Origin of the sequence: Photobacterium lucens, assembly GCF_009873615.1 — a bacterium.
GTDB classification, from domain to species: domain Bacteria; phylum Pseudomonadota; class Gammaproteobacteria; order Enterobacterales; family Vibrionaceae; genus Photobacterium; species Photobacterium lucens.
The window spans coordinates 1-57,671 of the sequence record NZ_SSMG01000281.1 but is presented as its reverse complement, the minus strand read 5'-3'; the positions used below and the strand labels follow the sequence as shown (position 1 = coordinate 57,671).

At 44.4% G+C, this 57,671-nt stretch carries 58 protein-coding genes and 1 pseudogene (1 of these 59 running past the window's edge); 39 read left to right on the top strand and 20 right to left on the bottom strand.

The window, feature by feature from the left end:
- Positions 1–1,258: the 5' portion of a chromosomal replication initiator protein DnaA gene (gene dnaA, locus E5A76_RS12140; RefSeq protein ID WP_053986522.1), read on the bottom strand. It extends 164 nt beyond the left edge of the window; only the first 1,258 of its 1,422 coding nucleotides appear in the window; the start codon lies at positions 1,256–1,258; its stop codon lies off the left edge, out of view.
- Between the two features lie 764 nt (positions 1,259–2,022).
- On the opposite strand from dnaA, the gene rpmH reads away from it, so the two are divergent.
- The 6 genes and pseudogenes from rpmH to mnmE all read left to right on the top strand — a co-directional run bounded on the left by rpmH (position 2,023) and on the right by mnmE (position 6,686).
- A complete protein-coding gene (rpmH, locus tag E5A76_RS12135; RefSeq protein ID WP_053986523.1) occupies positions 2,023–2,160 on the top strand; it encodes a 50S ribosomal protein L34 in 138 nt (45 codons plus the stop codon).
- A gap of 14 nt (positions 2,161–2,174) precedes the next feature.
- Complete coding sequence (gene rnpA, locus E5A76_RS12130; protein ID WP_080562911.1) at positions 2,175–2,531, top strand: ribonuclease P protein component; 357 nt, start codon at positions 2,175–2,177, stop codon at positions 2,529–2,531.
- Positions 2,498–2,755, top strand: coding sequence for a membrane protein insertion efficiency factor YidD (gene yidD / locus E5A76_RS12125; protein ID WP_023933982.1), 258 nt, complete (start codon positions 2,498–2,500; stop codon positions 2,753–2,755). The genes rnpA and yidD overlap by 34 nt, the downstream gene beginning before the upstream one ends.
- A 2-nt stretch (positions 2,756–2,757) precedes the next feature.
- Positions 2,758–4,392, top strand: a complete 1,635-nt coding sequence (gene yidC / locus E5A76_RS12120; RefSeq protein WP_161119093.1) for a membrane protein insertase YidC — start codon at positions 2,758–2,760, stop codon at positions 4,390–4,392.
- A 147-nt stretch (positions 4,393–4,539) separates the two neighbouring features.
- Positions 4,540–5,205 (top strand): annotated as a pseudogene (gene yidC, locus E5A76_RS12115) (membrane protein insertase YidC); the annotation flags it as partial.
- Between the two features lie 113 nt (positions 5,206–5,318).
- On the top strand, positions 5,319–6,686 hold the full coding sequence (gene mnmE / locus E5A76_RS12110; RefSeq protein WP_107233514.1) for a tRNA uridine-5-carboxymethylaminomethyl(34) synthesis GTPase MnmE: 1,368 nt from the start codon (positions 5,319–5,321) through the stop codon (positions 6,684–6,686).
- Positions 6,687–6,749: 63 nt separating this feature from the next.
- Here mnmE and E5A76_RS12105 read toward each other — a convergent pair whose 3' ends face one another.
- Positions 6,750–7,301 carry a cobalamin adenosyltransferase gene (locus tag E5A76_RS12105; protein WP_161119092.1) on the bottom strand — a complete coding sequence of 184 codons (552 nt, stop codon included), beginning with the start codon at positions 7,299–7,301 and terminating at the stop codon, positions 6,750–6,752.
- A gap of 201 nt (positions 7,302–7,502) precedes the next feature.
- Here E5A76_RS12105 and E5A76_RS12100 point away from each other — a divergent pair, with 201 nt between their 5' ends.
- From E5A76_RS12100 to E5A76_RS11995, 22 genes are all read left to right on the top strand, one after another.
- Entirely contained in the window at positions 7,503–8,402 is a 900-nt protein-coding gene (locus tag E5A76_RS12100; RefSeq protein WP_237459044.1) for an ABC transporter substrate-binding protein, read from the top strand.
- Positions 8,395–9,429, top strand: coding sequence for a FecCD family ABC transporter permease (locus E5A76_RS12095; protein WP_161119091.1), 1,035 nt, complete (start codon positions 8,395–8,397; stop codon positions 9,427–9,429). The genes E5A76_RS12100 and E5A76_RS12095 overlap by 8 nt, the downstream gene beginning before the upstream one ends.
- Positions 9,426–10,187, top strand: a complete 762-nt coding sequence (locus E5A76_RS12090) for a heme ABC transporter ATP-binding protein (RefSeq protein ID WP_161119090.1) — start codon at positions 9,426–9,428, stop codon at positions 10,185–10,187. The genes E5A76_RS12095 and E5A76_RS12090 overlap by 4 nt, the downstream gene beginning before the upstream one ends.
- Before the next feature lie 374 nt (positions 10,188–10,561).
- A complete protein-coding gene (gene mioC / locus E5A76_RS12085) occupies positions 10,562–11,008 on the top strand; it encodes an FMN-binding protein MioC (RefSeq protein ID WP_161119089.1) in 447 nt (148 codons plus the stop codon).
- Positions 11,009–11,435: 427 nt separating this feature from the next.
- On the top strand, positions 11,436–13,325 hold the full coding sequence (mnmG, locus tag E5A76_RS12080; protein ID WP_107167298.1) for a tRNA uridine-5-carboxymethylaminomethyl(34) synthesis enzyme MnmG: 1,890 nt from the start codon (positions 11,436–11,438) through the stop codon (positions 13,323–13,325).
- A 10-nt stretch (positions 13,326–13,335) separates the two neighbouring features.
- Positions 13,336–13,956, top strand: a complete 621-nt coding sequence (gene rsmG / locus E5A76_RS12075) for a 16S rRNA (guanine(527)-N(7))-methyltransferase RsmG (RefSeq protein ID WP_161119088.1) — start codon at positions 13,336–13,338, stop codon at positions 13,954–13,956.
- Between the two features lie 16 nt (positions 13,957–13,972).
- Complete coding sequence (locus E5A76_RS12070; RefSeq protein WP_161119087.1) at positions 13,973–14,770, top strand: ParA family protein; 798 nt, start codon at positions 13,973–13,975, stop codon at positions 14,768–14,770.
- 8 nt (positions 14,771–14,778) lie between these two features.
- Positions 14,779–15,678 (top strand): ParB/RepB/Spo0J family partition protein, encoded by a 900-nt coding sequence (locus E5A76_RS12065; protein ID WP_161119086.1) that lies wholly within the window; start codon positions 14,779–14,781, stop codon positions 15,676–15,678.
- 177 nt (positions 15,679–15,855) lie between these two features.
- Positions 15,856–16,245 carry a F0F1 ATP synthase subunit I gene (locus E5A76_RS12060; RefSeq protein ID WP_008988325.1) on the top strand — a complete coding sequence of 130 codons (390 nt, stop codon included), beginning with the start codon at positions 15,856–15,858 and terminating at the stop codon, positions 16,243–16,245.
- A gap of 8 nt (positions 16,246–16,253) precedes the next feature.
- Positions 16,254–17,057 (top strand): F0F1 ATP synthase subunit A, encoded by an 804-nt coding sequence (gene atpB / locus E5A76_RS12055; protein ID WP_008988326.1) that lies wholly within the window; start codon positions 16,254–16,256, stop codon positions 17,055–17,057.
- Positions 17,058–17,121: 64 nt separating this feature from the next.
- Positions 17,122–17,379: a F0F1 ATP synthase subunit C gene (gene atpE / locus E5A76_RS12050; RefSeq protein ID WP_005372317.1), complete on the top strand. Its 258-nt coding sequence runs from the start codon at positions 17,122–17,124 to the stop codon at positions 17,377–17,379.
- 81 nt (positions 17,380–17,460) lie between these two features.
- Positions 17,461–17,931, top strand: coding sequence for a F0F1 ATP synthase subunit B (atpF, locus tag E5A76_RS12045; protein WP_008988327.1), 471 nt, complete (start codon positions 17,461–17,463; stop codon positions 17,929–17,931).
- Between the two features lie 16 nt (positions 17,932–17,947).
- On the top strand, positions 17,948–18,481 hold the full coding sequence (atpH, locus tag E5A76_RS12040) for a F0F1 ATP synthase subunit delta (protein WP_023933997.1): 534 nt from the start codon (positions 17,948–17,950) through the stop codon (positions 18,479–18,481).
- A gap of 16 nt (positions 18,482–18,497) precedes the next feature.
- Positions 18,498–20,039 (top strand): F0F1 ATP synthase subunit alpha, encoded by a 1,542-nt coding sequence (gene atpA, locus E5A76_RS12035; RefSeq protein WP_161119085.1) that lies wholly within the window; start codon positions 18,498–18,500, stop codon positions 20,037–20,039.
- A gap of 44 nt (positions 20,040–20,083) precedes the next feature.
- Positions 20,084–20,950 carry a F0F1 ATP synthase subunit gamma gene (gene atpG / locus E5A76_RS12030; RefSeq protein WP_008988330.1) on the top strand — a complete coding sequence of 289 codons (867 nt, stop codon included), beginning with the start codon at positions 20,084–20,086 and terminating at the stop codon, positions 20,948–20,950.
- 32 nt (positions 20,951–20,982) lie between these two features.
- On the top strand, positions 20,983–22,389 hold the full coding sequence (atpD, locus tag E5A76_RS12025; RefSeq protein WP_161119084.1) for a F0F1 ATP synthase subunit beta: 1,407 nt from the start codon (positions 20,983–20,985) through the stop codon (positions 22,387–22,389).
- 17 nt (positions 22,390–22,406) lie between these two features.
- Positions 22,407–22,829, top strand: coding sequence for a F0F1 ATP synthase subunit epsilon (locus tag E5A76_RS12020; RefSeq protein WP_008988332.1), 423 nt, complete (start codon positions 22,407–22,409; stop codon positions 22,827–22,829).
- 249 nt (positions 22,830–23,078) lie between these two features.
- Positions 23,079–24,437 (top strand): bifunctional UDP-N-acetylglucosamine diphosphorylase/glucosamine-1-phosphate N-acetyltransferase GlmU, encoded by a 1,359-nt coding sequence (gene glmU / locus E5A76_RS12015; protein ID WP_061014712.1) that lies wholly within the window; start codon positions 23,079–23,081, stop codon positions 24,435–24,437.
- A 223-nt stretch (positions 24,438–24,660) separates the two neighbouring features.
- Positions 24,661–25,434 (top strand): DeoR/GlpR family DNA-binding transcription regulator, encoded by a 774-nt coding sequence (locus E5A76_RS12010; RefSeq protein WP_161119083.1) that lies wholly within the window; start codon positions 24,661–24,663, stop codon positions 25,432–25,434.
- Between the two features lie 23 nt (positions 25,435–25,457).
- Positions 25,458–27,290 (top strand): glutamine--fructose-6-phosphate transaminase (isomerizing), encoded by a 1,833-nt coding sequence (gene glmS / locus E5A76_RS12005; protein WP_161119082.1) that lies wholly within the window; start codon positions 25,458–25,460, stop codon positions 27,288–27,290.
- A gap of 245 nt (positions 27,291–27,535) precedes the next feature.
- Positions 27,536–27,913, top strand: coding sequence for a helix-turn-helix transcriptional regulator (locus E5A76_RS12000; protein ID WP_053986540.1), 378 nt, complete (start codon positions 27,536–27,538; stop codon positions 27,911–27,913).
- Positions 27,914–28,077: 164 nt separating this feature from the next.
- Complete coding sequence (locus tag E5A76_RS11995) at positions 28,078–28,470, top strand: helix-turn-helix transcriptional regulator (protein ID WP_164488047.1); 393 nt, start codon at positions 28,078–28,080, stop codon at positions 28,468–28,470.
- Between the two features lie 72 nt (positions 28,471–28,542).
- On the opposite strand, the gene ilvA is transcribed toward E5A76_RS11995, so the two are convergent.
- From ilvA to ilvG, 5 genes are all read right to left on the bottom strand, one after another.
- Complete coding sequence (gene ilvA, locus E5A76_RS11990) at positions 28,543–30,096, bottom strand: threonine ammonia-lyase, biosynthetic (RefSeq protein ID WP_161119081.1); 1,554 nt, start codon at positions 30,094–30,096, stop codon at positions 28,543–28,545.
- Positions 30,097–30,101: 5 nt separating this feature from the next.
- A complete protein-coding gene (gene ilvD / locus E5A76_RS11985; RefSeq protein ID WP_053986542.1) occupies positions 30,102–31,943 on the bottom strand; it encodes a dihydroxy-acid dehydratase in 1,842 nt (613 codons plus the stop codon).
- Between the two features lie 78 nt (positions 31,944–32,021).
- Entirely contained in the window at positions 32,022–32,954 is a 933-nt protein-coding gene (gene ilvE, locus E5A76_RS11980; protein WP_161119080.1) for a branched-chain-amino-acid transaminase, read from the bottom strand.
- Between the two features lie 21 nt (positions 32,955–32,975).
- On the bottom strand, positions 32,976–33,224 hold the full coding sequence (gene ilvM, locus E5A76_RS11975) for an acetolactate synthase 2 small subunit (protein ID WP_008988341.1): 249 nt from the start codon (positions 33,222–33,224) through the stop codon (positions 32,976–32,978).
- Positions 33,224–34,870: an acetolactate synthase 2 catalytic subunit gene (ilvG, locus tag E5A76_RS11970; protein ID WP_045064187.1), complete on the bottom strand. Its 1,647-nt coding sequence runs from the start codon at positions 34,868–34,870 to the stop codon at positions 33,224–33,226. The genes ilvM and ilvG overlap by 1 nt, the downstream gene beginning before the upstream one ends.
- A gap of 394 nt (positions 34,871–35,264) precedes the next feature.
- Here ilvG and E5A76_RS11965 point away from each other — a divergent pair, with 394 nt between their 5' ends.
- Positions 35,265–36,791, top strand: a complete 1,527-nt coding sequence (locus E5A76_RS11965; protein WP_161119079.1) for a YifB family Mg chelatase-like AAA ATPase — start codon at positions 35,265–35,267, stop codon at positions 36,789–36,791.
- Positions 36,792–36,862: 71 nt separating this feature from the next.
- Here E5A76_RS11965 and E5A76_RS11960 read toward each other — a convergent pair whose 3' ends face one another.
- From E5A76_RS11960 to E5A76_RS11940, 5 genes are all read right to left on the bottom strand, one after another.
- Entirely contained in the window at positions 36,863–37,465 is a 603-nt protein-coding gene (locus E5A76_RS11960; protein WP_053986545.1) for a thiol:disulfide interchange protein DsbA/DsbL, read from the bottom strand.
- 73 nt (positions 37,466–37,538) lie between these two features.
- On the bottom strand, positions 37,539–38,525 hold the full coding sequence (locus tag E5A76_RS11955; RefSeq protein ID WP_161119078.1) for a serine/threonine protein kinase: 987 nt from the start codon (positions 38,523–38,525) through the stop codon (positions 37,539–37,541).
- Positions 38,526–38,635: 110 nt separating this feature from the next.
- On the bottom strand, positions 38,636–40,063 hold the full coding sequence (gene ccoG, locus E5A76_RS11950; protein ID WP_161119077.1) for a cytochrome c oxidase accessory protein CcoG: 1,428 nt from the start codon (positions 40,061–40,063) through the stop codon (positions 38,636–38,638).
- Positions 40,064–40,254: 191 nt separating this feature from the next.
- The gene (locus E5A76_RS11945) at positions 40,255–40,521 is read right to left on the bottom strand and encodes a YihD family protein (RefSeq protein ID WP_053986548.1); all 267 of its coding nucleotides are present in this window, start codon (positions 40,519–40,521) and stop codon (positions 40,255–40,257) included.
- Positions 40,522–40,695: 174 nt separating this feature from the next.
- On the bottom strand, positions 40,696–40,896 hold the full coding sequence (locus tag E5A76_RS11940; protein ID WP_053986549.1) for a hypothetical protein: 201 nt from the start codon (positions 40,894–40,896) through the stop codon (positions 40,696–40,698).
- A 347-nt stretch (positions 40,897–41,243) separates the two neighbouring features.
- On the opposite strand from E5A76_RS11940, the gene E5A76_RS11935 reads away from it, so the two are divergent.
- On the top strand, positions 41,244–41,924 hold the full coding sequence (locus E5A76_RS11935; RefSeq protein ID WP_008988349.1) for a FadR/GntR family transcriptional regulator: 681 nt from the start codon (positions 41,244–41,246) through the stop codon (positions 41,922–41,924).
- A gap of 162 nt (positions 41,925–42,086) precedes the next feature.
- Complete coding sequence (trhA, locus tag E5A76_RS11930; RefSeq protein WP_053986551.1) at positions 42,087–42,749, top strand: PAQR family membrane homeostasis protein TrhA; 663 nt, start codon at positions 42,087–42,089, stop codon at positions 42,747–42,749.
- Positions 42,750–42,810: 61 nt separating this feature from the next.
- On the opposite strand, the gene E5A76_RS11925 is transcribed toward trhA, so the two are convergent.
- From E5A76_RS11925 to def, 5 genes are all read right to left on the bottom strand, one after another.
- Positions 42,811–44,256 (bottom strand): TrkH family potassium uptake protein, encoded by a 1,446-nt coding sequence (locus E5A76_RS11925; protein WP_045070215.1) that lies wholly within the window; start codon positions 44,254–44,256, stop codon positions 42,811–42,813.
- A 5-nt stretch (positions 44,257–44,261) separates the two neighbouring features.
- Positions 44,262–45,638, bottom strand: a complete 1,377-nt coding sequence (gene trkA / locus E5A76_RS11920; RefSeq protein WP_008988352.1) for a Trk system potassium transporter TrkA — start codon at positions 45,636–45,638, stop codon at positions 44,262–44,264.
- Between the two features lie 122 nt (positions 45,639–45,760).
- Positions 45,761–47,041 (bottom strand): 16S rRNA (cytosine(967)-C(5))-methyltransferase RsmB, encoded by a 1,281-nt coding sequence (gene rsmB, locus E5A76_RS11915; protein WP_161119076.1) that lies wholly within the window; start codon positions 47,039–47,041, stop codon positions 45,761–45,763.
- 90 nt (positions 47,042–47,131) lie between these two features.
- A complete protein-coding gene (fmt, locus tag E5A76_RS11910; RefSeq protein ID WP_161119075.1) occupies positions 47,132–48,076 on the bottom strand; it encodes a methionyl-tRNA formyltransferase in 945 nt (314 codons plus the stop codon).
- 16 nt (positions 48,077–48,092) lie between these two features.
- Complete coding sequence (gene def, locus E5A76_RS11905) at positions 48,093–48,602, bottom strand: peptide deformylase (RefSeq protein ID WP_161119074.1); 510 nt, start codon at positions 48,600–48,602, stop codon at positions 48,093–48,095.
- A gap of 357 nt (positions 48,603–48,959) precedes the next feature.
- Here def and E5A76_RS11900 point away from each other — a divergent pair, with 357 nt between their 5' ends.
- The 4 genes from E5A76_RS11900 (at position 48,960) to E5A76_RS11885 (ending at position 52,244) form a co-directional block, all read left to right on the top strand.
- Positions 48,960–50,021 carry a LysM peptidoglycan-binding domain-containing protein gene (locus E5A76_RS11900; RefSeq protein WP_161119073.1) on the top strand — a complete coding sequence of 354 codons (1,062 nt, stop codon included), beginning with the start codon at positions 48,960–48,962 and terminating at the stop codon, positions 50,019–50,021.
- Positions 50,022–50,027: 6 nt separating this feature from the next.
- On the top strand, positions 50,028–51,131 hold the full coding sequence (gene dprA / locus E5A76_RS11895) for a DNA-processing protein DprA (protein ID WP_161119072.1): 1,104 nt from the start codon (positions 50,028–50,030) through the stop codon (positions 51,129–51,131).
- Positions 51,128–51,604 carry a DUF494 family protein gene (locus E5A76_RS11890; protein WP_053986557.1) on the top strand — a complete coding sequence of 159 codons (477 nt, stop codon included), beginning with the start codon at positions 51,128–51,130 and terminating at the stop codon, positions 51,602–51,604. The genes dprA and E5A76_RS11890 overlap by 4 nt, the downstream gene beginning before the upstream one ends.
- Positions 51,605–51,668: 64 nt before the next feature.
- Complete coding sequence (locus E5A76_RS11885; protein WP_161119071.1) at positions 51,669–52,244, top strand: DNA topoisomerase family protein; 576 nt, start codon at positions 51,669–51,671, stop codon at positions 52,242–52,244.
- Positions 52,245–52,297: 53 nt separating this feature from the next.
- Here the strand turns inward: E5A76_RS11885 and E5A76_RS11880 are convergent, their stop codons facing one another.
- Both E5A76_RS11880 and purE read right to left on the bottom strand, forming a co-directional pair.
- Positions 52,298–53,416: a 5-(carboxyamino)imidazole ribonucleotide synthase gene (locus tag E5A76_RS11880; RefSeq protein WP_161119070.1), complete on the bottom strand. Its 1,119-nt coding sequence runs from the start codon at positions 53,414–53,416 to the stop codon at positions 52,298–52,300.
- Positions 53,416–53,904, bottom strand: a complete 489-nt coding sequence (gene purE, locus E5A76_RS11875) for a 5-(carboxyamino)imidazole ribonucleotide mutase (protein ID WP_161119069.1) — start codon at positions 53,902–53,904, stop codon at positions 53,416–53,418. The genes E5A76_RS11880 and purE overlap by 1 nt, the downstream gene beginning before the upstream one ends.
- Positions 53,905–54,098: 194 nt before the next feature.
- Between purE and E5A76_RS11870 the strand changes: the two genes are divergently transcribed.
- From E5A76_RS11870 to E5A76_RS11855, 4 genes are all read left to right on the top strand, one after another.
- Positions 54,099–54,656 carry an L-threonylcarbamoyladenylate synthase gene (locus tag E5A76_RS11870; protein WP_161119068.1) on the top strand — a complete coding sequence of 186 codons (558 nt, stop codon included), beginning with the start codon at positions 54,099–54,101 and terminating at the stop codon, positions 54,654–54,656.
- A gap of 5 nt (positions 54,657–54,661) precedes the next feature.
- Complete coding sequence (gene hemF, locus E5A76_RS11865; protein WP_161119067.1) at positions 54,662–55,570, top strand: oxygen-dependent coproporphyrinogen oxidase; 909 nt, start codon at positions 54,662–54,664, stop codon at positions 55,568–55,570.
- A 62-nt stretch (positions 55,571–55,632) separates the two neighbouring features.
- On the top strand, positions 55,633–56,454 hold the full coding sequence (gene aroE, locus E5A76_RS11860; RefSeq protein WP_161119066.1) for a shikimate dehydrogenase: 822 nt from the start codon (positions 55,633–55,635) through the stop codon (positions 56,452–56,454).
- 5 nt (positions 56,455–56,459) lie between these two features.
- Positions 56,460–56,723 (top strand): DUF1488 family protein, encoded by a 264-nt coding sequence (locus E5A76_RS11855; RefSeq protein WP_161119065.1) that lies wholly within the window; start codon positions 56,460–56,462, stop codon positions 56,721–56,723.
- Between the two features lie 53 nt (positions 56,724–56,776).
- Here the strand turns inward: E5A76_RS11855 and E5A76_RS11850 are convergent, their stop codons facing one another.
- The gene (locus tag E5A76_RS11850; RefSeq protein WP_161119064.1) at positions 56,777–57,325 is read right to left on the bottom strand and encodes a gamma carbonic anhydrase family protein; all 549 of its coding nucleotides are present in this window, start codon (positions 57,323–57,325) and stop codon (positions 56,777–56,779) included.
- Between the last annotated feature and the right edge of the window lie 346 nt (positions 57,326–57,671).

Below are 57,671 nucleotides of genomic sequence, written 5' to 3'. Positions count from 1 at the left end.
CTAGTGCCATCGCCATTTGACGAGGACGGGCTACACTACGAGAGCGACGTTTTGACAACATATCTGCCATCTTTATTTTATAGTATTCAGCAACGGTCTTCTGAATATTATCAATCGTGACTAGCTTCTCTTGCAGGGCTAATAAGTCACGCAGCGCTTCACGAACAAAATCAATGGTGATAGCGCGACCAGTAAAGTTGGCATTGGCGATCACACGGTTCAACGCCCCTTCTAGCTCACGTACATTCGAGCGAAGTCGTTTAGCAATAAAGAAAGCCACTTCGTCAGCCAAACGAATATTATGATCTTCTGCTTTCTTCATTAAAATCGCAACACGGGTTTCTAACTCAGGCGGTTCAATCGCAACCGTTAAGCCCCAGCCGAAACGTGACTTCAGACGATCTTCTACCCCATTAATTTCACGCGGGTAACGGTCTGACGTCAGAATAATTTGTTGGTTGCCTTCAAGCAGTGCGTTAAAGGTATGGAAGAATTCTTCTTGCGAACGCTCTTTATTGGCAAAGAATTGAATATCATCGATAAGCAAGGCATCAACGCTACGGTAGTAACGCTTAAATTCTTCAATCGCATTGTTTTGTAAGGCTTTGACCATGTCCTGAACAAAACGTTCAGAGTGCATGTACACCACTTTGGCATTCGGCTTACGGTTCGCAATCGCATTACCTACCGCGTGTAACAGGTGAGTTTTACCCAAACCTGTACCGCCATATAAAAAGAGCGGGTTGTAAGCAGCACCAGGGTTATCAGCAACCTGACGACAAGCCGCTAAACCTAGCTGGTTCGATTTACCTTCAACGAAATTATTGAAATTGTGTTTTGGATTAACATTAGAACGGTAACCGCCCTGCTGCGCTTCAGGTTGTACTGGTGACGGTGCAGGTTCATAGCTTGTTGGCGCGGATTGTTCTAAACGCGATTCCACCGTTTCAACCGCAGGTGCTGGCGCTAAGGTTGGCGCAACAGCAGGTTGTGATGGTGGCGGTACAGTCACCGGTTTACTACCGACTTCAAATCGTAGGATCGGTGCATCACTGCCACAAAACTCGTTAAGCAGTCGATTGATATTATTAAGATACTTATCCCGCACCCAGTCCAATACAAAACGATTAGGCGCAAACAATGTCAAAGTATGATCATTTAACTCGGCTTGAAGCGGGCGAACCCACATGCTGAATTCTGTCGCAGGGAGTTCTTCCTGAAGGCGTTGAAGGCACTGCAACCATAGCGAAGATGACAAGTTAGACTCCACACTTAATAAACAAAACACAAAAAGGGATATAATTTTATACCCGCGAGAAGAGGATCTCCAGTAAAGAGATCGCAGATCAAGTGAATAAGATCCAAGTTATACACACTGATCGCACAAAAAAGTGGAGATCAGCACAATTTAACCTGTTGTTACTCACAGTTATATTAACACAGCTAGGTAAAATAAATGCGCCCCATCACCTATTTATTGGCGTTTTTACCTAAATTTAGCGATATTTTTTCGCTCAATTATCATCCACAGGTAAAATGTTCCATTGTGGGTAACCTATTTACTCAAATATCCCCCAAACCAAGTATTTTTACTCTTCTAATCTTGTCGAAATCGTTCCATTTACTCACTTTTTAATATTCGCTTTCAATTCATCACTTTATATGGGTAAAGATCTAAGCCCAAACATACCGTGACAGGTGATAGATCAAGCTAGAGCCGATTAAATAAGACAAAACAGAAATGATCAATGCGCATTTATCACAGAAAGCCCCACCCGATCACGACCGACTGCACGATCCTTTGCTAAAAAACGATTAAATTGATAGATGATCATCTAAGGATCCTTGCGCTTATGGCTACAAAACGTATAATTCAGCGCCCGTTGCTAGATGTAGGTATATTTATTGACTCTTTGAGGGTCAGTGATTACAATTCCGCCTCTTTGTTAGCGGTATTTGACTAATTTTTGTCAAACACTAGTAACGAACTTAAAAACTGATCAGTTAATTTAAGGTAACAAAATGACCAAACGCACTTTCCAACCAACTGTTCTTAAGCGTAAGCGTACTCACGGCTTCCGTGCACGTATGGCTACTAAGAACGGTCGTGCTGTAATCAATGCACGTCGCGCTAAAGGCCGTAAGCGTCTTTCTAAGTAATCTCGACGATTATTTTGAATAAGTTCGCTTTTTCTCGGGAGTTACGCTTGTTAACTCCCGAACATTACAAAACTGTCTTCCAGCAAGCTCATCGTGCTGGCTCACCTCACTTAACTATTCTTGCTCGTTCTAACGAACTAAACTGCCCCCGTCTTGGTCTGGCTGTTCCAAAAAAACAGATTAAGAATGCTGTCGACCGAAATCGCTTCAAACGTATCGTGCGTGAAAGTTTTCGTCTCAAACAACATCAGCTTCCAGCAAAAGATTTTGTAGTCATTGCCAAGAAATCAGCTAACGAGTTGAGCAACGAAGAACTCTTTAAGTTGTTAGATAAGTTATGGCATCGCCTGTCTCGCCCTTCGCGTGGCTAGTCGTAGGACTAGTCCGCTTTTACCAACTGGCAATAAGTCCGCTTCTTGGACCTCGCTGTCGTTTTACCCCTACCTGCTCTCAATATGCGATCGAAGCTGTAAAAATGCATGGAGCATTAAAAGGTTGTTGGTTAGCGGCGAAACGTCTATTAAAATGTCACCCTTTAAATAACGGTGGTTACGACCCCGTTCCGCCAACTAAGCATAACGACAGAGAACATTAACTATGGGTTCCCAACGTAATATTCTGTTAATTGCTCTACTTTTTGTCTCATTCTTACTTTTCCAACAATGGAATGCAGACAAGAATCCTCAGCCTCAAGGCCAAGGTGTAGCGCAACAAGCCTCACAAAATAGTGATATCCCATCACATTCAGGTGAAGGTCAACCTCTAACAGACCAAACTAGTTCACAAAACTTAATTACCATTAAAACGGATGTATTGGAATTAACAGTCGATACGCTTGGTGGTGATGTAGTTGATGCCAAACTTCTAAAATACAACAACACATTAGGTTCAAAAGACCCGTTTGTATTGCTTAGCGATACCAACGGTCACGATTACATTGCGCAATCTGGTCTTATTGGTCCAAATGGTGCTGACTCACAACAAAACGGCCGTGCGCAATACAGCGTGACAGCAAAAGATTTTGTAATAGGTCCTGAGCAAAACGAACTACGTGTACCAATGACATTTACTAAAGATGGCATTACTTACACTAAGACGTTCGTACTAAAACGTAACGATTATGCGGTTAACGTTGATTACACTGTAGCGAACAACACTGACAAAGCAGCAAGCGTACAAATGTATGCACAGCTTCGTCATAAGCTAAGTGATTCAGGCGGTAGCCTAACTATGCCTACTTACCTAGGTGGTGCATATTCTGCGAACGATACTAAGTACAAGAAATACAGCTTCGACGACATGAAGGACAAGAACCTTGATGTTGCTGCGAACGAAGGTTGGGTTGCGATCATGCAGCACTACTTTGTTTCTGCTTGGATCCCACGCGATGGCGCAGATCAAACCTCTCAAGTTTACTCTACAACTAGCAACGGTAACGGCTACATTGGTGTACGTATGCCAATCGAAACAGTTGCACCTGGTCAGAGTAAAGAAATCACAGCAACACTATGGGTAGGCCCTAAGCTGCAAAACGAAATGGCAGCGACAGCGAAAAACCTAAACCTAACTGTTGACTACGGTTGGTTATGGTTCATTGCGAGCCCACTACACAAGCTACTTTCATTTATTCACAGCATCGTGGGTAACTGGGGTATTGCTATCATCGTGCTAACCTTCATTGTTCGTGGTGCAATGTACCCACTAACAAAAGCGCAATACACGTCGATGGCTAAAATGCGTATGCTACAGCCTAAGATCCAAGAAATGCGCGAGCGTTTAGGCGATGACCGTCAACGCATGAGCCAAGAGATGATGGAGCTGTACAAGAAAGAGAAGGTAAACCCACTAGGTGGCTGTCTTCCAATCTTACTACAGATGCCAATCTTCATTGCACTGTACTGGGCACTAATGGAATCAGTTGAATTGCGTCACGCGCCATTCTTCGGTTGGATCCATGACTTGTCAGCACAAGACCCGTACTACGTGTTACCTATCCTAATGGGTATCACTATGTTCTTTATCCAGAAGATGAGTCCGTCAACAGTGACTGACCCAATGCAGCAGAAGATCATGACCTTTATGCCGGTGATGTTTACGTTCTTCTTCCTGTTCTTCCCTTCAGGTCTAGTGCTTTACTGGTTAGTGTCAAACATCGTTACACTGATCCAGCAAACCATTATTTTCCGTCAACTAGAGAAAAAAGGCTTACACAGCAGTAAAAAAGCGAAGTAATCCACGCTAGTTAGCAAAAGGCGACCTCCGGGTCGCCTTTTTTATTTGCATTGCTCGGACGTGGCGCTGACTATAATTGGTTAAAATTTAATCTTTAGCTTGAGGCGTTCGTACGACATTATGAATCCAGACTTAACGACAACAACAACCCCAGATTATGGTTGGTCATCATTTATCGCCAACCCTCTCCATGATTTACTGTCACTCATCCACGGTGTTGTCGGTAACTGGGGTGTCGCCATTATTATTCTGACCCTGATTGTCCGTGGCTTAATGTATCCGCTAACGAAAGCACAATATACTTCAATGGCCAAGATGCGCATGCTACAGCCAAAGCTGCAAGCATTACGTGAAAGCTGTGGTGATGACCGTCAACGCATGAGCCAAGAAATGATGGCGCTGTACAAGAAGGAGCAAATCAACCCATTAGGTGGCTGTTTACCTTTGCTGTTGCAAATGCCAATCTTTATTGCGCTCTATACTGTATTAAACCTATCAACAGAGCTACGTAATGCGCCTTTCTTTGGTTGGATCCAAAACTTGTCAGCACAAGACCCATATTACGTACTACCGATCTTAATGGGGATCTCGATGTTCTTTATCCAAAAGAACAGCCCATCGACCGTTACCGATCCAATGCAGCAAAAAATCATGACCTTTATGCCGGTTATCTTTACGGTGTTCTTTTTGTTCTTCCCAGCAGGTCTCGTGCTGTATTGGCTCACTTCAAATATTGTTACCCTCATTCAGCAAACTATTATCTTCCGTCAGCTCGAAGCACAAGGCTTACATAGCCGAGATAAGTCGAAGTAACGTATCATTTGCACTAAGGCGGCTTTTTAGTCGCCTTTTTTATTTGCCTAATTAGGTGTTAGACACAACACTAGTTTACAATTGCCGTGTTTTTATCAAGCAAAGCCAAGGTTATGAATCAACACATCGATACTATTGTCGCTCAAGCGACACCGCCGGGTCGTGGTGGCGTCGGCATCATCCGCGTTTCAGGTCCTAAAGCCAAAGAGGTTGCGCTTGCTGTTGCAGGTCGCGAACTGAAAACTCGCTACGCTGAATACCTGCCATTTAAGAATGAAGATGGCACAGCACTCGATCAAGGCATCGCGCTATTCTTTAAAGGCCCGAATTCCTTTACTGGCGAAGATGTGTTGGAACTGCAAGGCCATGGTGGCCCGGTACTGATGGATATGATGATCCGTCGTATCTTAAAAATTGACGGTATTCGTGCCGCACGCCCAGGTGAATTCTCTGAGCGTGCCTTTATGAACGACAAGCTCGACTTAGCGCAAGCAGAAGCGATTGCCGACCTAATCGATGCAAGCTCTGAAGAAGCCGCTAAGAGTGCGTTCAAATCACTGCAAGGGGCATTCTCAACCAAGGTTAACGAACTGGTTGAAGCGCTGATCCATTTACGTATCTACGTAGAAGCAGCGATTGATTTCCCTGAAGAAGAAATTGATTTTCTATCGGATGGTAAAGTCAGTGGCGATCTCAATGGCATCATCGAGCGTCTTAACGATGTACGTAAAGAAGCTAACCAAGGCGCAATTATGCGTGAAGGGATGAAGGTGGTTATTGCTGGTCGTCCTAATGCGGGTAAATCTAGCCTGTTGAACGCGCTATCAGGTAAAGACAGCGCAATCGTTACAGACATTGCAGGTACGACTCGTGACGTACTGCGTGAGCACATCCACATTGATGGCATGCCGCTACATATTATTGATACCGCAGGTCTTCGCGAAGCTTCTGATGAAGTGGAGCGCATTGGTATTGAGCGTGCATGGGATGAAATTGAACATGCCGATCGCGTGCTATTTATGGTTGATAGCACCACCACTGATGCGACCGATCCTAAAGAGATCTGGCCTGACTTTATTGAGCGTCTACCTGCCGATATGGGCTTAACGGTGATCCGTAACAAAGCCGAATTAACAGGTGAGCAAACCGGTATTTGTCATGCTAACAACCCAACCCTAATTCGCCTATCAGCGCGCACAGGTGATGGTGTTGATGCACTACGCGAACACCTAAAACAATGTATGGGTTTCTCAGGTACCACAGAAGGTGGTTTCATGGCGCGTCGTCGTCACCTAGATGCCCTAGAGCGTGCAGCTGAGCACCTTGATATTGGTAAAGAGCAGCTTGAAGGCTTTATGGCGGGTGAAATCCTTGCAGAAGAACTGCGTCTTGCCCAGCAGCACTTAAGTGAGATCACCGGTGAGTTTACCTCTGATGATTTACTCGGTCGTATCTTTACGTCATTCTGTATTGGTAAGTAAATACTAACTATTTTTGACAGAAACAATAAAACGCCATATATCTTTGATATATGGCGTTTTTTATTATTTTTTATCTTTAATGCACGCAGGTTTTGGGTAATTAATACTGATGTATTCTGGCTCTTCAATGCCCGCTTGCTGATTTAATACTCGGGTCAAAGCAAAATAGTAGTTAACTAACAAGTTAGTAAAACGCGGTAAGGTCTCTGGCACCTTTTTACCCGAAGCGTCCACTAACACGAGTTGACGTACAACCTTCTTCGCCAAGCTTCGACACTGATGCAGTTGTATCACCGGCCCAACACCACGAGGAAGAACAAAGCGTTTATTGCTATCACTAACCTGCTCACGGAAGTAATGATAGTCAGCTTTAAGCTTTTCGATATCCGCTTCAAAAATGCCACACTTACCACGAATAGAGCCGTTTAAGTGAAAAATGCAAGGCTGTAGCCACTCTAATGATTGACGTATTTCACCTTGTGCTAATTGCGATAACGCTAACCCAGTATAGGTACAAAGCTCATCCGTCAAGATCTCAAAATCACACAAAGGCGAGTCTTCAAAAATAAAAGGATAAGCTAACTCATCAATATCACCGGAATATTTTAACGTCATCGTGATCAGTCCTCTTTTACAGTTAGCAGTATTAATGAAACGATAAATAACTGTAATTGACAGTCAGATCAAAATCACTAACTATGTGCGCCATCTTTTGCTAGCCCAAGGAAGAGCGGTAAGCAGTCTTTATATGCTTTGCGATTAATGATTATGATGCGTCGATTTTTTCATCTCTTTTCACTTATCACAGCTTTTGTGATGTCTTTTCATGCTCATGCAATACAAGCAACCCGTTATCCATTAACCGTTACCGATGGCACGAACCAAACCGTTACCTTAAAACAGGCACCATTACGTGTGTCATCAAAAAGCATGTTTAGCGATCAAGTACTGATAGAGTTACTACCAGCCAACCAGATCACCAGTTTAAGTCGATTAAGCAAAGATCCCTCTTATTCCCTGATCGCAAGCAAGATCCCGGCTTCCATTCCTTTATTGGATCTCAATATAGAGCGCACTATCGCCAATAAACCGGATCTGCTTATTGCCGCAAACTGGAGCGATCAACAAAAAATAGAGGTTTTACGCCAAGCTGGTATCACCGTGTTTGTCTTTAATACCGTCTATACCATTCACGATATCGAGAACAATATTTTGTTGCTTGGTAAACTCGTTAACCAATCTGAACGTGCCCAACAGCTAGTTAATGAAATGAATACCAAGCTAGCAACCAAACTTATTAAACCGAAACACAGATTAACGGCGGTGGAATACACGCCATGGGGCGCGGCGAGTAATGAAGCCTCAACCATTAATACTATTATGGTTCGTGCAGGCTTAACCAATGTTGTTGCTAACGTCCAAGGTGATCAATACGGACAAGTTCCTCTCGCCAAGGAGCAGTTATTAGTCTTAAACCCAGATGTGATCATCATTCCTGGTACCTGTGATAAAGACAATACCGATAACAGTAATCAGTTTCGCCAAGAGTTATTAGCCGATCCTTCACTTCAACAATTAACAGCGATCAAAAACAACAAGGTGATTTGTTTACCGCAATCACTGCGCTCAACCGATAGCCAATACATTGTTGATGCGATCATCTACCTTAACCACCACGTTTATGGTGACAATAAAATAAAGCAAGCCCATGAATAAATTGGCGTCCCGTTATCAGTGGTTACTCACATCCATCTTGTTCTTCGTAATACTGGCGATATACCTTTGTATCGGCTCTGTATCGATACCACTGCATGATGTCGCTGGCTTATTTCTCGCTTACCTAACTCATGGTAGCCAATATGCCGCCGAGCACTATCCTCTCGCCAATGCCATTATCGCCCACATTCGCCTACCCCGAGCCTGTGCAGCTATTCTTGCTGGTGGCGCACTCGCTTTAGCGGGGGCGTGTAGCCAAGGCTTATTCAAAAACCCATTAGCCAGCCCCGATATTCTAGGGATAAGTGCAGGTAGCAGTTTTGCCGCAGTACTCGCAATAGTGACAGGGATCAGTGCCAGCAGTTTAGGCGGATTACCTTTATTAACCACAATGGGGGCTTTAGCCAGTGCCGCTTTGGTTTACCTCCTTGCCGCCAAATCAGCTCAACAAGGCCTGTTTATTATCTTGGCAGGGCTCGCCGTATCGAGCTTATTAGGTGGCTTAACCATGGGCGTATTACTTACCGCTCAGCAGTATGAAGTCAGTGAATTTGTGTTCTGGACCATGGGCGGATTAGATTCGCGGATCTGGCAGCAATTGCTCTGGCCAACGCCGATAATATTAATTGCTGCAATGATCTTGCTTCGTCACGGGCAAATATTGAACCTACTGGCATTAGGCGAGCAAAATGCCCATGGTATGGGAGTCAATGTAAAACGTAGCCGATTACTATTACTCGGTCTAACCACATTATTAACCGCAATGGCTATTGCTGTGGCAGGTCCTATCGGATTTATTGGTTTAATTGTGCCGCATTTAGTCAGGTTGGTATTAGGTCCTGACAATCGTCGCTTACTCCCCTTTTCTGCTGTGTTCGGTGCGCTGTTCTTGCTACTTTGCGATTTATTAGCCAGAACCGTTATTGCCCCTAACGAATTAAAAACGGGGATCATCACTGCCGTGATCGGCGGTATCTACTTTATTGCTTTATTGATCCGCAGTCAGTACAAAGGAATTACCCAATGAGTACGATCCTAGACGTGACACAATTGTCTTTAACTCAGGGTAACAAGGTATTACTCAATCAAATCGATTTCACACTTAATGCTGGCGAGCTGGTGGGTATCATCGGCCCAAATGGTGCAGGTAAAAGCACTCTACTAAAGTGTTTATCAGGCTATATCTCCCCTTCGAGTGGTAGCATTTCACTACAAGGCAAACCATTATCAAGTTATTCTCATCAACGTCGCGCCCAGCATTTAAGCTATCTTCCTCAGCATAGCGATCCCGCATTTTCTTTCTTAGTCAAAGATGTAATTAGTTATGGCGCTTATAGCTATCCTAATCAAAATAACGCCGATGATCTTGCCAACGTCATCGCACAAACAAACATAGAAACGTTATTAGATCAGACACTTAACCAGTTATCTGGCGGGGAGCAACAACGAGTCCATTTCGCCCGTACTCTACTACAAAATGCCGATATAATGCTGCTTGATGAGCCCACTGCGAGCCTTGATATTGGCCATGAATCTCAACTTATGAACATCATTACAGCCCAATGCCAGCAAGGAAAAACTGCGCTGGTGGCACTCCATAATCTCAATACTGCACTGGAGTTTTGCGATCGCTTATTACTACTTCAACAAGGTGAACTGATCGCTTTCGACACCCCAGATCAGGTATTAACACCAGCCCAATTACACCTGCTTTATCACGATAATATCCGTATTTCACGCCATCCAGACACCAATAAGCTCTATCTAACCCCATTAAGAAAATAGATCGTTTTCTTCTCGATTTATCCACTTGGATCATCATATATTCACGATCATAAGCTTGTGATTAAAATATCAAGATCATGTGGGTAAGATCATCTTCTCGATTTCATCCACAAAAATAAGATCACAACTCAATGATCATCTATCTCCTTTATAAAACTGATCATTTGCTAAAAATACCCACACTTTTTCCTCTCAATATAAGTAAATTTACTGGTGGATATCACGAAAGCATAGATAAGTGTATAAATAGACGATAACCTAAGCCCCATCGTAGGCTTCATTACCTCAATGAGGCCAACAATACCCAATGGTTCATCAGCGAGATCGCGTTTATACGCACAAACTAGCGATTTCTCTCTATATAAAGGATAACTATGAGCACGCTTAGCCTAATTACAGGTAGCACTCTTGGTGGTGCCGAATATGTTGCCGATCATTTGGCTGAATTATTAGAAGATAATGGCCATCAAGCTGAAGTGATCAACCAAGCTGAATTCTCAAGCCTAAATCAAGACGATATTTGGCTGATCATCTGCTCAACCCACGGTGCAGGCGAATATCCAGATAACTTTTTACCGTTTGCCGAAGAGCTAGAGCAACAACAACCTGATCTTAGCGGTGTTACCTTTGCCGTTATTGGTCTTGGTGACAGTAATTACGATACTTTCTGTGCTGCTGGTAAGAAAATTGAAGGGCTACTGCTTTCATTAGATGCAAATCAGCTTGGTGAGCGTCTTGATATTGATGTTTCATCAACACCAGTGCCTGAAGAACCTGCTGAAGAATGGTTTAATTCGTGGGTAAAGCTGCTTGATGCGTAAAAAAGCGTCAATTTTTACTCAGAATTATAACTAATTTCGATCTTTTTTCTGTGGATAACTATAGATCAAAACAGTGATCAACCCATAGTTATCCATTTAATAACTTATAGACCGCCCTCCCCCTGTGAATAAGTACCATTTTTGATCCCAGCCTATACCCGATCAGATCCAAGCTCCTCCACAATAAATGATCCTCGCTAAACACATGATCATTAGGATCATTTAACGGTTATCCACATGATCAGGTGATCCTAATAGTAGATCTAACAGAAGATCTCTTTAAAAAGATCTTATATATATTTAAAGAGCGTAATTACCCTGATCAAATGATCTTGATGAAAGATTCTCTCTTGCACAGAAAAAGGATAGAATGTCCGCCCTTTGCTCGAGTTAACTCACTGGCTATTTAAATACCTGAGGAAGTTCCATGTTTTACCAGGAAAAATTTGATGTCATCGTTGTGGGTGGTGGTCATGCTGGCACTGAAGCCGCATTGGCAGCAGCCCGAATGGGACAAAAAACCTTACTGTTGACCCATAATATCGATACGTTGGGCCAAATGTCGTGTAACCCAGCGATCGGCGGGATCGGGAAAGGACACCTGGTTAAAGAAGTTGATGCCCTGGGCGGTTTAATGGCAAAAGCCATTGATAAAGGCGGTATTCAATTCCGTACGCTGAACTCATCAAAAGGTCCAGCTGTACGTGCAACACGTGCACAAGCGGACCGTGCATTATATAAAGCAGCAGTACGTAACGTATTGGAAAACCAAGAAAATCTAATGATTTTCCAACAAGCAGTAACTGATCTGATTGTTGAAAATGACCGTGCTGCCGGTGTTGTAACGGAAATGGGACTAAAATTCCGTAGTAAAACCGTTGTGTTAACCGTCGGTACTTTCCTTGGTGGTAAGATCCATATCGGTTTAGAAAACTACAGTGGTGGTCGTACAGGTGATCCTGCATCTATTGCACTGGCAGATCGTTTACGTGAATTACCACTACGTGTCGATCGTCTAAAAACAGGTACACCGCCACGTATTGATGCTCGAAGCGTTGATTTTAGTGTGCTTGAAACCCAACATGGTGATAATCCAACCCCGACTTTCTCATTTATGGGTAAGCAATCGGATCATCCACGTCAGATCCCATGTTTCATTACTTACACCAATGAGCGTACTCATGAAGTGATCCGTAACAACTTGGATCGCAGCCCAATGTATGCGGGTATTATTGAAGGGATCGGTCCTCGTTACTGTCCGTCTATTGAAGATAAAGTGATGCGTTTTGCCGATAAAAACAGCCATCAAATCTTCATTGAGCCAGAAGGCTTAACGACTAACGAATTATATCCAAATGGTATCTCCACCAGCTTACCGTTTGATGTTCAAATGCAAATTGTACGCTCGATGAAAGGCTTCGAGAACGCAACAATTGTGCGCCCAGGCTATGCGATTGAGTACGATTTCTTCGACCCGCGCGATCTAAAACAAACCTTCGAGAATAAATACATCGATGGTCTATTCTTCGCCGGTCAAATTAACGGTACAACTGGTTACGAAGAAGCGGCAGCACAAGGTCTAATGGCGGGTATGAACGCAGCGCTTCAAGCACAAGACAAAGAAGGCTGGAGCCCTCGTCGCGACGAAGCTTACATGGGCGTATTGATCGACGATCTATCGACCATTGGTACTAAAGAGCCGTACCGAATGTTTACCTCTCGTGCCGAATACCGTCTATTATTGCGCGAAGACAATGCCGATCTACGTTTAACACCAAAAGGTCGCGAGCTAGGTTTAGTCGATGATGAGCGCTGGGCGCGTTTCAATCAGAAACTGGAAAACATGGAGCTTGAGCGTCAACGTTTAAAAGATATTTGGATCAATCCAAAATCAGATCATGTTGATGAGCTAAATAAGATCCTAAAAGCACCGATCACTCGTGAAGCAAGTGGTGAGGATCTTCTGCGTCGTCCAGAAGTAAGCTACGAGCAATTAACCGCAATTGAAACTTTTGCGCCAGCCCATGAAGATGTAGAAGCGCGCGAGCAAGTTGAAATTCAGGTGAAATACCAAGGTTACATCGATCGCCAACGTGAAGAAGTAGAAAAATCACTTCGCCATGAAAAAACTAAACTACCGTTTGATTTAGACTACAGCCAAGTTAAAGGTCTATCGAACGAAGTGGTAGCGAAGCTAACTGATGCAAAACCAGAATCTATTGGTATGGCATCGCGTATTTCAGGTATCACACCGGCTGCTATTTCTCTGTTACTTGTGTATCTAAAAAAGCACGGCTTGCTAAAAAAAGGTGAATAAGGGGTAAACAATGAAACAACGATTGGTACAACTTATCGCCCAAACTGACCTGCAGGTCACAGAACAGCAACTTGACCAGCTGATCGGTTATGTCGAACTGCTGCATAAGTGGAATAAAGCGTATAATCTGACTTCTGTCCGTGATCCTAACGAAATGTTAGTTAAACATATTATGGATAGTATTGTGGTCAGCAAGTATCTAGGTGGCACAAATTATATTGATGTCGGTACTGGTCCTGGTTTACCTGGGATCCCGTTGGCTATTATGTGTCCTGATAAATCATTTACCTTGCTAGATAGCTTAGGTAAACGCATTCGCTTTATCCGCCAAGTGATCCATGAGCTGAAAATTACCAATGTGATACCGGTACAAAGTCGCGTTGAAGAATTTGAAGCAGAAGATGGCTTTGATGCAGTGTTAAGTCGTGCGTTTGCATCGATGGCTGATATGGTGAACTGGTGTCACCATCTACCAAAGTCTGGCGGTCAGTTCCTAGCATTGAAAGGCCAATACAATGAGCAAGAAGCGGCAGATCTGCCTGAGTGGTGCTCGATTGTTGAGGTGAAATCTTTACAGGTTCCTGATTTAGAAGGCGAGCGTCATCTAGTAGTCTTAACGGCAAAGGATTAATTGTTGAGGTTTTCTTGTGGGAAGAATCATAGCAGTAGCTAATCAGAAAGGTGGTGTAGGTAAAACAACCACTTGTGTAAATTTGGCAGCATCATTGGCCGCCACCCAACGAAAAGTGTTGGTAATTGATCTCGATCCGCAAGGAAACGCGACCATGGCTAGTGGGGTTGATAAATACCAAGTTGATGCGACTGCTTATGATCTTCTGGTTGAAGAAAGCCCATTTAATGATGTTGTTATTAAAGACACCACTGGCGGTTATCATTTGATAGCCGCTAATGGTGATGTAACGGCGGCCGAAATCAAATTGATGGAAGTGTTTGCCCGTGAAGTGCGTTTGCGCTCAGCACTGGCTACCGTACGTGATGATTACGATTATATTTTTATCGATTGTCCCCCTTCTTTAAACCTTTTAACCATTAATGCCATGACGGCTGCAGATTCTGTGTTAGTGCCTATGCAATGTGAGTATTTCGCATTAGAAGGCTTAACCGCATTAATGGATACCATCAGTAAATTGACTGCGGTGGTCAATAGCGAGCTTAAGATCGAAGGGTTATTACGTACCATGTTTGATCCTCGTAATCGTCTTGCCAATGAAGTGTCACAGCAGTTGAAAAAGCATTTTGGCGATAAGGTTTACCGTACCGTTATTCCACGTAATGTCCGCTTAGCTGAAGCGCCAAGCCATGGCCGTCCTGCAATGTATTACGACAAATATTCAAGTGGCGCTAAAGCGTATTTAGCCTTAGCCGGTGAAATGATCCGCCGCGACGAATTAGCATTACAAATTGTCACTCCAGTGGACGCATAAGGTTTTTCATGAATTTTAATAAACGTGGCCTCGGTAAAGGGCTAGATGCTTTGTTGTCAACCAGTGCGGTTGCGCAAGCAAAGCAACATAACAATCAAATTGCTCCATCTGTTGAGGGACAAACTGACGGTGAGTTACGAGAGCTGGCTATTGATGCGCTGCAATCAGGCCAATATCAACCTCGTAAATCCATGACAGAAGAAACCTTGGCAGAGTTGGCTGAATCGATCCGCGGCCAAGGTATTATTCAGCCGATCGTTGTTCGCCGTCTTGCTAACCAAGATTTTGAGATCATCGCAGGTGAGCGCCGTTGGCAAGCAGCTAAGCTTGCTGGTCTATCTAAAGTGCCTTGTTTAGTCAAAGCCGTTGATGATCGTGCTACTATGGCTATCGCATTGATTGAGAATATTCAGCGTGAAGATCTCAATGTCATCGAAGAAGCGGTTGCGCTTGCAAGACTTCAGCAAGAGTTTTCACTGACTCATCAACAAATTGCTGATGCAGTGGGAAAATCACGTGCTGCAGTTTCTAACTTATTGCGTTTAAACCAATTAAGTGAGCCTGTAAAACAATTAGTTGAGCAAAAAAAGCTCGAAATGGGTCACGCGAGGGCTTTATTATCCCTTGATGAGCCGCAACAGTTACCTATAGCACAAAAAATTGTCAATAATTTGTTAACTGTTCGTGAAGCTGAAAAACTGGTTAAAACACTTTTAAACCCTGTGGTACCGAAATCACCGCAGCCTATTAGTGAACAAGTGGCATTGTTGCAAAACAGACTAACTGAGCGACTTGGCACCAAGGTGGCGATTAATCAAACCAAAAGTGGTAAAGGAAAGCTCGTTATTAACTTTGATCAACAAGACAAACTTGAGCAAATTATTGCAATGCTCGAGAAAAACATGTGATGTTAAATGTGTAAAGTTTGTTAGAAATATAACATCATCGTGATCAAGTTAGAGTGTTGTAAAATCTAACTGTTTTTTTTGCTGCTATTTGATTGCAATCAATTTTATGAGTCGTATAATTTTCGCTGTTTTCCCAAGCACGGATCGTGTAAAGGAATGGACTCGAGGAACGAATACATGGTATCGACGCTAGCTAAACCGGGACGCCAATTGGCAAAACGGTTGCTGTTACTACAATCTGGCGTCGTGATAGCAACGGCATTAACGGCAGTTTTTGCTGTCAATGTTGACTGGGGAATCTCTGCATTGATTGGTGGTGGCATCTTCGTGATCGCCAATGCTGTCTTCGCAATGTGTGCCTTCATGTTTAGTGGTGCTAGGAAAGCACGATTAGTCATGGCGTCATTTTATGGCGGAGAAGTGCTAAAAATTCTTATCACAGTCATCCTTTTTGCCATTGCTTACCTGTATATAGGGGTGGAACTTGTTCCCCTCAAACTAACCTATTTGCTGGCCCTTGGTATTAATATTTTTGGACCGGTTTTATTCATTAACAACAACAAATAGGATGAGTTATGGCTGCGCCAGGTGAAGCGCTAACGCCGTCAAGCTACATTACTCACCACTTAACCAACTTATCAACCGATAAGCTAGGTTTAGCGAGTGAAGGTAGTTTCTGGGCGGTGCATATTGACAGCCTTTTCTTCTCTGTTTTGACCGGTTTAGCTTTTTTGTGGGTATTCCGTTCAGTTGCGAAGAAGGCGTCATCAGGAGTTCCAGGTAAATTACAATGTTTTGTTGAAATGGTGGTTGAATTCGTTGATACCAACGTAAAAGATACTTTCCATGGACGCAATCCACTTGTAGCTCCGTTAGCACTGACGATTTTCTGTTGGGTACTGCTAATGAACATCATGGACTTAGTGCCAATTGATTTCATTCCGTATGCAGCAGCAAGCGTCGGGATCCCTTACATGAAAGTGGTTCCAAGTGCTGATGTTAACATCACCATGGCAATGGCGTTAGGCGTGTTCGCATTGATGATTTACTACAGCATCAAAGTGAAAGGTCTTAGCGGCTTTGCGAAAGAACTGGCTCTTCACCCGTTCAATCACCCAGTAATGATCCCGTTTAACCTACTTCTTGAAGTGGTATCGCTACTAGCGAAGCCAATTTCACTGGGTATGCGTCTATTCGGTAACATGTTTGCTGGTGAGGTGGTGTTTATCCTAATCGCGGCACTAATGCCGTGGTGGGCTCAATGGCTAGGCTCGGTACCGTGGGCTATTTTCCACATCCTGGTCATTACAATTCAAGCATTCGTATTCATGATGTTAACTATCGTGTACCTGTCTCAGGCACATGAAGACAATCATTAACGATTATTTGTAAACATTTTTATTATATGGCGCTTTAGCCGACAACTATAAACTGGAGATAGTGATGGAAACTTTACTAAGCTTTTCTGCGATTGCCGTGGGCATTATTGTAGGTCTTGCTTCCCTTGGTACAGCGATCGGCTTCGCACTTCTTGGTGGTAAGTTCCTTGAAGGTGCTGCACGTCAACCTGAAATGGCTCCAATGCTTCAAGTTAAGATGTTCATCATCGCTGGTCTACTTGATGCGGTACCAATGATCGGTATCGTAATCGCGCTGCTATTCACATTCGCAAACCCATTTGTTGGTCAGCTAGCTGGTTAATAAATCGTAGTGTCAGGTTTGCTTAAAACCTGACATTAAGTAGCAAATGGACTCTAGCAACCCTTTTTAAGGAGATGCGTTGTGAATATGAATGCAACTTTGCTGGGTCAGGCTATCGCTTTCTTCGCCTTCGTGGTGTTCTGCATGAAATATGTATGGCCACCAATTATGGAAGCGATTGAAGAACGTCAGAAAAAGATTGCTGACGGCTTGGCTGCCGCAGATCGCGCAGCCAAAGACCTTGACCTTGCACAAGCGAATGCTTCAGATCAACTTAAAGAAGCGAAACGCGCTGCGAGTGAGTTGATCGAGCAAGCAAACAAGCGTAAAGCTCAAATTATCGATGAAGCGAAAGCTGAAGCTCAAACTGAGCGTGAGAAGATTCTTGCGCAAGGTATGGCGGAAATTGAAGCTGAACGTAACCGTGCTCGTGATGAGTTAAGAAAACAAGTTGCAACTCTGGCTGTGATTGGTGCTGAGAAGATCATTGAACGTTCGATCGATGCGGACGCTCAAGCAGATATTCTTAACAAAGTCACTGCAGAACTGTAATTAAAGGGGCAAGCTTATGTCACAAATGACTACTATCGCACGCCCCTACGCTAAAGCAGCTTTTGACTTTGCGGTCGAGAAGAACGCACTAGCACAGTGGGCAGAAATGCTGACTTTCGCTAGTGAAGTAGCAAAAAACGACACTATGCAGGATGTGCTGGATAGCGGTTTTGCTGCTGAAAAGCTAACTGAGATTTTTGTTTCAGTATGCGGTGAGCAACTCGATGAATTTGGTCAAAACCTTTTAAAGGTAATGGCTGAAAATGGACGCCTTAAGGCGCTACCGGATGTCTGTGAAGAGTTTATGTTTATGAAAAATGAACATGAACACACCATCCAAGCAACAGTGGTTTCTGCCGTTGCTTTAGATGAGTCTCAACTAGACGCCATTAGCGCGAAACTTGAGCAGCGTTTAGCGCGTAAAGTTATGCTGACTTGCAGTGTAGACGAGACCCTGATTGCCGGGGTTGTAATTAGAGCTGGAGACCTTGTTATCGACAACTCTGTACGGGGCAAATTGAACCGTCTGAGCGATACTTTGCAGTCTTGATTTGGGGAATTGGAGCATGCAACTTAATTCCACGGAAATTAGCGCACTGATCAAGCAACGTATTGAAAACTTCAACGTTGTAAGTGAAGCGCGTAACGAAGGTACTATCGTTTCTGTAAGCGACGGTATTATTCGTATCCATGGCCTTGCTGACGTAATGCAAGGTGAAATGATTGAACTACCAGGCGGACTATACGCACTGGCACTTAACCTTGAGCGTGACTCGGTAGGTGCAGTTGTGATGGGCCCTTATGCTTCTCTACAGGAAGGCATGAAGGTAACCGGTACTGGTCGTATTCTTGAAGTACCTGTAGGTCCTGCGCTACTTGGTCGTGTTGTGAACACACTAGGTCAGCCAATCGACGGTAAAGGTCCAATTGAAACAGAGACATTCTCTCCTGTTGAAGTAATTGCACCGGGTGTAATCGATCGTAAATCTGTTGATCAACCAGTACAAACTGGTTACAAAGCAGTTGACTCAATGATCCCAATCGGCCGTGGCCAGCGTGAGCTGATCATCGGTGACCGTCAAACAGGTAAAACTGCGATGGCTATCGATGCCATCATCAACCAGAAAAACTCTGGTATCTACTCTGTGTATGTGGCTATTGGCCAGAAAGCTTCAACTATCGCTAACGTAGTTCGTAAGCTTGAAGAGCACGGCGCACTGGAAAACACCATCGTTGTTGTAGCATCAGCATCAGAAGCTGCTGCACTGCAATACCTAGCACCATACTCTGGTTGTGCGATGGGTGAATACTTCCGTGACCGCGGCGAAGATGCACTGATTGTATACGATGACCTGTCTAAGCAGGCTGTTGCTTACCGTCAAATCTCACTATTGCTTAAGCGTCCACCAGGTCGTGAAGCATTCCCTGGTGATGTTTTCTACCTTCACTCACGTCTTCTAGAGCGTGCTTCTCGTGTAAGCGAGCACTACGTTGAGAAATTCACTAACGGTGAAGTGAAAGGTCAAACAGGATCGCTAACGGCACTACCGATCATCGAAACCCAAGCGGGTGACGTATCGGCATTCGTACCGACTAACGTTATCTCTATCACCGATGGTCAGATCTTCCTACAAACAGAACTGTTCAACGCCGGTATTCGTCCAGCGGTTGATCCAGGTATCTCTGTATCTCGTGTAGGTGGTGCTGCCCAAACCAAGATCATCAAGAAACTGTCTGGTGGTATCCGTACCGCACTTGCACAGTACCGTGAACTAGCGGCATTCGCACAGTTCTCGTCTGACCTTGATGACGCAACTAAGAAACAGCTAGATCACGGTCAGAAAGTAACTGAACTGATGAAGCAAAAGCAATACGCGCCAATGTCTGTATTTGAGCAAGCGGTTGTTATTTTTGCAGCTGAAAAAGGCTACTTGAATGATGTTGAGCTGACTAAGCTTGCTGATTTCGAAGCAGCGTTACTTTCTTATGCGAAAGGTCAGTTTGCTGAGCTAGTTGCTCAGATTGATGAAACGGGTAACTGGAACGATGAAATCGCTGCGCAGTTTGCGAAGCTGCTAGAAGATTTCAAAGCGACCCAGACTTGGTAATTGGTTGGTGATCGCTTGCGATCACCTTCTAACGGAGAGTAACGATGGCCGGCGCAAAAGAGATTCGTAACAAGATCGGTAGTGTTAAGAATACACAGAAGATCACTAAAGCGATGGAAATGGTGGCTGCTTCTAAAATGCGTAAAACGCAAGAAGCGATGGAGTCATCACGTCCGTACGCACAAACTATGCGCAAAGTGATCGGTCATATCGCCCTTGGTAGCCTTGAGTATAAGCATCCTTATCTCGAAGAGCGTGAAGCCAAGCGCGTTGGTTACATCATTGTTTCAACTGATCGTGGTCTATGTGGTGGCTTGAACATTAACTTGTTCAAAAAAGCGATCACTGACATTAAGACATGGTCAGATAAAGGTGCAGAAGTTGATTTAGCGTTAATTGGCGCAAAAGCAACGGCATTCTTTAATAGCTACGGCGGTAACGTGTCAGCACAAGTATCAGGTCTTGGTGATTCACCAAGCGTTGATGAGCTGATTGGTACTGTTGGCGTCATGCTGAAGAAATATGATGAAGGCCAATTGGATCGCCTGTATGTGGTTTACAACAAGTTTGTAAACACCATGGTACAGGAACCAGTGATTGATCAATTGTTGCCTTTGCCTAAGTCAGAAGACGAAGAAATGCAGCGCAACCATTCTTGGGACTACATTTATGAGCCCGAGCCGAAAGCCCTACTTGATACCCTGCTGGTTCGCTATGCCGAATCACAAGTGTACCAAGGTGTGGTTGAGAACCTTGCCAGTGAGCAAGCGGCACGAATGGTAGCGATGAAAGCTGCAACAGATAATGCAGGTAATCTGATTGATGAACTGCAACTTGTGTACAACAAAGCCCGTCAGGCTGCGATCACACAAGAACTGTCAGAAATCGTTTCTGGCGCATCTGCTGTATAAGGCAAAGAATTAATAAGTTTAGAGGATTAACGATGGCTACAGGTAAGATCGTACAGATCATCGGTGCGGTAGTCGACGTAGAGTTTCCACAGGACTCTGTACCACAGGTATACGATGCCCTTCACGTTGATGCGAAAGAGAACGGTACGCTAGTACTTGAAGTTCAGCAGCAACTTGGTGGTGGTGTTGTTCGTGGTATCGCAATGGGTACTTCTGATGGCTTACGTCGTGGTTTGTCTGTTGAAAACACAGGCCGCCCTATTGAAGTACCAGTTGGTAACGCGACGCTAGGACGTATTATGAACGTACTAGGTCAACCAATTGATGAGTGTGGTGAGATCGGTGAGCAAGAGCGTTACGCTATTCACCGCGCAGCACCTAGCTACGAAGAACAATCAAACGTAACTGAACTACTAGAAACAGGCGTTAAGGTTATCGACCTTATCTGTCCATTCGCTAAGGGTGGTAAGATCGGTCTGTTTGGTGGTGCAGGTGTTGGTAAGACCGTTAACATGATGGAACTTATCAACAACATCGCCCTAAAACACTCAGGTTTATCTGTGTTTGCAGGTGTTGGTGAGCGTACTCGTGAAGGTAACGATTTCTACTTTGAAATGCAGGAAGCGGGTGTTGTTAACATCGAAAAACCTGAAGAATCAAAAGTAGCAATGGTTTACGGCCAGATGAACGAGCCACCAGGTAACCGTCTACGTGTTGCTCTGACTGGCCTTACAATGGCTGAGCGTTTCCGTGATGAAGGTCGTGACGTACTGTTATTTATCGATAACATCTACCGTTACACCCTTGCAGGTACAGAAGTATCAGCACTACTAGGTCGTATGCCATCTGCTGTAGGTTACCAGCCTACACTGGCAGAAGAGATGGGTGTACTTCAGGAGCGTATCACGTCAACGAAGACAGGTTCTATCACGTCTGTTCAGGCGGTATACGTACCAGCCGATGACTTGACTGACCCATCACCAGCAACGACGTTCGCGCACCTTGACGCAACAGTTGTACTTTCTCGTCAAATTGCATCGCTAGGTCTATACCCAGCTATCGACCCATTGGACTCTACTTCTCGTATGCTAGATCCATTGGTTGTTGGTCAAGAGCACTACGACATTGCACGTGGCGTTCAGAGCCTACTTCAGCGTTACAAAGAGCTAAAAGACATCATTGCAATCCTAGGTATGGACGAGCTATCTGAAGAAGATAAGCAAGCTGTATCTCGTGCACGTAAGATTGAACGTTTCCTAACTCAGCCTTACCACGTTGCAGAAGTCTTCACTGGTGACCCAGGTATCTACGTATCGCTAAAAGATACGCTACGTAGCTTCAAGGGCCTACTAGCGGGTGAATACGACGATATCCCAGAGCAGGCATTTATGTACTGTGGTGCGATTGAAGACGTATTAGAAAACGCGAAGAAGCTGTAAGCTAATTAGGAGGCGACATGGCAGCGATAACTTTCCATCTGGAAGTAGTCAGTGCTGAGAAACGTCTGTTTTCTGGTCGTGCTGAAAATATTCAGGTAACGGGTAGCGAAGGTGAACTGGGTATTCACGCAGGTCACACCCCACTACTGACTGCTATCACTCCGGGCATGGTACGTATTACCAAGCAAGGTGGTGAGGAAGATGTAATTTATCTTTCTGGCGGTATGCTTGAAGTTCAGCCTGCTGCAGTGACGGTATTAGCCGATACTGCTATTCGTGGTGTCGATCTGGATGCCGCGAAAGCAGAAGAAGCGAAACGTCAAGCTGAGGAGCGAATCCATAATCAGCATGGCGATATTGACTTCGCGCAGGCAGCGAGTGATCTGGCGAAAGCCATTGCTCAGCTACGCGTTATTGAGTTAACAAAACGCGCACGCTAGTCTGACGCTAAAGAAAGTAAAAAAGCGACCATCATGGTCGCTTTTTTTATATTTGCTCTATTGTTACTTATACGTTCCCACTAGATGAGAAACTGTATCCTGCTTATTTTCTTTTTATTAATGAACTAAATTGCGACGAGAGCATGTTATTTGTCGGTGAGAAATAAGCGCTAGCACTTAAAACTGTGCTAAGTAGGCGGTACAATAGAGAAAGATTATGAATTTATGCATCAAGAGGGATATCCCATCATGAGCTTTAGTGCTGTGATTTTAGCTGCGGGTAAAGGTACCCGCATGTATTCTAATTTGCCTAAAGTGCTTCACACTTTGGCAGGTAAGCCGATGGTTAAGCATGTGATTGACACATGTAATGATCTTGGTGCGCAAACTATTAACTTAGTTTACGGTCATGGTGGTGACAAGATGCAGCAAGTGTTAGCACAAGAAAGTGTTAACTGGGTGCTGCAAGCAGAGCAGTTAGGTACTGGTCATGCGGTTAATCAAGCGGTACCTAACCTTGCTGATGATGAGAAAGCATTAATTCTTTATGGTGATGTGCCACTCATTAGCGCCCAAACACTTGAGAACTTACTTGATGCACAGCCTGACGGTGGTATTGCGCTGCTAACGGTGGTGCTCGATGATCCAACAGGTTACGGTCGTATTGTTCGTCGTAACGGTCCTGTTGTTGCTATCGTTGAGCAAAAAGATGCAACTGAAGAGCAGAAGCTGATCAAAGAAATTAATACTGGTGTCATGGTTGCTAACGGTGGTGACTTGAAGCGCTGGTTATCTGCACTTAAAAATGACAATGCGCAAGGTGAATACTATCTAACGGATATCATCGAAATTGCTCACAATGAAGGTCGTGCTGTTGAAGCGGTACATCCTGTGGCTGCGATTGAAGTTGAAGGTGTGAATAACCGCGTACAGCTTGCGCGTTTAGAGCGTGCTTTCCAAGCAATGCAGGCTGAGCGCCTACTTGAGCAAGGTGTAATGTTACGCGATCCTGCTCGTTTTGATTTGCGTGGTGAACTTCAATGCGGTACTGACGTTGAAATCGATGTCAACGTGGTAATTGAAGGTAGTGTGAGCATTGGTGATAACGTGGTTATCGGTGCTGGCTGTGTACTAAAAGATTGTGAAATTGACGACAATACTGTGATCAGTCCGTATTCTGTGATTGAAGGTGCAACGGTGGGTGAATCTTGTACTGTAGGTCCATTTGCACGACTACGTCCAGGCACAGAGTTACAAACACAAGCGCATGTAGGTAACTTCGTTGAAATGAAGCAGGCACGTTTAGGCGAAGGCTCAAAAGCGGGTCACTTAACTTACTTAGGCGATGCTGAAATTGGTGCTAACGTGAATATCGGTGCAGGTACCATTACTTGTAACTACGATGGCGCAAATAAGTTTAAAACTGAAATTGGTGATGATGTGTTTGTTGGCTCTGACACACAGCTTATTGCACCAGTGAAAGTTGCAAGTGGTGCTACCATCGGTGCTGGCGCAACCATTAATCGTAATGTTGGCGAAGGTGAGTTAGTGATCACTCGTGCACCTGCTCGTACTATTCAAGGTTGGAAACGCCCAACGAAGAAATAATCATTGCTATTTTTGATTTTAAAGCAGGCATTTTGCCTGCTTTTTTATTGTCTAAATATCTTTATGTGACAGTTTCCTCCCTATTTTCTTCTGTCCGAAGTGGGCATTATGGTTATTTCGAGATAAAAATTATGCGTCATGTGCATATTTGTTATTGATCGATTAATTTTTAAAAAGCTATACTAAGTTTCAAATCGAAACTTAATGTGTCATTTCAAAACTTATGTCTAAGCGTAATACTCAGCAACGTCGTCATGCTATTGCGGCGATGGTCAGTGCTGAAGGTGAAGTCAGTGTTGATGTATTGGCCAGCCACTTTTCTACTTCCGAAGTTACTATCCGTAAAGATCTCGCGGCATTAGAAAGCTCAGGTTTATTGTTGCGTCGTTATGGTGGTGCGATTTCAATGCCGAGTGAAATTGTCTCTACTGATTCTGCTGAAAAAGTTTCAGAACGAAAGCAAGCGATCGCATTAGCGGCTTCTGAGCTTATTCGCGATCACAATCGCATCATTGTTGATTGCGGTAGTACAACAGCAGCATTAATTAATTTGTTAGGTACTAAGCAAGGCTTGGTGGTAATGACTAACTCTTTGCAAGTCGCGAACGCATTAAATGCATTAGAAAACGAACCAACGCTGTTGATGACTGGTGGTACATGGGATCCCCACTCTGAGTCTTTCCAAGGCAAAGTCGCAGAATCAGTACTGCGATCTTACGATTTTGATCAGCTCTTTATTGGTGCGGATGGCATTGATATTGCTCGTGGTACTACGACCTTCAATGAGCTAATCGGATTAAGCCGGGTGATGGCTGAGGTATCGCGAGAAGTCGTGGTGATGATTGAGTCATGCAAGATTGGACGAAAAATTCCTAACTTAGAATTGGCATGGCAAGGAGTAAGTACGCTTATCACTGATGATGGCATGAGTGATGAAGATACAACAGCAATTGAGCAACAAGGCGTGCGAGTGATCCGTGCCTGTTGTGAACGATAACAAGTAGTAAAGGATAGACCGTTATGTGTGGGATTGTCGGTGCGGTAGCACAGCGTGATGTGGCAGAAATCTTAATCGAAGGTTTACGTCGTTTAGAATATCGTGGTTATGATTCAGCAGGTATTGCCGTTGTTGATGATCATCAGCTTCACCGTGTGCGACGAATGGGTAAAGTACAAGCCTTGGCTGAAGCCGTTGAGGCAACCCCGTTATTTGGTGGTACTGGTATAGCACATACGCGTTGGGCAACCCATGGTGAGCCATCAGAATCTAATGCTCACCCACATACTTCTGGCGAGCATATTGCTATTGTTCATAACGGTATTATTGAGAATCACCAAGCATTACGTGAGTTATTACAACAGCGTGGTTACGTATTTAGTTCTCAAACCGATACTGAAGTGATTGCTCACTTGGTTGAATGGGAACTGCGTTCTGCTGCGTCGTTACTTGAAGCAGTACAGAGAACAGTCACACAATTAGAAGGTGCTTACGGCACTGTGGTGATGGATAGTCGCGATCCCGAGCGCATTGTAGTAGCACGCTCTGGCAGTCCGTTAGTGATTGGTTTGGGCGTGGGTGAGAACTTCATTGCTTCTGATCAGTTAGCGTTATTGAATGTGACGCGACGCTTTATGTTTTTAGAAGAAGGTGATGTGGCGGAAGTTACCCGTCGTTCTATTTCGGTATTCAATCAAGCGGGTGAGCAAGTTGAGCGTGCGGTAACAGAATCGAATGTTCAACATGATGCGGCTGATAAAGGGATTTTTCGCCACTATATGCAAAAAGAGATCTTTGAGCAGCCAAGTGCCTTGATCAACACCATGGAAGGCAGGATCAGCAATGATAAAGTGATCATTGAAAGTTTTGGCAGCGATGCGAAAACGATCTTTGATAAAGTCGAGCATATTCAGATCATTGCCTGTGGTACATCATACAATGCGGGCATGGTCGCGCGTTACTGGTTTGAATCCATTGCTGGTATCAGTTGTGATGTGGAAATTGCTTCGGAGTTTCGCTACCGCAAGTTTGTTACCAGACCAAACAGCTTATTGCTGACCCTATCTCAGTCTGGTGAAACGGCAGATACTTTGGCCGCTCTTCGATTAGCACAAGAGAAAGGCTATATGGCGGCGATGACGATTTGTAACGTAGCTGGCTCATCATTGGTGCGTGAATCTGATTTAGTCTTTATGACTCGTGCAGGGGCTGAAATTGGAGTGGCATCGACCAAAGCTTTCACGACTCAACTGATTTCTTTATTGATGCTTGTGACCGCATTGGGTAAACAGCAAGGGAAAATTGACTCTCAAAAAGAGCGTCAAATTGTGCATGCCATGCAGCAATTACCTGTTTGTATTGAAAAAGCGCTAACCCTTGATAAGCCGATTGAGCAACTTGCAGAAGAGTTTAGTGATAAACACCATGCGCTCTTTTTAGGTCGTGGTGAGTTTTACCCTATTGCAGTGGAAGCCTCACTTAAGCTTAAAGAGATTTCGTACATTCATGCTGAAGCTTATGCTGCTGGTGAGTTAAAACATGGCCCATTAGCGCTGATTGATGCCGATATGCCTGTGATTGTGGTTGCGCCAACCAATGATTTATTGGAAAAGCTTAAATCCAATATTGAAGAAGTGCGTGCTCGCGGTGGTTTACTGTATGTCTTTGCTGATAGTGAAGCAGGTTTTGAGGCAACGGAAGGGATGAAAATCATCACAATGCCAAGTGTGGATGAAATTATTGCCCCGATTTTCTATACCATTCCGATGCAATTGCTGGCCTATCACGTTGCTTTAATTAAAGGAACTGATGTTGATCAGCCTCGGAATCTAGCAAAAGCGGTGACTGTTGAGTAATTAAAATTGACCATCATTGAAAAGACGCAGCAATGCGTCTTTTCTATTTTTTACGCCTAATCGTTTTGTTGCGAAATACAAAAATGTCTGTATTTCCATACGATGTGCAATTCAAATTAAGAATAATCTTCTACTCCTATCTTATCTGTTTGTTTTTAAAGTATAAAAAAAACTGACAAATTGGCTCGTCATCTGCAAAGCTGCAATAAGCATAATATTCTTCGCAGTGTGATTGGAGGAGAAGCATGACAGAGCCTAAGACCCAAATTGCTGCACGGATCAAAGAAGCAAGAGAGTGGAAAGGTTTGACTCAAGTGCATATGGCTCAGCAATTAAAAGTTGCGCGTCAAACCTATCTTGATTTGGAAACGGGAAAAACTGAGCCTAAAGTGCGTCTACTTTCTGAAATATCGGAAATTACAGAGCGTCCACTGACATGGTTTGTTTATGGTGATGAAGGAATAGAGATATTAGAAAGCGAATATAAAGAAGAGATCGATCGACTATTACAATTTTTCAGCCGCTTGCCTCACTCTGCTCGCCATATTATTTTGCAGCAATGTATTAATCTCGCCAGTTTTATGGCGGAGTACACACGTGCACTGACACATAAAAATAAATAAATTATCATCGATTTTAGTGTCTTATTTACTGTTCATTTGTGGATTTTAATTGCCTTATTTTGTTTGCACTGATGATGGCTGGTCACACTTTTACATTGATGACCATAGACATATTTTGGGGTGAAGAATAACGTAGGAAATTCCTTAGATTTAATACGGTATTGATGTCTATTATGAGCGACGTACCCCCTACTAATAAGATAAATAATACCGACCAGCAAATGGCACAATTGGCGCTGAAAATTCGTGAAGCGCGAGAGTGGAAAGGGATCACCCAAGTAGCTATGGCGAAGCAGCTTGGTGTGGCTCGTCAGACGTACCTAGATCTAGAATCAGGTAAAACTGAGCCAAGAGTGTTGATGTTATTAAATATAGCTAAGATCACCGGACGGTCGCTGAGTTGGTTTCTTTATGATGACGGTAATCCCGAGTACGGTGATATTAACCGTTTATCGATGCTGTATGCGCAAATGCCTTCTCCATTGCGTTATAAGATGGTAGAGCAAAATATCAATTTGATCTCATCTTGCCTTGAATATGCACTTGATAAACATTAATAATTTAGTGTCTATAAATGAAAAAATAAAAAGCAGCATTCGCTGCTTTTTTTATTTAAAGGCTTAGAGTTTTTATTGTGCTAAGAAAAACTTATAAGCTGGATTTTCTGTTTCATCTTTCCAGTGGTAGCCCAACTCTCGTAAATGACTGGTGAAAGACAGTAAATCTTTATCTTCTAATTCAAATCCACAAAGCACACGACCATAATCAGCACCGTGATTGCGGTAGTTAAACAAGCTGATATTCCAGCGGGTACCTAATGTTTTTAAGAAGCGAATAAGCGCGCCTGGGTATTCTGGGAATTCAAAGCTGTATAAACGTTCTTTTAATGGTTTTGATGGTCGCCCTCCAATCATATAGCGAACGTGTACTTTCGCCATTTCATCATCGGACAGATCGACTACCGGATAGCCGCCCTTTCGTAGATCTTGGATGATGCCATCAAGCTCTTCTTGACCTTGCATTAAACGCACACCAACAAACACATTTGCCAATGAATCATCGTTATAACGGTAGTTAAATTCAGTAACAGCACGTCCACCAATAAGGTGGCAGAAATCAAGAAAAGCGCCAGGACGTTCAGGAATAGTGACGGCTAACAGCCCTTCTCGTTTTTCACCCAGCTCACAACGCTCAGACACATAACGTAAACCATGAAAGTTAAGGTTTGCGCCTGATAAAATCGCCGCGAGTTGCTGATCTTTGAGTTGATGCAATTCTACGTACTTTTTAAGACCTGCTAATGATAAGGCTCCGGAAGGCTCAGCTATCGCTCGGGTATCTTCAAAGATATCTTTCACTGCTGAGCAAATTTCATCACTGCTTACTGTCACCACATCATCAAGGTATTGCTGACATAAACGGAAGGTTTCGCTACCAATACGTTTTACTGCCACACCATCAGCAAACATGCCGACTTGATCTAATGTGACGGGTTGGCCTGCATCAAGCGCTGCTTTTAAACAGGCTGAATCTTCAGCTTCGACCCCAACCACTTTAATTTCAGGTAAGAGTTGTTTTAAAAGCACGGCAACGCCTGCCGCTAAGCCGCCGCCACCAACAGGTACAAAAACACAATCGAGATGACCATTTTGCTGTACTAACTCAATACCGATGGTACCTTGTCCTGCAATCACCGATGGGTGATCGAAAGGCGGAATAAAGGTATAACCATGTTGCTCTGCAAGTTGTTCGGCATAGCCCTTAGCTTCATCAAAGTTACTGCCATGCAGCACCACATGCCCACCAAAACTGCGCACCGCATCAACTTTGATATCCGGTGTGGTGCGTGGCATCACAATCGTCGCTTTAACGCCAAGTTGCTGGCTTGATAAAGCTAAACCTTGTGCATGATTACCTGCTGATGCAGCAATAACACCTGCGGCTTTTTGCGACTCGGTGAGTTGCGACATCATGTTATAAGCGCCACGTAACTTAAATGAGTGAACCGGCTGGCGATCTTCTCGTTTTAGTTGGATCTGATTCGCTATCCTTGCGCTCAGACGAGACATATTTTGCAATGGGGTGACTTGCGCCACCTCATAGACTGGCGCTCGAAGGATATTGCGAAGATAGTCGGCTCCGCTAAGTAGCACTTCATCCGTGGCCTGTTTCACTTCGCTCATGATGATTATCCTTCTAGTTTAGACTTATCGCGAACAGCGCCTTTATCGGCACTGGTCGCTAAGTTGGCATAAGCCTTAAGGGCAAAAGATACCTGACGTTCACGATCGACTGGCTTCCAACCGCGTTGCTCTGTTGCTTCACGACGTGCAGCTAGAGTTGCTTCATCAACGTTGAGCTCAATGCTACGGTTTGGAATATCAATTGCGATGATATCGCCATTTTCAATTAAGCCTATGGTGCCGCCATTTGCCGCTTCTGGTGAAACGTGACCAATGGAAAGACCGCTAGTACCGCCAGAGAATCGACCATCAGTGATCAAGGCACATTCTTTACCTAAGCCCATAGATTTTAAGTAAGTGGTTGGGTAGAGCATCTCTTGCATGCCCGGACCGCCTTTTGGCCCTTCGTAACGAATCACTACCACATCGCCAGCTTTAACTTTGCCACCAAGGATGCCTTCTACTGCCGTCTCTTGGCTTTCAAAGACAATCGCAGGGCCAGTAAAGGTTAAACAGCTTTCATCAACCCCAGCGGTTTTAACGATACAGCCATCTAGCGCCATGTTGCCTGAAAGCACGGCAAGACCACCATCTTGGCTAAAGGCAAACTCTTTACTACGAATACAGCCGTTTTCGCGATCATCATCAAGGGTTTCCCAGCGGCAATCTTGTGAGAATGCTTGTGTGGTACGAATGCCAGCAGGGCCGGCGCGGAAGAAAGTTTTCACTGCTTCTGAATCGGTCACTTTGATGTCGTATTGGCGGAAACTTTCGGCAAAGGTTTCACCTAGCACGTTGTGACAGTCGCTATGGAATAAGCCGGCACGATCCAACTCACCAAGAATACTGTAAACACCGCCAGCACGGTGCACGTCTTCCATGTGATATTTCTGGGTAGATGGCGCCACTTTACATAGGTGTGGCACACGGCGTGACATGCGATCGATATCTGCCATGGTGAAGTCGACCTCGCCCTCTTGTGCAGCAGCTAATAGGTGCAAAACGGTATTCGTTGAACCACCCATTGCGATATCAAGTGCCATCGCATTTTCAAAGGCTTTTTTATTGGCAATATTGCGAGGTAAGACGGTTTCATCGTCTTGCTCATAGTAGCGCTTAGTGAGACCAACAATACGTTTACCTGCATTAATAAATAGCTGCTCACGATCAGCGTGGGTTGCCAGCATTGAGCCGTTACCAGGTTGGCTCAAACCAAGCGCTTCGGTTAAACAGTTCATGGAGTTCGCGGTAAACATCCCAGAACATGAACCACAAGTTGGGCATGCTGAACGTTCGATTTGCTCACTTTGCTCATCAGATACTGTTGGATCGGCACCTTGGATCATCGCATCAACCAAATCGAGTTTGATCACCTGCTCTGACAGCTTGGTTTTACCCGCTTCCATTGGGCCACCCGACACAAAAATCACAGGAATATTAAGGCGCATTGACGCCATTAGCATTCCCGGGGTGATTTTGTCACAGTTCGAAATACACACCATGGCATCGGCACAGTGGGCATTAACCATGTATTCAACAGAATCTGAGATCAGCTCACGTGATGGCAGTGAATAGAGCATACCTCCATGACCCATCGCAATGCCGTCATCAACAGCAATGGTATTGAACTCTTTGGCAATACCGCCCGCTTCTTCAATTTGTTTGGCAACCAGCTGACCTAAATCTTTTAAGTGGACGTGACCTGGAACAAATTGGGTAAAGGAGTTAACAACAGCGATGATAGGCTTACCGAAATCTTCATCTTTTACGCCAGTGGCACGCCAAAGCGCGCGAGCACCAGCCATATTTCGGCCATGGGTTGTGGTTGCAGAACGGTATTTAGGCATAACAGAAAATCCTTTTTGAGCACTGCCGCCAAGTTTCGGCGACAGTTTTGATATGTGTTGAGTGGCGATGCAGCGGGATTATTTCTCTGGGTAGACGTAATCTAGCCAGCCCCATTTGTCTTCGGTTTCACCATTAAACAAGCCGAAGTAAGCTGCTTGTAGCTCTTTTGTCACAGGTCCACGTTTACCTGAGCCTACCGTGATTTGATCCACACTGCGTACTGGCACGATTTCAGCAGCTGTTCCTGTCATGAAGATTTCATCGGCAAGGTATAAGGCTTCGCGCGCAATATTTTCTTCACGCACTTCATAACCACGCTCTTTCGCTAAGATCATGATGGTGTCACGGGTAATCCCCGGTAAGATCGCACTCGTTGTTGGTGGAGTTGAAAGTACGCCATTACTCACTACAAAAATGTTCTCGCCAGCACCTTCAGATAGGTAACCATCCACACTTAGCGCAATACCTTCTGCATAACCGTGGCGACGTGCTTCACTACCAACCAATAATGAAGATAGGTAGTTACCACCTGCTTTCGCTGCGGTTGGAATAGTATTTGGCGCGGCACGATTCCAACTAGAAATCATGGCATCAACGCCATTTTCAAGTGCTTCTTCACCAAGGTAAGAGCCCCAAGGGAAAGCTGCAACGATCAGATCCATTTTAGTATTAACAGGAGGACACACACCTAGACCTACATTACCAACATAACCTAGTGGGCGAATGTAGGCAGAGTCTAGCTTGTTGACACGGATCGTTTCACGACAGATCTCCATGAGCGCATCACAGCTATATGGAATAGGGAAACGGTAAATCTTCGCTGAATTTAGCAAGCGATCCATGTGCTCTTTATGACGAAAAACAGCGGGACCTTTCGGTGTGTTATAACAACGGATCCCTTCAAAAACTGAGGTGCCGTAGTGCATCGCATGGGTTAGAACGTGAACATTAGCATCAGCCCAAGGCACGATTTCACCGTTAAACCAAATATAATCTGCAGTATTTGCCATGTTGAATTCCCTTCTAAAAATTTAATCCTGTAACTGTAGGTTTGATGTTTCGACTTCAATAACATCCCACAGTTTTTCAATTTGGTTGATAAGCGTTGTGATTGGACGATCACTATCGACGATAATTTCGATTCTGGCTATCTTGCTGTGATGATTTTGCGTGGCATCGACTTTTTTGATAATAAAGCCACGGTGGCGGATCACACGTAAGATACGCTCAAGTAATACTGGCTTATCGTTTGCCGTAATGTTGAGTAAAAATCGTTCCATTAGGTATTCTCCAGCATATCTTGGTTTGCCGCACCCGGTGGTACTAGCGGCCAGACATTTTCTTCTTCATCAATTAGCACATGCAGTAAATAGGCTGTTTTGCTTGCTAGCATTTCTTCAAGAGCAGGTGCGACTTCTTCTTTACGGGTGATGGTTTTACCCGGTATATCAAAAGCTTTCGCTAGCATTACAAAATCAGGGTTGTCATCTAGAATTGTTTCGCTGTGGCGACCATCGAAAAACAGCGACTGCCATTGGCGAACCATGCCTAAACGCTGGTTATTAATAAGCACCATTTTCACCGGAATATTGCGGCGTTTCAGTGTGCCTAGCTCTTGCACGTTCATCATGAAAGAGCCATCACCCGTGATCAGAATTGATTGATCATCAGGTCGTGCGACACTTGCTCCCATCGCTGCTGGCAAGCCAAAGCCCATGGTGCCAAGTCCTGCTGAAGTGATGTAATTTTGCGGTGCTCGAGGTTGAATATGCTGTGCTGCCCACATTTGATGCTGACCAACATCGGTCGAGATCATGCTGCTGTCGGGCATCATATCGGATAACTGTTTTAGCATTAGTGGTGCATAGATCAGATCGCCTGGATGGTCGTAACGCCATTTACCTATTTTACGAACATGCTCGCTGTGAGTGAGCCAGCGGCTGATATCTTGGCTTAGTTCAAGCTGCGGTAGAATGACATTAATATCACCACGCAGTGGTGCATCAGCATGACGTAATTTGCTAAATTCTGCCGCATCAATATCGATATGAATAACTTTGGCGTGTGGAGCGAAAGTATCGAGTTTTCCAGTTACGCGATCGTCAAAACGCGCACCCACCACGATCAATAAGTCTGCCTCTTGTACCACTAAGTTTGCCGCTTTGGTACCGTGCATACCTAGCATACCCAGAAAGTGTGGATCATGACGTTCAATTGAGCCTAAGCCTTTTAGCGTACTCACTGATGGCATTGGGTTTAGTGCTAAAAACTGGCGTACAGTGTCTGTTGCGTGAGCAATTTGTACCCCGCCACCGACATATAGAACAGGGCGATGACTTTGATCGAGTAGCTGTTGCGCAGCTTGAATGGCTTCTGCTGTTGTGGTCGGAATTGCAGGACTATCAATAACTGGTAGTAATTCGGTAGGTGCTTGTGCAAGTTGCACATCTTTTGCTATATCGACAATAACTGGGCCTGGACGCCCTGCTTTTGCAACAACAAAGGCTTCAGCCAATGTAGGTGCTAGCTCGTTGATATCGGTTACTAGATAGCTGTGTTTGGTACACGATAACGACATACCGATCACATCCATTTCTTGGAAAGCATCAGTACCAATATGAGAGCTAGCAACCTGTCCTGTGATGGCAACCAGTGGTACAGAATCCATAAAGGCATCTGCAAGACCGGTTACAAGGTTAGTTGCGCCAGGACCTGATGTTGCCATACAGACGGCAACATCTTGTGTTGATCTTGCCATGCCGATGGCTGCCATTGCCGCCCCTTGTTCGTGGCGACAAAGAATGTGTTCAACACCGCCGTCATATAGTGCGTCATAAATTGGCATGATGGCACCGCCAGGGTAACCAAAAACGGTTTTTATCCCCTGCTGTTGTAGTGCTTGTACAACTAATTCTGCCCCTGTCATCGCAGCTCCTTGCTTGCTTTGATAGATAGTGTAGAAGTGATTAATTCACTCAAATCCATTTGTTGAAAAAAGCCCCCGAACTTCTCAGTGCGGGGGCTTTTTGTTTGCATTCTTTGCGCTATTTTACGCCAGCAAATCCCCGCTGCGGTGACAGAATCACCACAATGACGTTAATAATGAGTACTAGGGATGTTGTTGCTAAACGCATGTGTATTTGTCCAACTTTTGTTGTCTACTTGTTGCTATATGTTAGTGGTAACACAGACATCTATCGCATGACAAGCAAAAAGTGTGGTTTTTTTAGCAAACAAGCTGCATTTACAGGCATCTTATGAAACCCAAAAGCAATATTTCATTAACTAATGATTTTTTATCTCTGTGGGATGATGTATCGATGACACTTGCAATTGTTCATAGCCGAGCCTGTGTAGGTGTGCAGGCACCACCAGTTACGGTTGAAGTACATTTAAGTAATGGTCTACCAAGTTTTACGTTAGTGGGATTGCCTGAGACCACGGTCAAAGAGGCCAAAGATCGGGTTCGTAGCGCGATTATTAATGCTAATTTTGAGTTCCCTTCTCGGCGTATTACCGTCAACTTAGCCCCTGCTGATTTACCGAAAGAAGGCGGACGTTTTGATCTGCCCATCGCCCTCGGTATTCTCGCCGCTTCTGGGCAAATTCCGTCTGATAAGCTAAGCGATCATGAGTTTATTGGTGAGCTTGCACTCTCCGGTGAGTTGCGCCCTGTTAAAGGGGCTTTACCAGCGGCATTGGCGGCACTGAAAGCCAAACGTTGTTTTGTGGTGCCTGATCGTAATGGCGATCAAGTGGCGTTAGTGGGTAAAGAGACCCATAAATCAGCAGCAAGCTTACTGGCGGTTTGTGGTTATCTTTGTGGGCAGCAACAATTAGAGTTGCAGTTTGCAGAGTATCGCAATCAAACCGATGAGCATAATGATCGAGACATGCAAGATATCATTGGTCAACAACAAGGAAAGCGCGCATTAGAAATAGCAGCGGCTGGCGGTCACAACTTATTGTTTCTAGGGCCGCCAGGAACGGGCAAAACCATGCTAGCCTCAAGACTGTGTGATTTATTACCGCCAATGAGTCATGAAGAAGCGTTAGAAACCGCTGCTGTTACTTCGCTTACTCAGCAATCATTACATCAAGGTAATTGGCTTAAACGCCCGTTTCGTACCCCACACCATTCAAGTTCGATGGCGGCTTTAGTGGGCGGTGGCTCTGTGCCAAAACCGGGAGAAATATCACTTGCTCACAATGGCTTACTGTTCTTAGATGAAATGCCCGAGTTTGAGCGCAAAGTGCTCGATTCATTACGGGAGCCGCTTGAGTCCGGACATATCGTGATTTCTCGCGCTAGCAGTAAAACCACCTTTCCTGCCCGCTTTCAGCTGATTGGCGCATTAAATCCGAGTCCGTCTGGTTATTATGATGGCAATCAAACACGTACTAATCCTCAAGCGATATTGCGCTATTTAAGCCGTTTGAGTGGACCATTACTTGATAGGTTTGATATGTCGATTGAGATCCCAGCCTTGCCTCGTGGCACATTAACCGAAGGTGGTGATCGGGGCGATACGACTGCCGTGATTAAGTCTCGGGTCGATCAGGCAAGAGAGCGAATGTTAGCGAGAAGTGGCAAAGTGAATGCGTTGCTATCAACCCGAGAGCTCGATCAACATTGTCCACTGCAGCAAGCAGATGCGGCTTTTTTAGAAAACGCACTGCATCAGCTAGGGCTATCGATTAGGGCGTATCATCGGATTATTAAAGTGGCACGCACGATTGCAGATTTAGCTGGTGAAACCAGTATTGGTCGTGGGCATCTTGCTGAAGCATTGGGTTATCGTTCGATGGATAGGCTCTTAAAGCAGATCAATAGCCAAGTGGTGTAGCTAAGTAAGCATAGTTATTAGGTAAGAAAAAAGGGCCATTCGGCCCTTTTTGTAATATTGAGGTTGTGCGATTACTTTTTCAGTAAGTAGTTAACTAGTTCAAAGTACTCATCAGCAGATTTGATCTTACCGGTTTTCACTAGGTATTTGTTGTTAACTACCACAGCAGGCACGCCTGTTAGACCTGCATCTTCAAAGGCTTTATCAAAACGGCTTACCATAGAGTTAACGGCAAAGCTGTTGAATGCGCCATCAAACTCAGCAGCAGGAACACCTTCATCGATGAAGATTTGGCGCACTTCTTCTTCATTGCGTGGTGGTTTGTTTAGGGTGTGAATGCGGTTAAAGAATACTGGCACCATTTTATCTTGTACACCTAGTACTACAGACGTTGCGAACGCTTTGCTCATCACTTTGCCCATTGGGCCACCCATGAAAGACACATGCATTTTTTGTAGCTTGGCATTTTCAGGTAGCTTCGTTTTTAGCTGCTTGATCATTGGCTCAAATTGGTAACAGTGTGGGCAGTACAATGAGAAGAACTCGGTCACAATAGGGGTTTCAGACTTAGGTTGATCGAGAACTTGGTAGTAATCGCCTTCTGTGAATTTTGCAGCATGTACAGAAAACGACAGTAATGCAGCGCTGGCTAACGTAAGTAACTTCTTGAACATTGGTATGACTCCCTGATTGTCCTTGTCATGGCTATAGATATAACCTGAGTTTTTATATTAATGATTGTTGTTATTACCACTGAGGCATAAGTTGCAATGGTGCTTCATTCAGTGATGCAATTTGTTCTTTAAATGCAAGTACTTGCTCTTCCCAATATTTTGCATCAGCAAACCATGGGAATGCACGTGGAAACGCAGGATCTTGCCAGCGTTTTGCTAACCATGCCATATAATGCACCATTCTAAGACCGCGTAAAGGCTCAATTAGTTGCAATTGGCGCTGATCAAACTCTGCAAATTCACCATACGCTTCTAATAAGGCATCAAGCTGAGCTAATTGATCGGCACGCTCACCGTTAAGTAGCATCCACAGATCTTGGATTGCAGGACCATTACGGGCATCGTCAAGATCGACAAACAGTGGCCCATCACGCCAGAGAATATTCCCCGGGTGACAATCACCGTGAAGGCGAATAGCTTGCCAATCCGTTGACCAATGTTGCTCAAGAACACTAATTAACGTATCAAGATCGGCGAAGAACGTGGCTTTTAGGTGATCGGGAATAAATGGGCTATTCGCCAATAATTGGCGAGGCTGATAAACGTACTCTTCCATTCCCATGGTGGGACGATGTTTGAAAGCTTGGCGTTGCCCGACTTGGTGAATGCGGCCTAAATAGCGTCCTACCCATTCCAGTTGATCAAAATTATCGACTTCAAATTGGCGTCCACCGACACTTGGAAATAGCGCAAAACGGTGATCATTGAAGTTATGTAGCGTTTGTCCATTGATCGCAATCGGTGCTGCTACAGGAATGTCGGCTTCCACTAACTCTTGGGTAAATTGATGCTCTTCGGCAATTTGCTCATCGCTCCAACGTCCAGAGCGATAGAATTTGGTGACGTAGCGCGCCCCATCTTCCGCTTTAAATTGGTAAACCCTATTTTCATAGCTGTTAAGTGCAAGTAATCCAGATTCCGCGTGAACATCAATGCTATCTAATGCATCAAGTAGTAACTCGGGGGTGAGATCTGAAAAACAAAAATCGTTTTTTTCCATGGAGCAGCCCTAAAGACAGAGAGTAAGCCACTAGTGTACCTCAATCTCTGTATTGCGAAATCAAAAGGGTCGTTACCCGACCCTTTCAAATAGTGTGTTTAGTCATTAGTTTAGCGAAGCTTACCAATAAATCGACTTTCTGTGCTTAACGAATGTTGCTCATCGCCTTGCCCTGTTGAGAGCACAAAGCGGATGTTAATGATCGGCTCTTTTAAATCATAAGGGTCGACCCCTAAGCTGATCGGTAAGCTCACAATATTACCTGCATCAACGGTGATCACTTGCGGGCCATACCATTGAATATCATCAATCCCTTCAGCTGTTAGGGTAAAGGTGGTGTCTTGTTGGAACTTATTGATGATTTTCAGGGTATAGGTATTTTCAATTAAGCCTTGGTCGTTTTCTTTAAACAGCTGGGTGCGATCGCGGATCACATCCAAACCCATTGGCTGAATAGTATTAAGTAATACGAAAAATAGCCCAATCATAGCCACCAGAACCGAGCCATAGCCGATTAATTTTGGTCGTAAGACTTTGGTTTTCTGCCCTGCTAATTGGTGCTCTGTGGTATAGCTGATCAACCCTTTCTCATAGCCCATTTTATCCATGGTTTGATCGCAGGCATCAACACAGGCACCACAGTTAATGCACTCATATTGCATTCCTTCTCGAATATCGATGCCTGTTGGGCACACTTGGACACAAAGGTTACAGTCAATACAGTCACCAAGCCCTTGCTCGGCAGGGTTTGCTTTACGAGATCGTGGGCCGCGTTTCTCTCCTCGTCGAGTGTCATAGCCAACAATGTAGCTGTCTTTATCAAACATAGCGGATTGAAAACGTGCATAAGGGCACATGTGGATACACACAATGGAGCGCATCCAGCCAGCATTGACGTAAGTACAAATAGTGAAAAAAAGTACCCAAAAGGTTATCCAAGCCGACGACTGCCAAGTGAAGAATTCTACAAGCAGGGTTTTGATTGGGATGAAATAGCCAACAAAACTGAGTGCGGTAATAAGCGCAATCACCACCCATGCAATGTGTTTAAGGGTTTTACGCACAGCAAGGTTAAAGGTCATGGGTAAAGCATCTTGGCGACGGCGTTTATTGGCAGCACCTTCGAGTTTTTCTTCAAACCAAATATAGATAAACGTCCATACCGTTTGAGGACAGAAATAGCCGCACCAGACACGGCCGAGGAATGTTGTGATAAAAAATAATGCAAAGGCCGCAATCATAAACAGGAGTGCAAGCAAGGTGAGATCTTGCGGCCAGAACGTGGTGCCAAAGAAGTAGAATTGCTGATCATTAACATCGAGTAATACGGCTTGGCGCCCATGGAAAGTGATCCAAGGTAAGCCTAAAAAGAGCAGCATTAATAGGCTACCCATTCGTTGCCTTAACCGTTGATAAATCCCTTTTACTGCTCTGACGTAGAGTTGTTCACTTGGGTTGAAGCGATCTGCATTAATGACGGTTGTGGTAGGTTGTTTCTCGGCTGTGATGTCTTTTATTTTGATTTTATCAGCGCTCATAACATAGCATTCCTTGCGTGGCACGAAGTGTAATTGTTAATGGTTATCGTGCTTTGTTAATGGAATGATTGTAACGTATGGTGCTCTGTTGACCTAAAATCAGTGCCGAAATTGATGGTTTGGACACAAAAAAAGCCAGTGTGAAAACTGGCTTTTTGAATTATTGGGTGGCGCGTACGATAATTATTGAGTTACTTAATGATACCGCGAGCACGTAAGATCGCTGTTTTGAAGTCATCTTCGCAATCTTTTGCAATACCAGGGATCATCGCATCTTTATCACTGTTACGCATTTTCAGATGGTAAATAAGTACATCATCAGTAAGTGATTCTAAAGGTCCTTCGTATTGGGCTTCTTTGGCAAGTTTTAGAATGAATTCCACCAAGTTTAGATCGGGATCTTTTTGCCACTCAGGGTGAATAAGTTCGATGAGCTCATTAACGCGATGCGTTTTCATAGTTACTCCGTGGTTCGGGCTGAGTAATCGTTACACGATTTAATTGTCATAGTTTTAATAGGGATAAACTATAACAAAGTCGGCAGGGATACAATCTGTTGTTATGCAGAGCAATGACAAAAGAAAGTAAAAAAAAGCAGCGGAGGCTGCTTTATAGAAATGTTTTATTTATGATCACGCTGTCTGTTGAGAAAGTGGTGATATCAGAGTTTGTTCATCAAACTGATCGCTTTTTAATGCGATATCTGTATTGGTTAATGAAACCTCAACCATTGCTGCTTTTTTCGTTTTAAAATGCGGCGCATGCGCAGTGGTGCGATAACGTGAAGGACTACGATGGGTACTTGCATACCTGACGGGAGATGCTGGTCGCATAAATCACCTATTGTCAGGCTCATCCTTGGCCGGAAGTTGTAAGCTGATAACTGAAGGGAAGATTCCCTACTGGGTTGACCCCATCCATCAGAATATCGCTTGGCTATTAATCAATTTGTGCTGAGAATAACAATAGTGATTTCAAAAGTCGAGCAAAAAGTAGCCAGTAAAATGCTAATATTGAAGCGTTGAGACGGATGAATCAGCACAACGCAAAAAAATAACGGTAAAAGTTATTTAGCTCGATGTATTCACATTTGTTTATGTTGTAATACGCCGTTTGTGTTACACAGCCCATATTGTATGGGCGATCCATATTATAAAAAGAAAGCCTTGGGAGAGGATGTATGGAGCAGGAGCAGCGACGTATTGTTGCCAACCGAAACTTATCTTATCGATTAGCCGAATCTATCGGTCGTCGTATTTTGGCGGGCGAAACGGCACCAGGTGATATTTTGCCGGGTGAAGTCGAATTAGGTGAAATGTATGGTGTAAGCCGTACAGCTGTTCGTGAGGCAATCAAAATGTTGGCTGCCAAGGGAATGGTATTGCCTCGTCCGCGCATTGGTACGCGCGTGATGCCAAAAAAGAACTGGAATTACCTTGATCAAGATTTATTAGCTTGGTTAGATTTCGATGCAGATTCTGAGTTACTGACTGAATATCAACAAGCACGTTTGATGTTAGAGCCGGAAGCGGCTGCATTAGCGGCTATTCATGCAACTGATGAAGAGCGTCGAGAGTTGCAAGAGTTACTCGCAGAAATGCACCAAATGGGTGAGAACTTCGATCAAGAGCATTGGATTGAAGTGGATACGCGTTTCCATCAGTTGATCTATTTTGCTTCTGGTAATCACTTTATCAGTCCATTTGGTAACTTATTTAAAGCGGTATTTGAAAATTACTTCCGTGTCGTAACACGTAAGCGTATTTTAAAACTTGATGCTCACCAGCAGATCGTCGATGGCATTATTGCCCGCGATCCTGATGCTGCACGACAAGCCACATTATCCTTATTAAATAAGTGATCAGAGAAACGGAGCTAAATGCTCCGTTTTTTATTGCTTACAATTTTTACTATCGGTAATACAAATATCACCAATCCTCTCTTGCTTATTTTCAGCTTACAAGTGTAAGCTGAGAGCATAATAACAAAGTCATGATGTCATGTCGGTAGAGGAAGAAGATCAATGGGTAAAGCAGTCGCATCTGAATCTGGGTATTCAGTTGCCGAAGAAGCAGCAAACAGTATTAGTCATGGTATTGGCTTACTGTTTGGGTTGTTTGGTTTATATCTGTTGCTTGAAAAAGCATTTGCGCTAAACGCTGATACGTTAAGCATTGTGAGTTATACCGTGTATGCCGTGAGCATGATATTGCTCTATCTGGCATCCACCTTGTATCACTCTGTCTCTTCAGTGAAAGCCAAACGGGCATTAAAGACTTTTGATCATTGTGCGATTTATTTGCTGATCGCTGGCACTTATACTCCTTTCTTATTAATAGCCTTACGCACTCCCTTGGCGATAGGGTTAATGACGGTGATTTGGGCTCTGGCGTTGATCGGAATTATTGCCAAAATTGCTTTTGTGTATCGGTTTAAAAAGCTCTCTTTGATCACCTATCTCACCATGGGATGGTTATCGCTGATTGTGATTTATCAATTGGCAATATCTCTTTCAACTGGTGGTTTGGTGCTACTGGCATTAGGTGGTGTTATCTACTCGCTGGGTGTGATTTTTTACGTTAATAAACGCATCCCTTACAACCATGCGATTTGGCATTTGTTTGTATTAGGTGGTTCGATTTGCCATTTCTGCGCGATTTATTTCTACGTCAATCCGGTGTCGTGACTTAAATATTTAAGATAAAAAAAGAGAGCGCACTGCGCTCTCTTTGTTTTTACTGTTTAAATTAATCTCGCCAGAAAGCCGGAGAAAACACCACTAATACAGTTAGGATCTCTAAACGCCCCATCAACATCCCTAAACTTAATGTCCACTTAGACAGATCAGGCAAGCTGGCAAAGTTACCAGTAGGACCAATGATATCACCCATACCTGGACCAACGTTCGCCACAGCTGTTACAGCACCAGTAATACTGGTGATTGGATCAAGTCCTTGCAGACCAAGTACTGCGGCAATAAAGATGATTGTCATTATAAACGTCAGTACTAAAGCGACTACTGAGCGGACAATTTCTTCTGTCACAGGACGCCCATTGTAACGTTGGATAAACAGCGCTGATGGGTGGATCGATTGCATGATTTGCTTACGTAATAAGGCAAAAGCGATCTGGAAACGGAAGATTTTAATACCGCCACTGGTTGAGCCTGAACATGCACCCACTAATAGCGTGAAAGCGAAAATGATGCTCGGCAGTGGTCCCCATGCAGTGAAATCACCTAAGCCAAACCCTGTGGTTGTGACAACAGAAATAATGTTGAAAAACGACAAACGTAGCGCATCCATCACCGAATAATCTTTATTGAAGATCAAGCAGGCTGCCACAATCAAACTCGCGACGGTCACAAATAAGGCATAGCCTTTTACCTGTGCATCGCCAAATAAGGTTTTGGGATGACGCTTTTTCAACGCTTGGACGAACAGTAAAAATGGCAAACCACCTGCAAACATAAAGACAGTAGCAACCCACTGTGCGCTGTGCGAGAAGTGATTCATTGAGCCGTCTGAGGTTGAATATCCACCGGTCGAAATGGTAGTGAAAGCATGGTTAATCGCATCAAAGGTATTCATCCCTGCAAACATAAACGAAATGATACAAAGCAGGGTTAAAGTGAGATAAACATTAACGATATTCTTCGCTACGCTTTTGGTTCGTGGTGAGCTTTTATCTGACCAATCTGAAGATTCAGTTTGGAACAGGCGCATACCACCGACGTTCAGCATCGGTAGAATAGCTACCGCCATCACGATGAAGCCCACCCCGCCTAACCACTGTAAGGTTGAACGCCACAGCAAAATACTGGGCGCCATATCATCTAAACCACTTAACACCGTAGAGCCCGTGGTGGTGATCCCTGACATGGTCTCAAAGTAGGCATCAGTGAAGCTAATGTGGTTGATAAATACAAACGGCAAGGCGGCAAAGGCACTAGCAACGGTCCAAACCAAGGTGGTGATCAAAAACATATCACGCACACTGAGTTTGAATTCAGGTGTCTTGCCTAGGGTTAAAAATAAAAAGGCCACAGAGTGGGTGATCAATACCGCGGTAGCGAAATCAATAAACCCTTCTGTACCTGTAAAAAAGGCGACTAATGTCGGCACGTACATGAACAGGGCTAGCTTAGATAGCACTAACCCTAGAACAAACAGTATGGGACGATAATTAACCATGATAATTACAAGAAGAAAGGACTTGGTTGGAATAAGCGTTCAACATCAGGGATGTACTTCTTATCAACAAGGAACATCACCACGTGATCGTTTTGTTCAATCACTGTACGGTCGTGGGCGATCAGTACTTCTTCACCGCGTACGACTGCACCAATGGTGGTACCCGGTGGCAGTTTAATATCGCTGATTGCACGGCCAACGACTTTCGATGTGGTTGAATCACCGTGAGCAATGGCTTCAATGGCTTCTGCCGCACCACGGCGTAGTGACGATACGTTAACGATATCGGCTTTACGCACATGGGTTAACAGTGCTGAAATGGTCGCTTGTTGTGGTGAAATCGCAATATCAATAGTGCCACCTTGCACTAAATCGACGTAAGCACCGCGCTGGATCAACACCATCACTTTCTTTGCGCCCATGCGTTTGGCTAGCATCGCTGACATGATATTGGCTTCATCATCGTTGGTGACGGCGATGAAGACATCGATCTGCTCGATATGCTCTTCACTCAATAGTTCTTGATCGGATGCATCACCACAGAAAACGATGGTGTTTTGCAGCATTTCAGACAAGTTCTCAGCACGTTCCTGATTTCTTTCTATCAGTTTAATGCTGTAGTTTTGCTCTAAACGACGCGCTAAACCGGCACCAACGTTACCACCACCGACAATCATCAAGCGTTTGTAAGGTTTCTCTAAGCGCTGGAGCTCACTCATCACTGAGCGAATATGATTACTGGCAGCGACAAAGAACACTTCATCGTCGGCTTCAATAATCGTAGTGCCTTGTGGGCGAATAGGCTTACCTTGACGGAAAATGGCTGCAACACGAGTATCGATATGCGGCATGTGCTCACGTAGTGCAGAGAGTGCGTTACCGACCAGTGGACCACCGTAGTAGGCTTTTACCGCAACCAGACCGACTTTGTCTTCAGCAAAACTGACGACCTGTAATGCGCCCGGGTACTCGATCAGTTTTTCAATGTAATCGGTCACCAACTCTTCTGGTGCGATCAAGTGATCGACAGGAACAGCATCGGATTGGAATAACTGCTCCTTTTCTCGCAAATATTCCGGAGAGCGGATACGTGCAACACGGTTAGGTGTATTAAACAAAGAAAACGCAATTTGACATGCGATCATGTTAGTTTCGTCGGAGTTCGTGACAGATACCAACATATCGGCGTCTTGTGCTCCTGCTTCACGCAAGGTGCGAGGGTGACTAGCAAAACCTTGTACAACACGAAGATCGTATTTGTCTTGCAGCTCACGTAGACGCTCGGGATCCTTATCAACGATAGTGATATCGTTATTCTCACCAACCAAGTTTTCAGCAAGAGTACCGCCAACTTGTCCGGCACCGAGAATAATAATTTTCATAGTCTATGCCTGATGTAATGCCTGTAGAGTTCCGTGTTTGAATAACAACGTTCTGATCGGCGTTATAAAGTACGAAAAAGCGGAATCTTGTCGCCAAGTTCCGCTTTTATTAAAAAGATTGCTTACTCTGCTTTTGTCAGTACTGCGTAGTAAAAACCATCCATTGCTTCTTCTCCGGGCAGAATTTGACGACCCGGTTTCGCAGGATCGCTGCCAATTAATGTCGCATCTGACGTTCGTGCTAAGAAAGCTTTTACCTGATCGCAGTTTTCTTGTGGCGTAATAGAGCAAGTAGCGTAAACCAACGTACCACCCGGTTTTAATTGCAGCCACATTGCATCAAAGATTTCTGCCTGAAGTGTTGCCAGTGCCGCAATATCTTCACCACGGCGTAGCCATTTGATATCTGGGTGACGACGGATAACACCTGTCGCTGAACATGGTGCATCCAGCAAAATGCGATCGAATTTATCGCCCTTCCACCATTGCTCTGGGTAGCGAGCATCAGCACACAGTACTGTCGCATCAAGGTTTAAACGCGCTAGGTTTTCATGCACACGTTTAAGACGGTTTTCATCGCAATCAATGGCTACCACTTTAGTTGATGGCACATGCTCCATGATGTGAGCTGTTTTACCACCAGGGGCTGCACAGCAATCAAGGATTAACTCACCTGCTTGTGGCTGTAAGTAATCCACAGCCAATTGTGCAGCGGCATCTTGTACCGATACCCAACCATCACTAAAACCTGGCAGTTTGGTGACATCACAAGGTGACAGCAAACGTAGTGCATCAGCCGCTTGTGGGTGCAACTCTGTCGCAATACCTTCGGCATCAAGAAGTGCACGGTAAGCATCACGAGTATTGTGCTGGCGGTTTACACGTAGCCACATTGGCGCTTTGGTGTTGTTGGCTTCACAAATCGCTTCAAATTGCTCAGGGTAGCTTTCTTTTAACAGTTTCAGCAGCCAACTTGGGTGACCTAATTTACCTGCGTCATGGCTGATCGCTTTGGCATCGAGCTCTTCTTGTTGACGCTGATAATTACGTAAAATTGCGTTAATAAGACCACGAAGTTGTGGCTTTTTAAGTGTTTTCGTCGCATTTACCGTTTCAGCAACTGCCGCGTGAGCTGGAATACGCATGTAACCTAACTGGTACAAACCCACTAAAATAAGGTGGTGGAAAACACGTTGCTTACCTTTTAACGGCTTATCCATTAACGCTTGAGTGATTGACTCTAAACGTGGAAGCCAGCGAAGAACGCCATAGCAGATCTCTTGCAATAAAGCGTGGTCACGCTCTCTGATATCTTGTTGCGCAGCGGGAAGCGCGGCGGATAATGACTGCCCTTGATCAACGACCTGATAAATAACTTTGGCCGCGGTGGCTCTTACATTCATAGCTGTTTCCTGAACACGCCGTTAGTGCTGGCGATAACAATGTTGGAACTTAAAAAAGAAAAGCCAGTGACTGAACACTGGCCTTGGTGTTTATAGCTGAGTGCCAGGTTCGAACCATTCTCGACGCGAGTTTAGTAAATCCGCCGCGGACATGGCTTTTTTGCCTGGAGGTTGAAGCGAAATAAGGCGAAGTGCGCCATTACCTGTCGCCACCAAGATACCTTGTTTATCCGCAGATAAAATCGTACCTGGCGCTTTACCTTGGTTATCGGCTTCTACCGCTGTTTGCCATACTTTGACATTTTGCTCTGCGACGGTGAAGTAGCTCATTGGCCAAGGGTTAAATGCACGCACACAACGCTCAATCGCAGCGGCATCCATTGTCCAATCAATTAAAGCTTCTTCTTTACTTAGCTTTTTGGCGTAGTTTGCTTGCTCATCGTCTTGTTTAACGGCAACAGCTGTGCCGTCTGCAATATCAGATAAACAATCAATAAGTGCATCAGGGCCAAGTTCAGCCAGTTTTTCATACATAGTGGCACTGGTATCTGTTGCTTCAATTGGCAAGGTTGCCACTTTTAGCATGTCGCCAGTATCAAGGCCGATATCCATCTGCATGATAGTCACGCCGGTTTCCGTATCACCTGCCCAGATAGAACGTTGGATAGGTGCGGCACCACGCCAGCGAGGTAGAATAGAACCATGGACGTTAATACAACCTAAACGCGGTGTGTCTAACACTTCTTGTGGTAATAATAGGCCGTAAGCAACAACGACCATGATGTCCGCATCAATGGCTGCAAGTTCTTGTTGTGCTTCTTCATTGCGTAGCGAAACAGGCTGGTAAACCGGAATATCATGCTCAAGTGCAATGGCTTTTACAGGGCTTGCCGTTAGTTTTTTACCACGGCCTGCAGGGCGATCCGGTTGAGTGTAAACAGCAACAACGTCGTGCTGTGAAGACAACAACGCCGCCAGATGACGGGCGGCGAAGTCAGGAGTACCGGCAAAAACGATGCGTAATGGTTTGCTCAAGGTAACCTCTAAATAATTAGTTTTTTTCGTTATGGCGTTTAATTTTTTCTAGTTTTTGTTTGATACGCTGACGCTTTAGCGGTGACAAGTAGTCCACAAATAGCTTACCTGCTAGGTGATCTAATTCATGTTGAATGCAAATAGCCAGTAGCTCATCTGCATCAAAGCTGATGGTATCACCGTTACGATCCAAGGCGGTTACGCTCACTTCAGCAGCTCGTGGCACTAATGCTCGTGCGCCAGGAACAGAAAGACAGCCTTCTTCAATCCCATCTTCACCGCGTTTTGCAGTGATTTCTGGGTTGATCAAGACCATAGGTTGATCGCGCGTTTCAGAAGTATCAATCACCACAATGCGTTGGTGAATATCGACTTGAGTTGCCGCAAGACCAATGCCTTCTTCGTCGTACATGGTTTCCAACATATCATCGATAATTGTTTGGATTTCAGGTGTTATTGCCTCAACAGGCTTTGCGACAGTACGTAGGCGCTCGTCCGGAAAGGTTAAAACTTGTAATACAGACATAAGGACTCGAATTCGTTAACGGTAACTAAAAATAAATCGCTGTTGGTCTAATTCTAGTCATTTTACAGATCAAATAACAGTACCGAATTTTTTGCTGTGGGCTAGGGATAAGGAAATAAAAAGCAGCATGGCACTATTTTATGATGAAAGGGATTAGTGTTAGCCGTTAGCAAACTTGGCGTTATTGACCTGCAACAGTTTTCTATAAATAGTGACGTGAACCGAAAAGCGCTTTTTGCTCATCGTTAAACAGTCGACATATCAATAAGCTAATGCCAGTCTGAGACAATAAACGTATTTTATTTGTTGTAAGGCGGAGCCTTACGATTCGGTTGTGTTATCCAAGGAAGCGATCTCATGAAGCAATTGGGCATTATTCTTAGCTTTATGCTTTTTATCCCCTCTCTGTTTGCTGCGCCATCTCCATTACTTAAAAAAGATATACCAGAAGTCTACATCGTAAAGAAAGGTGATACGTTATGGGATATTTCTGGAGTATTTCTTGAAAACCCATGGTCATGGCCTCAATTGTGGGAAAAGAACAGCTACATTAAAAACCCTCACCTTATTTATCCAGGTGATCGCCTCCACCTTATTTGGGTGAATGGACAACCAAAACTCAGTTTGAAAAAGCATGTAAAACTCTCGCCAACAGCACGAGTTATCCGCGATCCTATTACAACGCTACCGGGATACTTAATGTTGGAGTATGTGGCTGAAAATAAATTGATCAGCCAAGAATCTGCGAAAGCTCAACCACAGGTATTAGGTGCCAGTGATGAGCGTGGATACCTATCTGTCGGTGATATTGTATGGGCAGATCAACCGTTAGCTCCAACCACCCAATGGCGTGTATACCGTATTGAAGAAACCTTTGAGCGCGACGATGCGGCCACGGAAACGCAACCTGCGGTTGAAGCGAAAGTGATGACGCTAAAAGAAATTGCGGATTTAACTGTCACAGCTGCGGATGAAACAACGAGTCAGCTACGTGTAGATACTTACCGTCAAGAAATCAGTCAAAACGACATCTTGTTGCCACTACTTGTGAGTGGCGAGCCTAATTTATCGTTCTCACCTTCAACGCCGCCAGAATCTATGACGGCCAACGTAATTGGTCAACTAGAAGGACGTAGCTATATCTCTAGTTTTGATGTTGTAGTGCTCGATCGTGGTCATTTAGATGGTGTGGAATCGGGCTACGTATTTGATCTGTTTAAACCTGGCGCCAAAGTGCAAGGCAAAAAAGGCAGTTACCATTACAAAGATAATCCGTTTGCTGGCTCAACTCAGTTAGGTGAAGTGTCTGTTGGTAAACTAATGGTATTGCGTCCTTATGAGCGTTTTAGTTTAGCGGTGGTGATGCAAAGTTTAGAGCCGTTTAAACCGGGGGTTATCGCGGTTCCACCAACGCGATAAGTATTGATGACTAACGCACTCTACCCTTGGTTAGTGCTAGCGATGACTCCAACATTAGGGGGTCATCGCATTAATAAATTATTAAGTAAAATTTCTGCTGCTGACTGTATAGCACTGCCGTTTGAACAATTACGTCAGTTAGGGCTAAGTGAGCAACAAGCCACTGCCATAGTGTCGCCAGAACAGCGTCGAATCGATCAAGTTTTGGCTTGGCATGAACAACCATTTCAGCAAGTACTGACATTAGATTCTCCTCATTACCCTTATTTACTCAAACAAATCTCGTCACCGCCTCCCTTGTTGTTTGTTCGAGGGGATGCCTCCTATGTATCTCAGCCGCAAATTGCGATCATAGGCAGTCGTTCGGCATCCATTGATGGTAGAGAAGCGGCCTTCAATTTTGGTTATGCGTTAGGGCAAGCGGATTACGTGGTGACCAGCGGTTTAGCTTTAGGAATAGATGGCCAAGCCCATTTAGGGGCATTGAAATCTGGTGGTGCCACCATTGCCGTGCTGGGCTCTGGTTTAGATCAGGTATATCCAGCTCGGCATCGAAAGTTAGCCAATGATATTGTCGAGCAAGGGGCGTTAGTCTCAGAATTCTGGCCTGATGAAAAACCAAGACCACAAAATTTTCCACGACGAAACCGAGTGATCAGTGGCTTGTCGACTGGCGTATTAGTCGTAGAAGCAGCTGAAAAAAGTGGTTCACTTATCACCGCACGTTATGCGTTAGAGCAAGGGCGTGAAGTGTTTGCTATCCCGGGCTCTATCTATAACACGCAAAGTAAGGGCTGTAATGCCTTGATAAAATCCGGTGCTACACTGGTAGAAAGTCCCCTCGATATTTTTAATGAAGTAGGAACCCTTACTGAGTGCGCAATAAATAATCAAATAGGCTTGCCTTTGCCACAACCTGAAAATGAAGAATTGCCATTTCCAGCGCTGTTGGCTAACGTAGGCACCGAAGCAACACCCGTAGATGTAGTTGCTGAACGCTGTGAACAGCCTGTCCACGAAATATTAACCCAGCTGTTAGAGTTGGAGTTACTTGGTTTGGTCAGTGCAGTGCCAGGTGGTTATATCAGAACGAGGAGGAGCGAGTCATGATGGACATTCTTATGTACCTGTTTGAGACTTACATCCAAAGTGATGCTGAGTTGATGTTTGATCAAGATGAACTTTCCGAAGAGTTAATTCGTGCAGGGTTCCATCAAGATGATATTTATAAAGCTCTTAGTTGGTTAGAACAGCTGGCAGCGCTGCAAGAAACTGAGCATACCCCTTATGTGAATAACTGTGCAGCGACATCAATGCGTGTTTACACCGAGCAAGAGATGATCCGCATGGATGTGACTTGCCGTGGTTTCTTGATGTATCTTGAGCAAATTCATGTCCTTAATGCCGATACCCGTGAAATGGTGATCGATCGTATTATGGAGCTCGATACCAATGAGTTTTCGTTAGATGATCTGAAATGGATCATCTTAATGGTACTCTTTAATGCGCCGGGCAATGAAACGGCGTATAGCCAAATGGAAGAGCTGCTATATGGTGCGGATGAAGAAGGCACCATTCATTAAACGCAACGGGCCATTGAGTGGCCCGTTATTGTATCTGCGATTTTTTTCTTGTTGAGCATACCCAATGACAACCAATAACACGCCTTTATTTTCAGCCCATGAACAAGCGTTAGCACACTCGCCTTGTCCACAGTGTGGTGGTGAGCTTGTGATGCGCTTTGGTAAGCGTGGTCCGTTTCTTGGCTGTGATCACTACCCAGCGTGTGATTACATTCAGCCATTAAATCACAATGATGGACATGTGGTGAAAGAGTTAGATATGCCTTGCCCTGAATGTGAAAGCCCGTTGGTTTTACGTCAAGGTCGTTATGGGATGTTTATTGGTTGTTCGGCATACCCTGCTTGTCATTATTTGGCATCAACGGAAAAGAAAGCGGAGAATACGGATGTTGAATGTCCCGAATGTCACAAAGGCCATTTAACTGAGCGAAAATCTCGTTATGGCAAAGTGTTCTATGCCTGTGATCAGTATCCAAGTTGTCGCTTTGCGGTCAATAACAAACCTGTTGCCGGGACTTGCCAACAATGTGGCTTTGGTTTGTTAATTGAAAAGAAATTAGCCAGTGGTGTGAAGCTGCAATGTGCTGATAGAAAATGCCATGCTTACCAAGAGCCTGAAAGCTTAGATAAAACAGAATAAAAACAAAGCCTGCATAGATTGCAGGCTTTTTTGTCGGTTTGTATGTGAGGAACTTAGCGAGGTAGTGCGGGGAAATCTTTCTCATCGAGTAAGCTCGATAACATGATCAAACGATACTGCAGTTGCTCTGGTGTATCTGCACACACGTTAATGTGTCCCATTTTACGCCCTGCTCGTTTTTCTTTGCCGTACCAATGAACATGGCAACCTTCTTGGGTATAAACCGCATCAGGTACGCTGTCTAACCCTAAGATATTGATCATCGCGCTTGGTCGAGTTAGTTGCGTATTGCCAAGTGGAAAGTCACATACTGCGCGTAAATGGTTTTCAAACTGGCAGGTTTCAGCCCCTTGTTGTGTCCAGTGGCCTGAGTTATGAACCCGTGGTGCAATTTCGTTTACCAATAACTCACCATTAAGATCAAAAAACTCGATGGCCAACACACCAACATAATCAAGGCTATTCGCTACGGCGCGGAACATGTCATCTGCTTGTGCTTGCAGCGGTGAGTCACCCACAATTGCGGTAGATAGGCTTAGTACGCCGTCAGTGTGAATATTCTCTGTTAAGTTAAATACTTGAATATCACCGCTACGATTACGCGCACCAATTAATGACACTTCACGTTGAAAAGGAATGAATTGCTCTGCCACAATCGCTTGATTAGCAGAATCGGCAATACATTGCGCCATTTCAGGCCAGATCGTATCAATTTGTGTGCTTTCTTTTAAGCGCCACTGCCCTTTACCGTCATAACCACCTAAGGCACTTTTTAGCACCAGCGGTAAGCCGATCTTTTCAATTGCGGTTAATAGATCAGCACGCTCACGGATCACATGGTATTTAGCATTCCGCACGCCTGCGTTATCCAGTAATACTTTTTCAAGTCGGCGATCGCCACCTGCTTTAATTGCATCAGGTGTTGGGAAGAATTTTCCGCTAGCAGCGCAACTATCTAAAATATCGTGAGGAATGTGTTCAAATTCAGCGGTGATGGCATCAACTTCATTAATGGCTTGAGCTAAAGAATCCGCCATAACCTGTAGGGTCAGTGGGTGAACCACCTTATCGCTACCCACATCATAGGCAATCACATTGATGTTAAGCGGTGCACCAGCCAGTGCCATCATACGGGCAAGTTGACCTGCTCCAAGGACGAGCACGTTATTCATTATGCGTCCTCAGCTGGATTTGGATTACTCAGTACGGTTTCTGTTTGCTCTTTACGGAAAGCATCAATGGCAGCAAGCACTTGTTCATCTTGCGTACCGATAATTTGTGCGGCTAATAGGCCAGCATTGGCAGCACCTGCATCACCAATCGCCAATGTACCTACTGCAATCCCCTTTGGCATTTGAACAATCGAAAGCAGTGAATCCATACCTTTTAGGGCGCGAGATTGTACTGGCACACCTAATACAGGCACGCAAGTAAAAGCGGCTGTCATACCAGGTAAGTGAGCCGCGCCGCCAGCACCTGCGATGATCACTTTAATACCACGCTCTTGCGCACTTTCTGCGTATTCAGCCAGTAAATGTGGGGTGCGGTGAGCTGAAACGACCTTTGTCTCATAAGGAACATTGAAACGATCAAGCATCTCAGCGGCATGTTGCATGGTTGGCCAGTCAGATTTTGAACCCATGATAATTCCAACTTTCATCTCATTCTCCTTCAGGTCATAACTTAACATCGTGTTGATGTCGGCATTATACGGTGATTTATCGCAAAGGAAAACGTTTGCGTCATGAATATTGACTGTCTTATAACCTAGCATGGAGTTGTGACTAAGGAGTAGGTAGAATGATTTTGAGAAAGTAAAACAACAATATTAGCCCAAGAAGAAATGAGGATACTGTGGAGAATTTTGCTCAAGTTATCGCTGCCTTAAAACAAGGTGAAGTGATTGGTTACCCAACCGAAGCGGTGTTTGGTGTTGGCTGTGATCCTGATAATCAACAAGCGGTCGAAAAACTATTAGAAATTAAACAGCGCCCAGTTGAAAAAGGGCTAATTTTGATCGCAGCTAATTATGAGCAGTTATTGCCATATATTGATGAAAGCCAATTAACGGCAGAGCAAAAAGCGACAGTGATGGCAACGTGGCCAGGTCCTGTAACATGGGTTATGCCAACTAAAGTGAATGTGCCTGCTTTTTTAACGGGTCAATTTACGACGATTGCGGTACGTGTGAGCGATCATCCATTAGTACAACGCCTATGTTTAGAGTTTGGTAAGCCAATTACCTCAACTAGCGCTAACCTAACAGGACAAGAGCCGGGCCGAACTGCACAAGAAGTCGAGCAACAACTGGGTCATTGTCTAGCAGCGATCCTTCAAGGAGAAACGGGAGGACGTACCAATCCTTCTGAGATCCGTGATGCACGCAATGGCAATATCTTCCGTCAGGGGTAAATAGTATGGATAACCAAGTCGACAAACATGCGGTGAAATCCTTCTTGTTGGATTTACAAGATCGCATTTGCCAAGCATTAGAGCAGCAAGAAACCACAGTGTCATTTGAGCAAGACCAATGGCAGCGTGAAGAAGGTGGTGGCGGTCGTAGCCGTGTATTACGTAACGGTGAGATCTTCGAGCAAGCAGGTGTGAACTTCTCTCATGTTTACGGTGCCGAAATGCCAGCTTCTGCCACTGCGCATCGCCCTGAACTTGCAGGTCGTCGCTTTGAAGCGATGGGCGTGTCTTTGGTTATCCACCCTCGTAATCCTTACGTACCTACTTCTCATGCCAATGTCCGTTTCTTCATCGCAGAAAAAGACGGCGAAGCACCTGTGTGGTGGTTTGGTGGTGGATTTGATCTCACCCCTTTTTACCCATTCGAAGAAGATTGCCAGCATTGGCATGATACGGCGAAACAACTTTGTGCCCCGTTTGGTGATGAGGTCTATTCAGAGCATAAAGCGTGGTGCGATCAATACTTCTACCTACCACATCGCAATGAAACGCGTGGTGTCGGTGGGTTGTTCTTTGATGATCTCAATCAGTGGGGATTTGAAAAGAGCTTTGCTTACATGCAAGCGGTAGGCAATGGTTATATTGATGCTTACATGCCAATTGTAAAACAGCGTTATCACTTGCCTTATGGCGAACGTGAGCGAGAGTTTCAGCTATATCGTCGTGGACGTTATGTTGAGTTTAATTTGGTTTACGATCGTGGCACCTTATTTGGCTTACAAAGCGGTGGACGAACAGAATCGATTTTAATGTCGATGCCGCCATTAGCACGCTGGGAATACTGTTATGAGCCAGAACCAAACTCAGCAGAAGCCCGTTTGTATCAAGATTTCTTAAAGCCGCGTGAGTGGTGAACAATCATTTAGCTCAGATCACGGAGTGATAGAGCTTGCTTATATAAAGAGAGAATTCGTATATGGATAAGTACGTCGTATTTGGTAACCCGATCGGACAAAGTAAATCTCCGTTCATTCATACCTTGTTTGCCCGTCAAACGAGCCAGCAGATGACATACACTAGCCAACTAGTCGCGCTTGATGGTTTTGTGCTGGCGGCAGATGCATTTTTTAATGATGGCGGTAAAGGTTGTAACATCACGGTGCCATTTAAAGAGCAAGCTTATCAATATGCGACCACCCTGACAGAACGTGCTCGTTTAGCCGGTGCTGTTAACACGCTTAAGAAACTAGATGATGGTGGCGTGTTAGGTGATAACACCGATGGTGAAGGTCTAGTACAAGATTTGATCAATCAACATGTCGAATTGAAACAGCAACGTATCTTATTATTAGGCGCAGGTGGTGCAGCCCGTGGTGTGATATTGCCTCTATTAGCACAGCAGCCTACACAACTGGTGATCGCTAACCGTACCTTGAGTAAAGCACAACAATTAGCAGAGTTATTTTCATCTTACGGCAATGTAGCGGCATTAGAGCAAGCTGATCTTGAAAATCAAACCTTTGATGTGATCATCAATTCAACCTCAGCCAGCCTTTCAGGGGATGTACCTGCAATACCACCATCAGTGATTGGTGCGAATACCACTTGCTATGACATGGTGTATGGCTCAGCGATCACTTCTTTTAATCGTTGGGCGAAAGAGCACGGTGCTATCAAAACACTAGATGGGCTAGGTATGCTTGTTGGGCAAGCAGCAGAAAGCTTTATGTTATGGCGTGGACTTCGTCCTGGCGCAAAACAAGTGCAGCGTGAATTACGCCGAACCTTACAAGAGTAAAAGTAATGAACCAAGATATTCTATTTTCAGATATTCAAGCGTGGGATGCTGTTCGCCAAGCAGTAAACTTTCCCGCCCAGCAAGCTGGCGCATTAATTACCTGCTGGGTAAGCCTTGAATGGCTACAAGCACGTAGTGATAAATCGCTACAAGATGAAGCGGGCATTTTAGCGCAGTTCTCAGCTTATCGTTTCGATCTTGAAGAATTAGCAGAAGAAATGATTGAAGATGAATGTTTTGATGATAATGGTGATGTCGTTATTGGCTAAGTCACTCAAATATTTATCGAGAAGCCTTATCGTTAGATAAGGCTTCTTTTTATTTACAATGGCAGTTCTTCGCAAAGGTACTCATTTTTGAGCCGTACATAGTTATCTGCTGATTGCGATAAAAAGGCCTTTTCTTTATCTGTTAAAGGGCGGGCTTGTTTGGCAGGACTGCCAACATAAAGAAAACCAGATGTGAGGCGTTTATTGGGTGGGACTACACTGCCTGCGCCAATGATCACATCATCTTCAATGACCGCACCATCTAAAATAATCGCACCCATACCGACTAATACTCGATGGCCGACTTGGCAGCCATGTAGCATAGCTTTATGTCCAACCGTCACATCATCGCCAATAATAAGTGGGAAACCATTGGGGTGATCATCACTAACACGACTAACGTGTAGCACACTACCATCTTGGATATTCGTGCGTTTACCAATAGTAATGTAATTCACATCACCACGCGCAGCGACTAAAGGCCAAATACTGACATCATCAGCTAAGCGAACATCACCAATAATCACACTAGAAGGGTCAATAAAGACATTATTTCCTAATGTTGGAGTCATCGTTTTATAAGAGCGTAAAGGGCTTGGCATAACTATACCTATAATAATGCGTATTTATTAACCTAGATTAGCGAATATGATGGGTGAATTATAGTCAAAGTAAGGTGCATTGAACGTTATTTGCTCGAGCGATTAAATATGTCAGAAATATTTCAATTTAGCCCTTGCCAATGTGATCGAACTCTCTATAATGCGACCTCACTGACACGGAGCGAGCCACAGGCAAGCAACGAAATCAGTATTGTTCTTTAACAATTTGACCATGCAATCTGTGTGGGCACTCGTTGAATGATTAGTCAAAAAGATTTATCAATGATACTAGTGACCAATTGATACGTAAGTATCAGCACAGTCAATTCATTCATCATTTATGATG

Bases quoted from the DNA above. Each gene is read 5' to 3' on its own strand.
- rpmH (WP_053986523.1), top strand. From the start codon at position 2,023: ATGACCAAACGCACTTTCCAACCAACTGTTCTTAAGCGTAAGCGTACT.
- yidD (WP_023933982.1), top strand. From the start codon at position 2,498: ATGGCATCGCCTGTCTCGCCCTTCGCGTGGCTAGTCGTAGGACTAGTC.
- yidC (WP_161119093.1), top strand. From the start codon at position 2,758: ATGGGTTCCCAACGTAATATTCTGTTAATTGCTCTACTTTTTGTCTCA.
- mnmE (WP_107233514.1), top strand. From the start codon at position 5,319: ATGAATCAACACATCGATACTATTGTCGCTCAAGCGACACCGCCGGGT.
- E5A76_RS12105 (WP_161119092.1), bottom strand. From the start codon at position 7,301: ATGACGTTAAAATATTCCGGTGATATTGATGAGTTAGCTTATCCTTTT.
- E5A76_RS12100 (WP_237459044.1), top strand. From the start codon at position 7,503: ATGTCTTTTCATGCTCATGCAATACAAGCAACCCGTTATCCATTAACC.
- E5A76_RS12095 (WP_161119091.1), top strand. From the start codon at position 8,395: ATGAATAAATTGGCGTCCCGTTATCAGTGGTTACTCACATCCATCTTG.
- E5A76_RS12090 (WP_161119090.1), top strand. From the start codon at position 9,426: ATGAGTACGATCCTAGACGTGACACAATTGTCTTTAACTCAGGGTAAC.
- mioC (WP_161119089.1), top strand. From the start codon at position 10,562: ATGAGCACGCTTAGCCTAATTACAGGTAGCACTCTTGGTGGTGCCGAA.
- mnmG (WP_107167298.1), top strand. From the start codon at position 11,436: ATGTTTTACCAGGAAAAATTTGATGTCATCGTTGTGGGTGGTGGTCAT.
- rsmG (WP_161119088.1), top strand. From the start codon at position 13,336: ATGAAACAACGATTGGTACAACTTATCGCCCAAACTGACCTGCAGGTC.
- E5A76_RS12065 (WP_161119086.1), top strand. From the start codon at position 14,779: ATGAATTTTAATAAACGTGGCCTCGGTAAAGGGCTAGATGCTTTGTTG.
- E5A76_RS12060 (WP_008988325.1), top strand. From the start codon at position 15,856: ATGGTATCGACGCTAGCTAAACCGGGACGCCAATTGGCAAAACGGTTG.
- atpB (WP_008988326.1), top strand. From the start codon at position 16,254: ATGGCTGCGCCAGGTGAAGCGCTAACGCCGTCAAGCTACATTACTCAC.
- atpE (WP_005372317.1), top strand. From the start codon at position 17,122: ATGGAAACTTTACTAAGCTTTTCTGCGATTGCCGTGGGCATTATTGTA.
- atpH (WP_023933997.1), top strand. From the start codon at position 17,948: ATGTCACAAATGACTACTATCGCACGCCCCTACGCTAAAGCAGCTTTT.
- atpA (WP_161119085.1), top strand. From the start codon at position 18,498: ATGCAACTTAATTCCACGGAAATTAGCGCACTGATCAAGCAACGTATT.
- atpG (WP_008988330.1), top strand. From the start codon at position 20,084: ATGGCCGGCGCAAAAGAGATTCGTAACAAGATCGGTAGTGTTAAGAAT.
- atpD (WP_161119084.1), top strand. From the start codon at position 20,983: ATGGCTACAGGTAAGATCGTACAGATCATCGGTGCGGTAGTCGACGTA.
- E5A76_RS12020 (WP_008988332.1), top strand. From the start codon at position 22,407: ATGGCAGCGATAACTTTCCATCTGGAAGTAGTCAGTGCTGAGAAACGT.
- glmU (WP_061014712.1), top strand. From the start codon at position 23,079: ATGAGCTTTAGTGCTGTGATTTTAGCTGCGGGTAAAGGTACCCGCATG.
- E5A76_RS12010 (WP_161119083.1), top strand. From the start codon at position 24,661: ATGTCTAAGCGTAATACTCAGCAACGTCGTCATGCTATTGCGGCGATG.
- glmS (WP_161119082.1), top strand. From the start codon at position 25,458: ATGTGTGGGATTGTCGGTGCGGTAGCACAGCGTGATGTGGCAGAAATC.
- E5A76_RS12000 (WP_053986540.1), top strand. From the start codon at position 27,536: ATGACAGAGCCTAAGACCCAAATTGCTGCACGGATCAAAGAAGCAAGA.
- E5A76_RS11995 (WP_164488047.1), top strand. From the start codon at position 28,078: ATGTCTATTATGAGCGACGTACCCCCTACTAATAAGATAAATAATACC.
- ilvA (WP_161119081.1), bottom strand. From the start codon at position 30,096: ATGAGCGAAGTGAAACAGGCCACGGATGAAGTGCTACTTAGCGGAGCC.
- ilvD (WP_053986542.1), bottom strand. From the start codon at position 31,943: ATGCCTAAATACCGTTCTGCAACCACAACCCATGGCCGAAATATGGCT.
- ilvE (WP_161119080.1), bottom strand. From the start codon at position 32,954: ATGGCAAATACTGCAGATTATATTTGGTTTAACGGTGAAATCGTGCCT.
- ilvM (WP_008988341.1), bottom strand. From the start codon at position 33,224: ATGGAACGATTTTTACTCAACATTACGGCAAACGATAAGCCAGTATTA.
- ilvG (WP_045064187.1), bottom strand. From the start codon at position 34,870: ATGACAGGGGCAGAATTAGTTGTACAAGCACTACAACAGCAGGGGATA.
- E5A76_RS11965 (WP_161119079.1), top strand. From the start codon at position 35,265: ATGACACTTGCAATTGTTCATAGCCGAGCCTGTGTAGGTGTGCAGGCA.
- E5A76_RS11960 (WP_053986545.1), bottom strand. From the start codon at position 37,465: ATGTTCAAGAAGTTACTTACGTTAGCCAGCGCTGCATTACTGTCGTTT.
- E5A76_RS11955 (WP_161119078.1), bottom strand. From the start codon at position 38,525: ATGGAAAAAAACGATTTTTGTTTTTCAGATCTCACCCCCGAGTTACTA.
- ccoG (WP_161119077.1), bottom strand. From the start codon at position 40,063: ATGAGCGCTGATAAAATCAAAATAAAAGACATCACAGCCGAGAAACAA.
- E5A76_RS11945 (WP_053986548.1), bottom strand. From the start codon at position 40,521: ATGAAAACGCATCGCGTTAATGAGCTCATCGAACTTATTCACCCTGAG.
- E5A76_RS11940 (WP_053986549.1), bottom strand. From the start codon at position 40,896: ATGCGACCAGCATCTCCCGTCAGGTATGCAAGTACCCATCGTAGTCCT.
- E5A76_RS11935 (WP_008988349.1), top strand. From the start codon at position 41,244: ATGGAGCAGGAGCAGCGACGTATTGTTGCCAACCGAAACTTATCTTAT.
- trhA (WP_053986551.1), top strand. From the start codon at position 42,087: ATGGGTAAAGCAGTCGCATCTGAATCTGGGTATTCAGTTGCCGAAGAA.
- E5A76_RS11925 (WP_045070215.1), bottom strand. From the start codon at position 44,256: ATGGTTAATTATCGTCCCATACTGTTTGTTCTAGGGTTAGTGCTATCT.
- trkA (WP_008988352.1), bottom strand. From the start codon at position 45,638: ATGAAAATTATTATTCTCGGTGCCGGACAAGTTGGCGGTACTCTTGCT.
- rsmB (WP_161119076.1), bottom strand. From the start codon at position 47,041: ATGAATGTAAGAGCCACCGCGGCCAAAGTTATTTATCAGGTCGTTGAT.
- def (WP_161119074.1), bottom strand. From the start codon at position 48,602: ATGTCTGTATTACAAGTTTTAACCTTTCCGGACGAGCGCCTACGTACT.
- E5A76_RS11900 (WP_161119073.1), top strand. From the start codon at position 48,960: ATGAAGCAATTGGGCATTATTCTTAGCTTTATGCTTTTTATCCCCTCT.
- dprA (WP_161119072.1), top strand. From the start codon at position 50,028: ATGACTAACGCACTCTACCCTTGGTTAGTGCTAGCGATGACTCCAACA.
- E5A76_RS11890 (WP_053986557.1), top strand. From the start codon at position 51,128: ATGATGGACATTCTTATGTACCTGTTTGAGACTTACATCCAAAGTGAT.
- E5A76_RS11885 (WP_161119071.1), top strand. From the start codon at position 51,669: ATGACAACCAATAACACGCCTTTATTTTCAGCCCATGAACAAGCGTTA.
- E5A76_RS11880 (WP_161119070.1), bottom strand. From the start codon at position 53,416: ATGAATAACGTGCTCGTCCTTGGAGCAGGTCAACTTGCCCGTATGATG.
- purE (WP_161119069.1), bottom strand. From the start codon at position 53,904: ATGAAAGTTGGAATTATCATGGGTTCAAAATCTGACTGGCCAACCATG.
- hemF (WP_161119067.1), top strand. From the start codon at position 54,662: ATGGATAACCAAGTCGACAAACATGCGGTGAAATCCTTCTTGTTGGAT.
- aroE (WP_161119066.1), top strand. From the start codon at position 55,633: ATGGATAAGTACGTCGTATTTGGTAACCCGATCGGACAAAGTAAATCT.
- E5A76_RS11855 (WP_161119065.1), top strand. From the start codon at position 56,460: ATGAACCAAGATATTCTATTTTCAGATATTCAAGCGTGGGATGCTGTT.
- E5A76_RS11850 (WP_161119064.1), bottom strand. From the start codon at position 57,325: ATGCCAAGCCCTTTACGCTCTTATAAAACGATGACTCCAACATTAGGA.